This window comes from Halomonas sp. KX33721 (genome assembly GCF_001596805.1).
GTDB classification, from domain to species: Bacteria; Pseudomonadota; Gammaproteobacteria; order Pseudomonadales; family Halomonadaceae; genus Vreelandella; species Vreelandella aquamarina.
Map to the genome: position 1 here is coordinate 1 of NZ_LVIA01000019.1, position 57671 is coordinate 57671.

The following is a 57671-nucleotide window of genomic DNA, read 5'->3' on the forward strand; positions in this document are numbered from 1 at the left end:
GATAGAAACATCGCAGGCATGGGCGGTGTCCAACACCAGGGGATGTCGCGCCCCGCCCGGGGCGTGCGGATAGAAACCAGGTGAACTCGGTGTTGGCTGCAGTATCCGTGACGTCGCGCCCCGCCCGGGGCGTGCGGATAGAAACGGGGCCGCCCTTATTAACTCGCGTTTCTGTGGCGGGTCGCGCCCCGCCCGGGGCGTGCGGATAGAAACTGTACGTACTGGCTGTGGCTGTGCGAGTTGGGTGGTCGCGCCCCGCCCGGGGCGTGCGGATAGAAACGGCGACGGCAACAACTGGCAAGGCCTGGTGCCCGGTCGCGCCCCGCCTGGGGCGTGCGGATAGAAACGTCAACACCACGCTAGGCGAAACCTGGGAAGACGTCGCGCCCCGCCCGGGGCGCATGAGTAGAAACTCGCTCCTTGCCCGTTGCTGCACATTATCCCTCGCGCCCGCTGCCCTTGGCAGCAGGCGCTTTTTTATACCGAACTACAAGCTGCTAGGATGTCACTCTGACCACTGAACCAAGCGAGCCAATATGTCTTCTGCCTTTGAACACACCCTTGCCGCTATTGATGCGCTCCATGCTCAAGACCCACGGCCAACCACTCTCGCAGATGGCACTTCTCAGCCACAAGAACTTATCTATGCCCAGCGTATGAGCCAGTGGCTAGAGCGACTGCAGGAGACGCCGAGCGAACTGTTGCGCATTGCCGTGCGCGCCCAGCATCTGCAGCGCTGGCAGCTGCCGCGAAGCGATTACCCAGAAGGCCGTATTGGCTACTTAACTTGGCGGCGGGACCAAAGTGCCCAGGCAGGCGATACCACGGCGGCACTCATGGAAGAAGCGGGCTATTCCCAAGAAGAGGCCAAACGCGTCGCCAGCATGATTCGCAAGCAAGGCTTGGGCCGAGATAGCGATGTTCAAGCCCTGGAGGACTGCGCCTGCCTAGTGTTCTTGGAAAACTACTTCGCCGATTTCTCCCGCAAGGTGGAGCACGAGCACATGGTGCGCATTGTGCAAAAGACCTGGGGCAAGATGTCGCCGCAAGCGCATGCGCTGGCCCTGACACTGCCCATGAACGACGCCTGTTCAGCGCTCGTCAAAGAGGCGTTAGGCAGCCATTGAGACGCCACCTCAAGATGCACCGGCGCAGTAGCTGCGGTAAAGTAGCGCTATCCGCTTCCAGCAGTGACGGCTCAACCTCCTATGATTGCATCCTTGGATTCTCGCACGGCCCCTTTCGAACGAATTGGCAGCCACTACGTGCGTTTTATCGAAGCCCTCCGCGCGCGCGGGTTCGAAGGTGAAATAGCACCGGATTACGCCAACCGCACCGTGCTGGCGACGGATAACTCGATTTACCAGCGCCTTCCCCAGGCGGCGGTGTTTCCCAAACACGCCGAAGACTTAGAGCGCCTTGCCAAGCTCGCCTCCGAGCCACCTCATCGGGATATCGTCCTCACCCCGCGGGGCGGCGGCACCGGCACCAACGGCCAGTCGCTGACCGATGGCATCGTGGTGGATGTCTCCCGCCATATGAACCAAATCATTGAGATTGACGTGGAAGCCCGCCGGGTGCGGGTACAGGCAGGCGTGGTCAAAGACCAGCTCAACGCCGCGCTGAAGCCCCACGGGCTGTTTTTCGCCCCCGAACTATCGACATCGAATCGCGCCACCATTGGCGGTATGATCTCTACCGATGCCAGCGGCCAGGGGAGCTGCCAGTACGGCAAAACTCGCCACCACGTGTTAGAGCTGGATACCGTCCTTCTCGGCGGCCAGCACTTGCATAGCCGCCCACTTAGCGCAGAAGAGGAGCAGCAGGCGCTGGCCCAGGAAGGCGTGTTGGGCAAGGTACACCGCACCGCCGCGACGATTATCGACCAACAGCGCGAACTGATTGAGGCAAAATTCCCGCCGCTCAACCGCTGTTTGACCGGCTACGACTTGGCCCACCTGCGCGAAGATGGGCGGCTCAACCTGAATAGCCTGCTGTGCGGTTCGGAAGGCTCCCTGGGCTTTTTAAACGAAGCCGTGCTCAACGTCTTGCCGATTCCCAAGCACTCTACGCTAGTGAATGTTCGCTACCCGAGCTTTATGGCTGCCTTGCGGGATGCCAAGGCGCTGATGACCGCCAGCGCATCGCCCACCTCCATAGAAACTATCGACGACACCGTGCTGCAACTGGCGATGGAAGACTTCGTTTGGGACAGCGTGGCGGAATTTTTCCCGGCGGGCAGCACGCCCATTCAGGGCATCAACCTGATCGAGTTCAACGACGATGACCCGGAACAGCTCGCAGCGCGTGTAACAGCGTTTACCCAGCACCTGAGCCAGGATGCCACTGTGGAGCGGCTGGGCTACACCCTGGCGGAAGGCCGCTCGCAGATCCAGAAAGTCTACGCCATGCGCAAACGCTCGGTAGGTCTGCTGGGTAACGTTCAGGGGGAGAAGCGTCCGCTGCCGTTCGTGGAGGACACCGCCGTTCCGCCGGAACATTTGGCCGACTTCATTACCGAGTTCCGCGCCGCGCTGGATGCGCGCAAGCTCTCCTACGGCATGTTTGGCCATGTGGATGCGGGGGTGCTGCACGTGCGCCCGGCGCTAGATATGAAAGACCCCCCCCAGGAAGCGCTGATTCGCGAGATTTCTGATGAAGTCGCTGCGCTCACCCAGAAGTACGGCGGGTTGCTGTGGGGCGAACACGGTAAAGGCGTGCGCTCCGAGTACGGGCCTAAGTTCTTTGGTGAGCTTTACCCCTGCCTGCAGCAGGTCAAGGCGGCCTTCGATCCGCACAACCAGCTCAACCCCGGCAAGATCGCGTCACCTTCTGAAAGCACCACGCTGATTGCGAAAGAGAGCGACCCGGAGCTGCTCACCGTCGACGGCGTGCCCATGCGCGGCCAGCTCGACCGCACCATTGACGAGCGGGCCTGGCAGGCCTATGACGCAGCGGTGTACTGCAACGGCAACGGCGCTTGCTACAACTACGATGTGGACGACCCCATGTGCCCCTCGTGGAAGGCCACCCGCGACCGCCGCCACTCCCCTAAAGGCCGCGCCAGCTTGATTCGTGAGTGGCTGCGCTTGCAGTCGCAAGCGGGCATCGACGTGGTGGAAGAGTCGCGCCAAAAGAAAGCCGAGCGCACCTGGGGCTTTATAAAAAGCTTCCCCAAGCGGGTGATGAACACCGTTAGCCGCCAGCAGCACCACGACTACTCCCATGAAGTCTACGACGCCATGGCGGGCTGCTTGGCGTGTAAGTCCTGCGCGGGCCAGTGTCCGATCAAAGTCAACGTACCGCAGTTCCGCTCACAGTTTTTAGAGGTGTATCACGGCCGCTACCTGCGCCCGCTGCGGGATTACGTGATTGGCGGCACTGAATTTATGCTGCCTGCGTTAACCAAGATGGCCCCGCTGTATAACGCCGCCCTTGGCCAGCGCTGGGTAGAGCAACTCATGCAGAAAGGGCTCGGCATTAGCGACTCCCCCGCGCTCTCTCGCGCCAACGTGAAAAAGCAGCTGCGCGCCTGGGGCGTTGCGGAAGCCACGCCCACATCGCTTGCGCTACTCACCGAGCAGCAGCGGGCCAACAGCGTCGTGATTGTGCAAGATGCCTTCACCACCCACTTTGAAGCCAAGCTGGTGATGGATGTGGTAGAGCTGCTAGCGCGGCTGAACCTGCGCGTGTTTGTCATGCCGTTTTCCGCCAACGGCAAGCCGCTGCACGTACAGGGCTTTTTAGGTGCCTTTGAGCGCACGGCAGAGAAGCAAGCCAAACGCCTTCGCGCGCTTAGTGAGTTTGAGGTGCCCATGGTAGGCATCGACCCAGCCATGACGCTGACCTACCGCCAGGAGTACGTCAAAGCGCTGGGCGGCGATAAGGTGCCGAACGTACTGATGCTGCAGGAGTGGTTAGCGACCCGCGTCAACACCCTCGCCCCCGGCCAGCTAACGCTCAAAGACCCAGGCTTTAAGCTGCTTTCCCACTGCACCGAAAAAACCAACGCGCCGGGCAGCCCAAAAGCGTGGCAGCAGGTATTTGCAGCGTTTGGTTTGCAGTTGGAGCTGGCCATCACGGGCTGCTGCGGCATGTCCGGCACCTACGGCCACGAGACCCGTAACGTCGCCACCTCGAAAACGATCTACGCTCAGTCGTGGCAGCCACAGGTGGAAGCAGAGGAGAACAGCGGTAAGCTACTGGCCACCGGCTACTCCTGCCGCAGTCAGGTGAAGCGCTACTCAGCGCAAACCCTGCCCCACCCGCTGCAAGCTCTGCTGACCAGTATCAAACAGGCCAGCCGCTAACGCGGCTGGCCTGCTGGGGCTTGCTGATATCCGTGTGGGCGTTTAGAAAAACAGCCGCTTGAGGGCCAAACCAGGGTCCTCTTCGCGCATAAACGCTTCACCGACCAAAAAGCCATTGACCTCGTGGTCACGCATTAGCTCTACGTCATCACGCGTGTGAATGCCTGACTCGGTGATCACGGTCACGCCTTCAGGGATACGCGGCAGCAGATCCAGAGTGGTATTCAGGCTGGTATCAAAAGTGTGTAGGTTGCGGTTGTTAATACCCACCAGCTTTAGGTCCAGCGCCAGGGCGCGCTCTAGCTCCTCTGCATCGTGAACTTCCACCAGCACATCCATCCCCAATGCGTTGGCCTGCTGGTGCAGGTCGCGCAGCTGAGCGTCATTGAGCGCCGCCACAATCAATAGGATGCAGTCCGCACCGATGGCGCGCGCTTCAGTGACCTGGTAGCCGTGGGTAATAAAGTCTTTACGGATCACCGGCAGGTCGCAGGCATCGCGAGCGGCAATGAGGTAGTCCTCGTGGCCCAGGAAGAAGTCGGCATCGGTGAGCACGGAAAGGCACGCTGCGCCGCCCTGGGCGTAGCTTTTGGCGATATCCGCTGGGTGAAACTCTTCCCGCATCACGCCTTTAGAGGGCGAGGCTTTTTTCACCTCGGCGATGACTGCCGCGTCGCCTGCCGCAATACGCTGATTCAATGCATCAATAAAGCCACGGGGCGCGCTCTGCTTCTCCGCCAGTGCGAGCAGATCAGCCTCAGATACCGCCTGCTGACGCTCAGCAACTTCCTGGCCTTTACGGGCCAAAATGCGCGTTAAAATAGTCGGCGTTGCCTGGTCACTCATTGGAAGTTTTACCCTTTAAAGACACTAGTGAAGTGCGAAAGCTCTCGGAGCTTCTCAAGCGGTAGTTTGGAGGCCTGGGCATCCTGGGCCACCATCACGCCCTCTTTCAAGCTATCGGCCACGCCCGCGCAGTAGAGCGCAGCCCCGGCGTTGAGTGCCACCATATCTGCCGCCGCTCCTTCACCGCTAAGTGCGGCTTTCACCAAACGCAGGCTATCTTCCGCGCTGGACGCTTTAAGGGTGGCGAGGCTTTGGCGCTCGATACCCAGGGATTCCGGCGTAATGGTGTACTGGGTAATCTCGCCCTCTTTTAGCTCTGCCACCAGAGTGGGTGCTGCCAGGGAGATTTCATCCAGTCCATCTTCAGAATGCACCACCATGACATGGCGGCTCCCCAGCTTGCGCAATACTTCGGCCATCAGCGGCACCAGCTCCGCTGAATATACGCCCAGCACTTGATTGGGCGCACTGGCGGGGTTGGTTAACGGGCCAAGAATATTAAACAGCGTACGTACGCCCATTTCCCGCCGTGGCCCAATGGCATAGCGCATGGCGGGGTGGTGGTTAGGTGCGAACATAAAGCCAACGCCGACCTGCTCAATGCAGCGCGCCACTTGCTCAGGCTTGAGGTCGAGATAGATGCCGGCAATATCGAATAAATCGGCGCTGCCAGAAGAAGAGGAGACGCTGCGATTGCCATGTTTAGCCACATGGGCACCGCCAGCGGCAGCCACAAAACTAGACGCCGTGGACACATTAAACAGGTTCGCGCCATCGCCGCCGGTGCCGACGATATCCACCACGTTCTCGGTGTGTAGCTCGACGCGTTTCATTAAATCGCGCATCACCTGGGCGGCGGCGCTAATCTCTTCAGCGCTTTCGCCTTTCATGGCCAGCCCCACCAGCAGGCCGCCAATTTGCGCGTCGGAGGCTTCGCCGGTCATGATCTGGCGCATCAGTGCGTGCATCGCATTGAAAGAGAGGTCTTCGCGGCGCATCACCGCGTTAATTGCGTCTCGCATTTGCATGAGCAGGAAAGCCCCTAAAGCGTATGAATTTGGCGATCAGCCGCGTTGTAAAAAATTGGCCAATAACGCATGGCCCTGGCGCGTGAGTATCGACTCAGGGTGAAACTGTACCCCCTCCACATCAAGGGTACGATGACGAAAGCCCATGATCAGCCCGGGCGTTACGTCATCCTCGGCGGTCCAGGCGGTCACTTCTAGGCAGTCGGGCAGGCTCTCCTGCTCAACGACTAATGAGTGATAGCGCGTCACTTCCAACGGGTTTTCCAGCCCGCTGAACACTCCCTGCCCACGGTGTACCACGGCCGAGGTTTTACCGTGCATCACCTGGGGTGCCCGCACCACTTTGCCGCCGTACACCTGGCCGATGGCCTGATGCCCCAGGCAAACGCCCAAAATAGGCAGTTTGCCCGCAAAATGCTCGATGGCCGCTAGCGAAATGCCCGCCTCGTTGGGCGTACACGGGCCGGGCGAAATCACCAGATGGGTAGGCGCCAGGGCGCGCATCTGCTCCAGGGTAATCTCATCGTTGCGGTAGGTCACCACCTCGGCATTCAGTTCACTAAGGTACTGGACGATGTTAAACGTGAAGCTGTCGTAGTTATCCAGCATCAACACCCGTTGCACTGCCTGCGCTTGCGCCATCGCCCCGCTTACTCCATCACATAAATAAAACCGCACAGGCGAGATGATACCCCAACCCAGACGCTCCTTGCAGGGGCAGCGCGCGCTTAGTGGGGCTGCGGCACCGCTGCCCGCTCCAGTCGGCAGGCGGCGTACTTGAACTCGGGTATTTTGCCGTAGGGGTCCAGGGCCGGGTTGGTGAGCAGATTGGCGGCGGCCTCGGCATAGGCAAACGGCACAAACACCATCCCATCGGGGATTTTATCGTCCACTCGGGCGGTCAGCGTAATCGTTCCACGCCGCGTGGTTATGGTGAGCTTCTCGCCCGGTACTACCCCCAGACGGTTGAGCTCGCCCGGTGAGAGGCTGGCGACCGCTTCTGGCTCTAGGGCGTCGAGCACCTGAGCACGCCGCGTCATGGTACCCGTATGCCAATGCTCTAACTGGCGACCGGTGGTCAGTACCGTCGGGTACTCATCATCCACCGGCTCGTCCGGCGGTAGCGGGCGCGTGGGGGCGAATTTAGCCAGCCCGCCAGCGCGCGGAAAGGTGTCGCTAAAGACCACGTCCTGGCCGGGGGCATCCTCGGCTGGGCAGGGGTACGTGACGGAGTTCTCCCGCGCTAGCCGCTCCCAGCTAATGTGGTTGAACGAGTGCATTCCCTGCTGCATTTCGGCAAACACGTCTTGCGGGTGCTGATAGCGCCAGCCCAGCCCAAAGCGGTTAGCGATCTCTTGGATGATCCACCAGTCCGGCTTAGCTTCTCCTGGCAGCGGTAATGCCGCCCTGCCCAGCTGTACTTGGCGGTTAGTGTTGGTCACGGTGCCGTCTTTTTCGGGCCACGCAGAAGCAGGCAGAATCACGTCGGCGAACTGGGCAGTTTCAGTGATAAACAGATCCTGCACCACCAAATGCTCAAGCTTACCCAGCGCGGCGCGGGCGTGGGTAAGATCCGGGTCGGACATCGCTGGGTTTTCACCCACAATGTACATACCACGCACCTCGCCTGCGTGAATCGCATTCATCACTTCCACCACCGTTAGCCCAGGCTCATCGCTCAGCGGCGTGTTCCATAGCTCTTCAAACGCGGCACGCAGCTGGCTATCGCCCACAGGCTGGTAGTCCGGCAGCATCATAGGAATCAGCCCCGCATCCGAGGCACCCTGCACGTTATTTTGACCGCGCAGCGGGTGCAGGCCTGTGCCGGGGCGACCGGTGTGGCCGCAGGCCAGTGCCAACGAGATCAAACAGCGGGCATTATCGGTGCCGTGGGTGTGCTGAGAAATACCCATACCCCAGAAAATCATCGCTTTCTCGGCGTTGGCGTAGCGGCGCGCCACCTCACGAATAGTGTCGGGGGCTACGCCGCACAGCGCACTCATGGCGTCCGGTGTGCTGTGAGCCACGCTCTGCTTGAGCGCTTCAAAGCCTTCGGTGTGGGCGTCGATGTAGGCTTGGTTATACAGGCCTTCCGCGATGATCACGTGGAGCAGCGCGTTGAACAGCGATACATCCGCCCCCGGTGTAAAGCGCACACTCATGCTGGCGTAAGCGTCCAGCGACTGCCCGCGAGGGTCGAGAATGATGATCTCAGTACCCCGCTTGGCTGCCTGCTTGAAGAACGTCGCCGCCACGGGGTGATTCACCGCCGGGTTGCAGCCGGTAAGGATCACCACATCAGCCTCCAGCGCCTGCATAAACGAAGCGGTCACCGCGCCAGAGCCTAAGCACTCCATCAGCGCCGCAACGGAGCTGGCATGGCAAAGCCGCGTGCAGTGATCCACGTTATTGCTGCCAAAACCGGTACGCACCAACTTCTGGAACAGCCACGCCTCTTCGTTAGAGCATTTGGCGCTGCCAAAGCCCGCCAACGCTTTGGGGCCTTGCGCCTGTTTAATCGCCATTAGGCCGCCTGCCGCGATTTCCAGCGCTTCGTCCCAGCTGGCTTCGCGGAAGTGGCTAAATGGATTGGCAGGGTCAAAGGTAGAGTCGAGCGCCTTGGGAATCCCAGGTAAGCGTATCAGCGGCTTGGTCAGGCGTGTCGGGTGGCTCACGTAATCAAACCCAAATCGGCCTTTCACGCACAGGCGGTTCTGGTTAGCGGGGCCGTTGCGCCCTTCCACATAGGCCAGGGCATCGTCGTTAATATGGTACGTCAGCTGGCAGCCCACCCCGCAGTAGGGGCACACGGAATCCACCTGCCGCTGGCTTTGAGAATCGCCCTGACCTGCGGCATTGACCACGGTGGCGGGCATCAATGCGCCGGTGGGGCATGCTTGCACGCACTCGCCGCAGCCTACGCAGGTGCTCTGGCCCATCGGGTCGGCAAAATCAAATACCACGGTGGCGGCGGCGCCCCGCTGCGCCATGCCGATGACATCGTTACTCTGCACCTCGCGGCAGGCGCGCACGCACAGGTTGCAGGTAATGCAGGCGTCCAAGTTAACGTGCATCGCCGGGTGGCTGGTATCTGGCTGGCTCACCTTTGGCGCAGCCGCTGCATGGTTGACGGCTGCTTTACGGCGTGGCGGTAGCCACGACTTAACGGCCGCTTCGTCGACCGCTAACTGGTCGGCTACTTCCCAGAAGTGGCTGGAGCGGTCAGGGCTTTGGGCGCGGCTGGGCTGGTCGGCCATCAGCAGTTCCAATACCGTTTCACGCGCTTGTGTGGCACGGGGCGAGTGGGCGCTGTGTACCACCATGCCGGGTTTGGCCTCGCGGATACAGCTTGCCGCCAGCACGCGCTCGCCTTCCACTTCCACCATACAGGCCCGGCAGTTGCCGTCGGCGCGGTAGCCAGGGGCGTCTTTGAAACAGAGGTGGGGAATGCTCTCTCCAGCGCGCTTGGCCACCTGCCAAAGGGTTTCTCCGGGGTAGGCAGTGACTTCTTGATCATCCAATACAATAGTGAACGAAGCGGTCATGGTGCACTCCCTTCAGCGGCATCGCTGACAATAATCTGCTGTTGGGCGAGCGCAGGGCGGAAATCCTTGAGTAGCCCCAATACAGGATTTGGAGCCGCTTGCCCCAGGCCGCAAATCGAGGCGTCCTGCATCACTTGTGCCAGTCGAGTGAGCGCCTGCACATCCCATGTGGGTTGCTCTAGCAAGCTGAGCATTTTCTCGCTGCCTACCCGGCAAGGCGTACACTGCCCGCAGGATTCATCGGCAAAAAAAGCCAGCAGGTTGGTGGCCACCGCCTGAAGATTGTCTTGCTCAGAGAGCACGATAATCGCCGCTGACCCAATAAAACTGCCGTGCGCCTGCAGCGTGTCGAAATCCAGCGGCACATCGGCTTTACTGGCGGGCAGAATGCCACCCGAGGCGCCGCCGGGCAGATAAGCGACCAGCGTATGCCCTTCCGCCATGCCGCCTGCATACTCCTCTATCAACTCGCGCAGCGTGATGCCTGCTGGCGCCAAGTACACGCCGGGCTTGTTCACTCGCCCGGAGACAGAAAAACTGCGCAGGCCTCGTCGACCATTGCGCCCATGCCCAGCAAACCACTCAGCCCCTTTGTGCCAAATGGCAGGAATCCAATAAACGGTTTCAACGTTATTGACCAGCGTGGGGCGGCCCAACAGCCCCTGCTGGGCTACGTAAGGCGGGCGGTGGCGCGGCTTACCCGGTTTGCCCTCCAAGGATTCAATCAGCGCCGACTCCTCACCGCAGATATAAGCGCCCGCGCCCCGGCGCATGATGATGAATCCAGGCGCGACGATGCCCGACTGCTCAAGCTCTGCAATCGCTTCATGGAGCACACGGTGAAGGCCGGGGTATTCGTCGCGCAGATAGATATAGAGCGCCTCGGCCTCTATCGCCCAAGCGCTAATCAGCGCGCCCTCAAGAAACTGATGCGGCGCGCGCTCTAAATAGTAGCGGTCTTTAAACGTCCCCGGCTCGCCCTCATCAGCGTTAATCACGCAGTAGCGCGGCCCGGCGGCTTGGCGCACCGCCTGCCACTTTTTAAACGTAGGGAAGCCCGCGCCTCCCAAGCCTCGCAGGCCCGACGCTTCAAGCGCCTGCAGCACCTCATCAATGCTGATCTTACCGCTGCGCACATGGGCCAGTAACTGGGAACCGCCTGCCTGCTGATAGGCGTCAAGGCGCTGCCACAAAATCGCTTCAGGGTGAAAGTGGCCGGTATCCACCACGGCCTCGACGCCTTCTGCGGTGGCATACAGCACATGGTGATGGCCCACTTCTGCCACCGGCGCGGTATCGCAGCGGCCCATGCAGGGCGCACGGATCACCCGTACACAGTCAGGATCAACGCGGGCCTCTAATGCTTTGTGCAGCGCACTGGCCCCCGCTAATTGGCAGGAAAGAGAATCACAGACGCGAATTGTGGTATCCGGCGGGGGCGCTTGGTGGTCGTGCACCACATCGAAATGGGCATAGAACGTCGCCGTCTCGTACACCGCTGCCATGGGCAGGTTCATATAGGCTGCCAGGGCGCGCAGTTGCACAAGCGATAAGTGGCCGTGGGCATCCTGAATGGCGTGTAGATGCTCTATCAACAGGTCGCGACGCTTTAGGCTTGGCGTCTGGCGCTCATCGCCTAACAGGTCACGCAGCGCCGCCAGTGCGACAGGCGCTACATCACGCCCTTTAGGGTACCCGCGGCGGCGAGAGGACATACCATTTTGAGGGGTCATGACACGCTATCCAGAAAGCTGTTCAAAAGAGTGATTTAAAAAAAGCTACGCTTGTCAAAAGAGGACTAGGCTTAGGGCTAGGCGAACATAGATAGTAGCTATTTTGTCCACCATGTCGTTATTAAGCGGCATTTTTTTAAAGCATAGAGGTTAACAGGCGTGGGTGAAACCACTTCGTTTGCAGGAGTTGGCACTACGCTTTGCTCTAAAGCAAAGCGCGGCAATGGCTCTAGCAACAAAGCAGGACACTCTTTATGATTTGCCGTCATTTTAATAGGTTAGGAGCGTGGTATGGACAAGCGGGCACCCTGGATAATCACGCTCTTATTAGTGGCGACATTCATCACCCCCCAGGCATTCGCGGCCACTTCGATTAAAGTGATAGCGTCGTTTTCGGTCATCGAAGATTTAGTCAAGCGTGTCGCAGGCGATGATATCAGCATCACGACGATTGTACCGGAGGGCGATGATGTTCACCGCTGGGAGCTGACGCCCCCTAACGTACTTGCAGTGGAAGAGGCCGATATTGTGTTTTACAACGGCCACGGGCTAGAGCCATGGATCCGTCATGTAGAAGCGATGGCCAACGACACGCTAACGCTAATGGCTCTGGCCGAAAGCGCCAACTATGCGCCGCTGACGATTCCAGTGGGTCAGCATAAAGGCAATCCGGACCCCCATATGTGGATGGACCCCAAAGGAGCTGCCGCTTATATCGAGGTAATCACTCACACCCTAAGCGTACGCTATCCCGACAAAGCAGCCGCTTTTCAGGCTCGAGCGGTGCAAGCCAGGGAGGCGCTTGCCCTACTCGACCAGCAGATACAAGAGCGCCTGGAGGGGATTCCGCAAACCAATCGTATACTCACTACCAGTGAAGCGGCTTTTGGCTATTTTGCCCACGCTTACGGCTTTGAGTATGCCGCGATTTGGGGCCTAGGCAGCGAGACACTGGGCAGCGCCCAGGCTATGGAAATCATGAGCAAACGCTTAACCGACAAACGTCCGCCCGCGCTGTTTTATGAAAGCACGACGCCCTATATCCATATGGATGCCCTAGCGCGAGAGGCTGGCCTTACGCTAGCAGGCCCGCTCTATGTGGATACGCTGAGTGATACCGATGGCCCCGCCTACAACTACCCGGCAATGCTGCGCCACAATGCCGAGCTGTTGCATGAAGCGCTGGGAGGTGCCAGGGCCGAGGAGTAGGCGCTAGCTAACCAGCTCGCGAAGCGATGCCACTATCAGATCCGGGTGGCTCTGCTCGATGGGGTCGCCGTGGTTATAGCCATATGGCAGTGCCACCGTCGTAAAGCCCGCCGCCTTACCCGCCGCGATATCATGACGAGAGTCCCCCACCATCACGCTCGCCGAGGGGGCAATATCCAGCGTATGGGCAACATGCAGAAGCGGCAACGGGCTGGGTTTTTTCTCGGCTAGCGAGTCGCCGCCCACGGTAGACGTGAACAGCGCCAGCACACCAAAGTGGCTTAAAATAGGCGCAATGAACCGCTCGGGTTTATTGGTAATCAAGGCCAGCACAAAACCCGCCTCATGCAGCGCATGAAGCGCTTCAGACGCGTCCGGGTAGAGTTTGGTTAATGCATTGGGCGCGGCCCCGTAATGGCGCATAAACGCTTCGTAGGCGTTTTGTTGCAACGCTGCCTCCGGTGCGGCGTTGAGTGCCCAGGACAGCGCTCGCTCTACCAGTACCTGTGCGCCGTTGCCCACCCAATCGCGCACCTGATCTTCACTCGGCTGCGCCAGCCCAACTTCTTGCAGCGCCCGCTGCACGCCAACGGCCAAATCGGGCACTGAGTCGATTAACGTGCCGTCTAAATCAAAGGCGATTAACCGCTTTCCTTGCAAAATGGTATGCACGCGTGGCCTCACTTATGTGCTTAGGCTGCTAGTTGGCAACAGTGTCGATTAATTTGATCATCTTACCTACTTAGTTCTTCGTCATACACCGCATAAAGTTCTATGCTGTGGCTATATTTGCCAAGGAGAGAGTAATGGCCATTCCCCGAATTGTGATTGTGGGCGGCGGCGCGGGCGGGCTAGCCCTAGCCACCCGTCTTGGACACACGCTAGGTAAAAAAAAGCGCGCTGAGATTGTCCTGCTTGACCGCAACGCCACCCACGTATGGAAGCCGCTGCTGCATGAGCTAGCCACCGGGGTGCTAAACTCCAGCATGGATGAAGTGGATTATCGCGGGCACTCCTCAGCCCACTACTACCGCTACCAGCGCGGCTCGCTCAACGGTCTTGATCGGGAACAGAAGGTCATTCACCTGGCACCTATTGAAGATGAAGATGGCGTGGAGGTACTGCCCGCCCGCCAGCTCACTTATGACTATTTAGTACTGTCACTTGGCAGTATCTCGAATGATTTTGGTACCAAGGGAGTCGCAGAGCACTGCCACTTTATTGACTCTCCCCAGCAGGCCAAAGCCTTCCAGCGGGACATGATCAATACCTTCCTGCGCTATACCGACCCCAAGCTGCGTCAGAACACCCAGCTCACCATTGGCATTGTCGGCGGCGGTGCAACGGGGGTGGAGCTTTCGGCGGAATTGTTAGACGCCTCGCGCCTGCTCAATGCCTACGGCGTCACGGCTGTTGATCACCAAACCATTAGCGTGCATTTGATTGAAGCGGCACCGCGCCTGCTCCCCGGCTTATCTGAGCGCATCAGCCAAACCGTTCAGCAAGAGCTGGAGAGCATGGGGGTCACCGTACATGTGGGCACGGCAATTCAAGAAGCTCAGGAGTATCAGCTGGTCACAGGCGACGGTGAGGTGATCGAAACCGATCTCAACGTATGGGCCGCTGGCATTAAAGCGCCGCCGTTTCTTACTGAGCTGGGCTTAAGCACCAACAAGCGCAACCAGATCAACGTCAAGCAGACACTGCAGAGCGTAGACGACCCGCATATTTTTGCAATGGGCGACTGCGCTTGCTGCCCCCAAGGCGATAATGCAACGGTGCCGCCTCGCGCTCAGGCCGCCCATCAGCAGGCCAAGCTATTGGCTAAAAACCTGGAGCATTGCCTGGAGAAGAAGCCGCTGCGCGAATTTCACTATCGCGATCACGGCTCGCTTGTATCCCTGGCCCGTTACGACGCGGTAGGCAACCTCATGCGCAGCTCCGCCTCTCGCGGGCTTTTTCTGGAGGGCTGGCTGGCGCGCCAAGCCTATGCATCGCTCTACCGCATGCATCAACTCTCTATTCACGGTGCGCCAAAAACCGGGCTTGCCTGGCTGGTGGATAAATTGAACCGCTACCTCAAACCACGCATGAAACTTCACTAAAGACATGCAAAGGCGGGAGATCTACCCTAATACCATTCAATTAAGCATAATTAGCAGTTATGGGAGAGAGCTTCAGCTCGCGACAGGGGCTCGGCTAAGGCGCCTAGCGGCGCCATTCGCCCGCTAAAGCGGCCTCCCACTCAGGCTTACTCAGCATAATGGGTAGGTAAACCCGATAACTATCAGCGAACCTTGGCCAGCTCCGCGCGCATCTGCTGAATCACGCTGTCGTAGCCGTGGGGGTCGCTTGCCTGGTGGGCGTTAAAGATCGCTGAACCCGCTACAAAGGTATCGGCACCGGCGGCGGCGATATCCGCGATATTGTCGACTTTGACGCCACCATCAATCTCCAAGCGAATGGGCAAGCCCGAAGCGTCGATACGCGCACGTGCCTCACGCAGCTTGTTCAGCGTGCCGGGGATAAACGACTGGCCGCCAAAGCCGGGGTTGACGCTCATCAGCAGCACCATATCAACCTTATCCATCACGTAATCAAGATACGAAAGCGGCGTGGCCGGGTTAAACACCAGCCCCGCTTTACAACCACCATCACGAATCAGCTGCAGCGCACGATCAATATGCTCGGATGCTTCGGGGTGAAAGGTAATGTAGCTGGCCCCGGCATCAATAAAATCGCTAATCATGCGATCCACCGGCTTCACCATCAGGTGCACATCAATGGGTGCCGTCACACCATGGTCGCGCAGCGCCTTACATACCATCGGCCCAATAGTCAGGTTCGGCACGTAATGGTTGTCCATGACGTCGAAATGAACCACATCGGCGCCGGCCGCCAGCACGTTATCAACCTCCTCGCCCAGCCGCGCAAAGTTAGCGGAGAGTATCGAAGGGGCAATCAAAAAATCCTGTGCAGCGCTCATGAAGGGGTCCTCAGGTAATAAAAATAAAGGGGCCATCTTACCAGAGCCACACACGAAGCCCTATTACACGTGACGGCCATGCAGCACGCTTGCCGTCAATGCATATCCTTAAACAGATATTTCCAAATAGAATATAAAACACGATTGTAATTCCACAATCCTAGGTTTAACCTTAGCGTCATCGCGACTAAATCGCCCCCAGAATCAAGGAGTCTATAATGACGCTATCCTCTGCATTCCGTACTGGCCTTCGCCGTAGCCTACTGGCCGTTGCCGTTGGCACCGTCGTTTCTGGCATGACCTTCTCCAGCGCCGCCGTTGCTCAGGAGCGCGAGCTGCTGAACTCCTCCTATGACATCGCCCGTGAGCTATTCGCCGCGATCAACCCGGAGTTCCAGGCGTGGTGGGAAGAAGAGCATGGCGAAGAGATCGCTATCAGCCAGTCCCACGGTGGCTCCTCTGCCCAGGCGCGCGCCATTATGCAGGGCCTACGTGCGGACGTAGTGACGTTTAACCAAGTCACCGACGTTCAAGCACTAGCCGATGCAGGCTTGGTGGCTGAGGATTGGCAGGATGCGTTTGAGAACAACGCTTCGCCCTACTACTCCACCACCGCTTTCCTGGTGCGCAAAGGCAACCCGAAAGGCATCGAAAGCTGGGATGACCTCGTTAAAGAAGACGTACAAATGGTCTTCCCGAACCCGAAAACCTCCGGTAACGGCCGCTACACGTACCTGGCTGCCTGGGGCTTCGCCGAGAATGAATTCGACGGCGATGAAGAGAAGATCCAAGACTTCATGCGCACATTCCTGCGCAACGTAGCGGTGTTCGACACCGGCGGTCGCGGTGCCACAACCAGCTTTATCGAGCGCGGCATTGGCGACGTACTGATCAGCTTTGAGTCTGAAGTGAACAACATCCGCAGCGAATACGGCAGCGATGACTACGAAGTAATCGTCCCGCCGGTGAGCATTCTGGCGGAATTCCCGGTCGCGGTGGTGGGTGAAAACGCCGAACGTAACGGCAACAGCGACTTAGCCCAAAGCTACTTAGAGTACCTCTATACCGAAGACGCCCAGCGTCAGCTGGCAGGCTTTAACTACCGTGTCCATAACGACACTGTGGTAGAAGAGTTTGCCGACCAGTTCCCCGACACCGAGCTATTTGAAGTCGAAACCGTGTTCGGCAGCTGGGAAGAAGCGATGGAGAACCACTTCGAAGGCGGTGCTCTGCTTGATCAACTGCAACGTCGTTAACGGAACCCCATGAGCCAATTAGCATTTTGGCGATCCGGCAGCACGCGCGTGCTGCCGGGTTTTGGCCTATCTATGGGTATCAGCGTGCTATTTATTTCGCTGGTACTGCTACTCCCCATTACCGGACTATTTGGCCAGCTTTCTGAACTAAGCCTGGCCGAGTACTTTGCCATCATCACCGAAGGCCGCGTCGTCGCCAGCTATATGGTCACCATCGGCGCGGCAGCCGTAGCGGCGCTGGTGAATGCGGTGTTTGGCCTGCTACTGGCCTGGGTACTGGTGCGCTATGAGTTTCCTGGCAAGCGCCTGCTCGATGCCTTGATGGACCTCCCCTTCGCCCTGCCTACTGCCGTGGCTGGCATCACCCTGGCCACGCTCTATGCGGGTAATGGCTGGGTAGGCAGTATCATCGAGCCGATGGGGCTTCAGATCGCGTATACCTGGGTAGGGATTGCCCTGGCGATGGCCTTCACCAGTATTCCCTTCGTGGTGCGCACGGTGCAGCCGGTGCTGGAAGATTTGCCTGCCGAGGTGGACGAAGCCGCGATGTCCCTGGGTGCTACCGACGGCGTGGCGTTTCGCCGTGTGATTATGCCGCATCTATGGCCCGCGCTCGTCACCGGCACCGGGCTTGCCTTCGTACGCTCATTAGGTGAGTTCGGGGCGATTATTTTTATCGCAGGCAATATGCCTTACGAAACCGAAATTACCGCGCTAATGATCTTCGTCAAACTACAGGAGTATGACTACGCCGGGGCGTCTGCCATTGCCTCGGTGGTGCTGTTTGTCTCGCTGGCGCTGCTGCTCGCCATCAATATCTGGCAGGGCCGCTTTGTGCGTCGCCTGCATGGGGGTAAAGGATAATGCGCCGGATTGGTGATGCGCCTTTAGTGCGGCGCTTATTAATTGGCGCAGCCCTACTGCTGTCTGCGCTATTTCTGCTGCTGCCGCTGGTGGCTATTTTTGCTCAGGCGTTCTCCCAAGGTGTGGCGGTGTTTTGGGCGAACGTGAGCAATACGTTCACTCTACACGCCATTGGTCTCACGCTGGTCATCGCGTTAATGACCATCCCCATCTGCTTGGTGTTTGGCGTTGCGCTGGCATGGCTGGTGACGCGCTTTAGCTTCCCAGGGCGGCGCATTCTGCAAACGCTGATTGATATTCCGTTTGCCGTCTCCCCTGTCGTCGCTGGCTTAATTTATCTACTGCTGTATGGCCGCAACGGCTGGATTGGCGGATGGTTAGATAGCCACGATATTCAGCTGATGTTTGCCTGGCCGGGCATTTTGATGGTCACCATCTTCGTCACCTGCCCGTTTGTGGCGCGTGAATTAATCCCGCTTATGCAGGCCCAAGGCTCACGGGAAGAAGAAGCCGCCGTAACGCTGGGCGCTTCTGGCTGGACAACGTTTTGGCGGGTCACGCTGCCCAACATTCGCTGGGCACTGCTCTACGGCATCATCCTTACCAACGCCCGCGCGGTGGGTGAATTTGGCGCGGTCTCGGTTGTCTCAGGGGCCATTCGTGGGCAAACCAATACGCTACCGCTGCACCTTGAGCAGCTCTATCAGGATTACAACGCCGTGGGTGCGTTTGCGAGCGCCGCCCTGCTGGCCCTGATTGCCCTGTTAACTCTTGCGGCCAAGGCAGGCCTTGAATGGCGCGCATCGCGCCGGGAGGCATACACATGAGTATTCGCTTACAGAATATTGCCAAGCACTTTGCCAACACCCAGGCACTTGAACCCATCAACCTGGACATTCACGAAGGTGAATTGGTGGGCTTGCTAGGTCCTTCCGGTTCGGGCAAAACTACCCTGCTGCGTATCATTGCTGGCCTAGAGAACGCCGATAGCTCGCCGCAGCCGGGTAAAATTCTATTTGGCGACCGTGACGTGACCAATGTGCATGTGCGTGACCGCCGCATCGGCTTTGTTTTTCAGCACTACGCCCTGTTTCGTCATATGAGCGTTTATGACAACGTGGCGTTTGGCCTTACGGTGATGCCGAAAAAGCGCCGCCCCCCCAACGGTGAAATTCGGGCGCGGGTCTTCAGGCTCCTTGAGATGGTGCAGCTACAGCACTTAGCCAACCGCTTGCCTGCCCAGCTCTCGGGTGGGCAACAGCAGCGCGTATCGCTGGCTCGCGCACTTGCTGTAGAGCCTGACGTCCTGTTGCTAGACGAGCCGTTTGGCGCCTTGGATGCCAAGGTTCGCCAAGACCTTCGCCGCTGGCTGCGCCGCCTGCACGACGAACTGAACTTTACCAGTGTGTTCGTCACCCACGACCAGGAAGAAGCGCTGGAGCTTTCTGACCGTGTGGTGGTGATGAGTAACGGCCGTATCGAGCAAATCGACACGCCGGATACGCTCTACCGCGCACCGAAGAACCGCTTTGTATTTGAGTTTTTGGGTGATGTGAACCACCTAGAGGGCCGCGTTCGCGATGGCGTGCTGACCTGCGGCGATGCGCACCTCAACGTGGACTTACCCGATGGCGATGAAGAGCTGCAGCTGCGCCCCCATGAGGTGCGCCTGGCGGAAGAACCCAGCGCTGAAAGCCACCTGCCGGTGACGATTACCGCTATCTCCCCGGTCGGTGCCGAAGTACGCGTAGAGCTAGAGGCCGACTGGCTGGCAAAACCGTGGCTAGCCACCGTTCGCCACGCCGATTTCGAGCGCCTGCACATGCGCCGGGGGCAGCGCTTGTTTGCTCATCCGCGCCAGTGGCATCGCTTTAAAGAAGACGCTAAAACACCTGAGCAGCAGGCACGAGTGGCTTAGGGACTGCTAGCGCGGCAGGCTAGCACAACGCTATACTGCCGCGATTATTGCAATGCCTTGTTTCTTAACGCTTTGCTTTTTAATACCTTGTTGCGACAGGTATGTTTATCGTTTAACCACAATGATTGCGGAGAGTTTTATGCGTCGGCGTCACTTTTTACGCGCGTCTAGTGCGTTGTTAACCACCCTATTGCTGGCAGGCTGTGCAAGTCCTCAATACCTACAGCTAAACCCCACCCGTAGCGCTAACGTGCCGCAAACCGGCTCGGGTCAGCAAGTGACCGTGGTGGCTGTCGACGCCCGGCCGAGTGAAGTCATTGGTACGCGCACGGGCGGCAACATGTCGACGGCGCAGATTATAGTAAGCAGCCATGAATTGATTCCGCGCCTACAGGCCGAAGCGGAGCGTGCCGCACGCGATATGGGGTTTACCCCTACCCGCGAAGCCGCCCAAGGCCGCCCCAGCCTGACTCTGGAACTTGCCAGCTTGCACTATGGCCGTGGCGACAGCGGGCAGCCGCTAATTGATGAAGCGCGTATTGAAGGGGTTTTCCGGGCCATCGCGCAGAACCAGGGCACGACGTATACCGGGACATATACGTCACGTCGCACCCAAGGTTATGCGCTTAAACCGGGTGAAGATGCCAATACGCGGATGTTGAACGACTTGCTTAGCGATGGCCTAAACCGGGCATTCAGCGACCCAGAGCTGGGTCGGCTTCTCGCCCGTTAAGGGGGATAATTAAACCCGTGGCCCGCGCCGCTCAAGCGCCCAGATGCTTTCACTTCGGCCACGGGCATCGGCGGGCAGGTGCGCTAACCGCTCTATGCGGAAATTGGGCGCCATCAGGCGCTCAATTTCCTCATCCGGCACGCTAAATGGCGGCCCGGTATCGCCATCGGCGTGGGTTAACCCCACCAGCAGCCCTTTCGCTCCCGGTGGCACCAACTGAGCCAAGTGGAAAGCGTAGCGTTCGCGGGTAGCCGGTGGCAGCGCAATCAGCGATGCACGATCGTAAAAAGCCTCCACTTCCGCCGCCTGCTGAATATGCAGGTGAAAGAAGTCACCGCACCAGAGCTCGATGTTACCCTGCCGGCACACCTCAAAGCCTGCCTGAGTATAACGAGAGATACCGCCACTACGCTGGGCCAAAAATTGCTCGATAGCCTCCGGGGCAAGCTCTATGCCCAATACCGGGTGCCCTTGGTCCGCGAGCCAGCGCATATCTAAGCTCTTCCCACATAGCGGCACCAACACCTTGGCTCCAGAGGGCACGCCTAGCGTTGGCCAATACTTCAACAGTGCCGGGTGGGTCTCCTCCAGGTGAAAGCCTATCCGTCCCTCTTGCCAACGCTGCCGCCAGGAATTCTCCATGGACATGCCCTCTTACTATCCTAAAAACCTAACTGCTTACTATCCTAAAAACCTAACTGTTTAGAACCAGCGGTCACGCTTTTTACGACGGCGCGGCAAGTGCGGCACAATCAGCCCCACCAGCAGGCCAGCGCCCGCCACACCGCCACCGTACATAAAGTAGCGCATCAGCAAGTCTTCCTCTTGAGTGTCCAGACGTGCCTGCAGCGCTCGCACCTGTTGGCGTGACTGCTCTGCCTCGTTATCCAGCTCAAGGTTCCTCGCTTCCAGGTCTGCGATGCGCTGCTCGCGAACATCAAGCGTGGCGGTCATGGAAGAGACCCGCTGCTCCCACGTGCCATTGATACCGTCAAGCTCTTGGGTCAGCTCTTCCACCTGGGCCTGCAGCTCGGGCAATTGCTGACGAGCACTAGGCGTTTGCTGAAGCTCATTGCTCAAAACCCACACCGTATCGCCGCTATTGCTGCGCACCCGGGTGTAATCACCGCTGGTTTCCAGCACTTCCACCTGCTCGCCTGCATTGAGCGTTCCCACAATGCGATAACCATCTGTCGGCCCACTGCGCACGTAGGTACTTAGCTCATCGCTGACCCAGGCTTGGTTATCGGATTGAGCGAATGCCGCTTGGCTGCTCATGCTTAGCAGCACGCCAACTGCGGCGGCATAACAATTACTGCGAAATTTATCTACTTGCATGACGTCATGTCCTGATCATAAAAACGCGCATGGCCGACGAAGCCACCGCGCGTATCGCTCAAAGCGTTGCGCGTGTCTAAAGCGCTTACCCTTCCCCGCGGGGCGGTAACGGGAAGGGACGAGGAAACTCTGCGACGCGAGCATCACTTTTCACGGCCTTCAGGGGGCCTTCACGCTCTACCTCATCAATCCGCACAATGGCGTTAAGAGGCAGGTAACTACGCTTCACACCCTCAAAGGTTCGCTGCAGTTTTTCCGCTCCTGGATCCACCACCACTCGCGACGCATCGTCAAAGACAAACTCCTCGACTTCAATAAAGCCCCAGAGTTCGCTCTGAAAGATCTCTCTGACGTATAAATCCCAAATTTCACCCTGCTGGTGAACCACCACACGGTAGATCGGCTTGGCCGCCATCTTGGCCTAATCCTCTTGCCACTTGAAGGTAACGTTACCGCGCCTAGCCTACCATACTCCGGGGTTGCCCCTTTAGCAGACATCATCGAAAACGGCGCTTTCCTTATTTGACAGCCTCACAGGCCACTAATTAGCCGGTGGTAGCGCCTATTGTGTATGGTACCCACTGGGGCTTGATCTACTTTAAAGGTGAGGACGCGCATACCATCCGTGATCTTTTAAAACGCCAAGAGGATCTCGACTTCTATGTATAATCCCCGCTACGGCAAGGGTAAGGAGTCTATGTGACAAACCACCAAGAGGTCTCTTCACCTGAAGATGCCAAGCTCAACGAGCTAGCACGTCCGGCAACGGCGAGCGCTTTGGCGAAGCCTCTCTGCCATTTGAGCAGTTCACTTCGCGGCTCTATATCTACCACTACGCCCCTCTAGAAAGAGGCGAGCTGGCCACGGTGACCGATGAAGAACTAGAGCGCGTTAAGGGCTTTCTGCACCGTAGCTGGGGAGCCACACGCTTCCCCTACTGAGCTGCAGGCCGACTAATGGCCCCAGTAATACGGGGCCTCCCAAACACTACAGATACGACCAAGATGATACGACTCGATCAATTACTGGTCAGCCAAGGACTGGCCAGTTCTCGTACCCGTGCCCAACGGCTGATCAAAAACGGGCGCGTTTTTTTAAGCGACGGCACCTTGCTGAGCAAACCCTCTGAAAAATGGCCGACCAATGCCCCACTCCGCGTGGAGGAGGACCCAGAAGAGCGCTACGCCTCACGCGCAGGGCTAAAGCTAGAAGGCGTTCTACAGGCGTTAGCCATGCGCTTAGAGGATAAAGGCGTGCTGGATATTGGCCAGTCCACAGGCGGGTTTACTGACTGCGCGCTGCAATTTGGCGCACGCCATGTAGTAGGCGTGGAAGTCGGCCACGACCAGCTTGCCAGCCACTTACGCAGCGACCCACGAGTAACCTGCCTGGAAGGCCTCAATGCCCGTCATATGAGCACCTCAGAGGCACTTTTGAGCACGCTTGCCGAACGGCCGATTGATCTTGCGGTGATGGATGTATCGTTTATATCCCAGACGCTGATTCTGCCTGAGATTGCCGCCCTACTGCCGCCTAGCGGGCAGCTGCTTTCGCTGGTAAAACCACAGTTTGAGCTAGACCCCGGTGCGCTGGATAAACGCGGCGTCGTGCGCGACCCTCGTCGCTACGCAGAGGTGGAGCAAAAAATACGCACCGCCTGCGAGCAGTGCGGCCTCGTTATCAGTCACTGGCAAGAGAGCCCGATTACCGGCAGCGACGGCAATCGGGAGTTTCTTCTTCTCGCCAGCAAGCGGTAGCGATCAGCTCAAGGTAGCGGGCGGGAGAGTCGAATCCGACTGCACGTTCACCGGCTCTCCCTGCTCACGATGTAGCCATACGTCCAACTGCTCGAAGGCGATTTTCACTCCAGCCTCCTTGAACAGCTCGTCCACTCGGCAGTTCACCTCATCGGCGGCAAATAAGCGGTCCAGTAGGTCATTGACAAAAATACGCAGTTCGAAATTCAGGCTGTGTGGCCCATAGCTCAAGCAGAACACCTGCGGCTCCGGGTCATCCAATACGCGTGCGTTCTCATCGGCAGCCTGACGTAACAGTCTATGCACGAGTGGTAAATCCGAACCGTGGGAGACGCCGTAGGTGAGCACCACGCGGGTCACGTTATCGGAGAGCGACCAGTTGATCAGTTGGTCGGTCACGAACGTTTTGTTGGGAATGATGATCTCTTTGCGGTCGAAGTCGGTCACCGTGGTCGCCCGAATGCGAATCCGGCTGACCGTGCCGTGAAGGTTCCCTAGCGTAATGGTGTCGCCGATACGAATGGGGCGCTCGAACAGAATGATCAATCCCGAAATGAAGTTGGCAAAGATCTCTTGCAAGCCAAACCCCAAACCCACACTCAGCGCCGCCACCAGCCACTGCAGCTTGTCCCAAGAGACCCCCAAGGTCGCCAGCGACATAACGATCCCGGTGCCTACGATGGTGTAAGAGAGCAGTGAGCTAATCGCATAAGCGCTGCCCTGCTTGAGCGCCAAGCGAGAGAGCACCATGACTTCGAGTAGTCCTGGCAGGTTCCTCGCCATGATGAACGTGACAGCCACTACCAGCAGCGCCGTAAAAAAAATCCGAAATGGAGAGAGCATCATCGACCAGATCGCCTTCGCCCGCGTCCCAAAGCGATACCTGGTCCAAGTAACCCAATACCGAGAGCAGATCCGACCACACCAAATAGAGCAGCGCACTGAAACCAATCAGCAGAATCAGCTTGGAGAGCCGCAGCGACTGAGCGTTGATCTTTTCCATATCCAGCGGCGGCTCTTCGACTACCTCGACCCCGCCTTCAGCACCCTCTTGTACTTGCGCACGGCGGCGGGCTAACGCACGACGATAAGCTAACCGACGGGCGGCCACTGCCAAACTGCGCACCACCGTCGCCTCAACAACCACCCAAAGCCCCAATAAATAGAGCGTAATGGCAAAACGCGCTACCAGCCTGAGCGCCGTGTACTCGTAGCCCCAGGCAACCAGCCCCATCAGCACCAGTGGAACAGCGGCCATGGCGAGCCCCAAGATCAGCCTGAAAAGCCGCACACCAAAGATTGGGACATGGGCCAGGATGAGCTGCGTCAGCGACCACGCCATGGCAAGCAGCCCGCTCATGAACAGCGCCATCGCCACCGGGCGCTGAGCCAGCGGTGTTTCCATCTGCTCGGACATGGCCGCAATGGCAACCACCGGCACCAGAGCAATCCCCAGGCCGATCAACAGTCGGCGCAGCCGCACATTGTAAGCGGGTGCCCAGGTGAAGTGACGCTCTGCGACACCATCAGGTACCAGTAACCGCCGCCCTAGGGCAATTACGCCCCAGCTCAGGCTGAGCTGCAGCAGCGCAGGCGCTAACCCCAGCGCAAGGCCACCCTCCGCCGTGTGCAGGGCAGCGCCCGCACCCGCCAGTGCTAACGGCCCGGGTAGCGCTAGCAGCGCATTGAGCAACACCGCTTTTGGGGTGTGTAGCTGGGTATCGCTTTTCAAACGACCAATTTGTGAATGAATCAGCGCTAGTCGCTTTTTGATACGCCCGCGCAGCGCAATCAATACCACGCTCAGCAACAGCAGCGGCGCGCCTACTAGCATATCCCAAGAGAGCCCCCGCCAGCGGGTAGGCAGTACCGCGCGCCACTCCCCTTCATGCCACTCCTGCGTGAGATAACTGGGCAGTTGACGTAGCCAGTTCACATCCAACGGGCGGCTGTTGGCCACCCAAAACAGCTGCTCATCAATGGTGGCGCGCAGATCATGAGTAGTGGAGAGCAGCTGCTGATGATTGAGCTGTAGCTCGATGGCTGAACTCAACAGGCTGCCGTAGGCCTGCTCGAGTTGCTCCACCAGCTCACGGCGGGACTGATAAAGCCGCGTCAACGAGTCCACCAGCCCTGGAGTTACCTCAACCCCCGCCTCTTCAAGGCGCTGGGCAGCCAACCGCTCCCCTTGGCGGAGCTGGTCGCGCTGGCGAATAAGATCGAACTGTTTCAAGCGCAGGTCAGCAATCTCATCCTGCAAATCGCGCCGGGGCACTACGGCAGGCAGCGACTGGCGCTGCTCGCGGAGAATACGAGAGAGCAACTGGCTGCCGCGAATGGCTTCCATCTGCTCATTGAGGCTGCGCTGCAGCTGGCGAACATGCTCTAACTGACGCTGCGCCTCGATGTTTTCACGCACAATGCCATTGGCACGGTCCGTCGCCCGCAGCAGCTCCAGGCTTAGCGTTTGATTGACCTGCTGAGCATTCAGCACGACGGGATGACCTTCCGCGATGAGCGGGTCATTTTTGGCGGCGTCGGCGATGGCCTGCTCAGACTGAAGGCGTCGCTGGCGGTCGATCACGCCCTGCAGCAGGCTAAGCTGCTGCTCTTGCTGATCGATCTGCAGGGCCAGCAGGTCACGGCGCTGTTGAGCCAGTTCACGCAGGCGGCTGTTGGCACTTAATTCACGCTGGTTCAGGCTGACCTCTTGCTCTGCCAGCACTCGCTCTAAGCGCCACTGGATGAGCTGTGCATCCTCGCGAGCCGAAAGCTGACGATCCGCCAGCAGCGCAGCCCGAGTATCATGCTCACGGCGTAGCGTTTCCGCGCGCTGTAGCGCATCGGAAATGGCCTGCTGTGCCCGTTCGGGTAGCGTCTGAGCAGCTAACAGCTGGGAGTTCACCTCTGCCATCTGGCTCTGCAGTTGCTGCAGCTCCATCACAGCATCAGCCTGCTCGGCTTCTAATACCTCTAACGGCATATCACTGAGGTGATTGACCGAAAGCTGTTGGCTCTCCTCTTCGGCATCATTAAGCTCGCGCTCTAAACGCAGCAATAACTCTGGTGCCTGATTCACCCGCTGCTCTAACGCCTGCTGGCGCTCTTCGATGGCCTTGAGGCGCTCATAGGCCTGCAGTGCTGCGGTCAGCGCCGCCTGGTCACGCTTTTGGTCGGCGGTTAATTCGGCATCTAGCGACTCAATGGCCGCCAAGCGCTCAGTTAGCTCTGCTTCAGGAGGGACGCGCTCAACCGCAATAGTTTGAGCGGTTGCGGGACTGGCCAGCATCGCTACCATGTATAGGCAGCAAATGACGGCTTTCATGGCATTTCTCACCACGTTACTTATGCCTCATTGACATGTAAGCCCGCCGAATCGGGCAAGATTCCCATTGTCGGGGGTTAGCAGTCGTTGCGCAATCCAGTTAGCTAGCGGGATATCGACAGTTGACTTGTACGAGCGGCATGTATAGAAACGACGCTGGCACCTCTTTCCTTATTCCTTAATTTGTGAGCCACGTTGATGGTTATCCAAAAACTGTTGTTAACCGGCCTAGTGGTGGTGGTAAGTGCTGATATGCTCAGCCAGAGCGCCCAGGCCGACACCCAAGAAGAGATTGAAGCGCGTATTCGTGCACTGAATACCGAGCTTTATCAACTGCGCCAGCAACTGCAGCAAATTGACTCACCTGAGGAAGCAGCCCAAGGCGTTCCTCCCAAGCAGTTGCCGGAAGAAGTTGCTCTGGAGGACCTGAGTGATCGTCGCCAGTGGGAGCAGGAGTCGTCGCGTAACCCGTTTTCCATCACCACCCACCGTACCAATTACCTGTTTCCGGTGAGCTATAACACTAACCAGGACGCCAACAACTTTCGTGAAGTGACCGATGCGTCCGGGCCTAACAATAACGAAGTGAAGTTCCAGTTCAGCGCCAAGTTCAATCTGGCGGAAGACATCTTTGGCAACGTTGGCGACGTCTATTTTGCCTACACTCAGCGAAGCTGGTGGCAGGCCTACAACACTGACGCCTCCTCCCCTTTCCGGGAAACCAACTACGAGCCTGAGGTTTTTATCGACTTCGACAACGCCTGGAGCGCGCTGGGCTGGGTGAATACGCGCAACCGCATCGCCTTCAACCACCAATCCAATGGCCGTTCGGACCCGCTGTCACGGAGCTGGAACCGTGTGTACCTGGAAAGCACCTTGCAGCGCGGCGACTGGGCACTGACTCTGGCGCCGCACTGGCGCGTGCCGGAGTCGGATGGTGACGACAACAACCCGGATATCGAGCGTTTTGTCGGCTATGGGGATATTCGTCTTGCCAAGCGTTTACAAAATAACCATGAATTCGCGGGGCAACTGCGTGGCAATCCAAGCACGGGTAACTACGGCACCCAGGTTGACTATAGTTGGCCAGCGTTTAACAGTGTGCGCGCCCATGTACAGTACTACTATGGCTACGGTGAAAGCATGATTGATTACGATAATCGCGTGCACCGTTTAAGCCTTGGTTTTAGTCTTAACCCACTATTTAGCGCCACCGGGCTGAACCGTTAAACGACAAGGGTTGTCTATCAGGTGGCGGCTGCTATGCTGAAGTCGTCACTCATTTACTCGTCAAAGGAAGACATCATGGCAAAACGTAATACAGATACCTCCGCACGCGCTGACCAGCTGAAAGAAGACCTGCGCCATCTCAGCGAAACAGTCGAAGAGCTGGTGAACGCAACCTCCAAAGACGCCAGCAGCGAAATGCGCGATCTGCGTGAGCGTGCCGAGCGACGTTTAAAAGATACTCGTACTCGCCTAGAAGCCCGCGGAGAACGTTTCTACGAAGACACCCGCGAAACGCTCTCCGAACAGGCAGCGTGTTGTGACCGTTATGTCCATGAAAACCCCTGGACCAGCATCGGTATTGGCGCCGCTGCTGGCCTTGTCGTTGGTATGCTGCTCGGGCGTCGCTAATGGCTTTGGGTCCCACCCAACGCGTCTTTTCTGCCGCCAAACGCCTGCTGAAATCACTGGTAGCTAACAGTGAAACTCGCCTGCGTTTGGCGGTTTTAGAGCTAGAAGAGGAGCGCGCGCGTTTACTGGTTTTGCTGTTACTTGCGGGTGCCAGTCTACTGCTCCTGCTATTAGGCGTTGCCACGCTTACGGCGCTGGTGGTGGTTCTCTTCTGGGATACTTATCGATTAACGGCAATTAGCGTCAGTGCTGGTGTGCTCATCGCGTTAAGCATACTGCTAGCGGTGATTGCTATGCGTCAGGCCAAGCGCCATACACTGCTAAAAGAGACGTTAAAGCAGCTTGCCGCCGACCGTGCACTGCTGGAGGTGAATGAGGATGACTCGTCACAACAGCGTCGTTAAACCACCTAGCCGGGCAGAACGCAAAGCAGCTCTACTGGCGGAACTGGAGCAACAGCGTATCGATATCTTAGTCGATAGCGACACGCTGCTACGCGCTTCGTCACCGCTGGATAGCCACTGGAAAAGCTTTAAGCTGCCTCTTTACGCTATTGGTGGCATCGCTGCTCTGCGCATTGCGCGCCACCCTGGTGGTGCCATGGCGGCGGGTCGTAAAGTGCTCGCAGGCTATATGCTGTTTAGGAAATTGAAGCTATTGGCCAAAGTGGCGACGTAATCAACCGATCGCCACGATGCTTTTATAGTGCCTATTAAAAAGCCGCTGCGGCTCGACGCAGCGGCTTTTTAGTCTGCGTTAGGGCAGCTTAGCACGCTTGACCACAGGCTACGCCGCTCGCCCACGCCCATTGAAAGTTATAGCCACCCAGCTGCCCCGTAACATCCAGCACTTCACCAATGAAGCGCAGTTGCGGCAGATCCTTCACCTCAAAGGTTTTCGATGAGATGGCGTCGGTATTCACGCCGCCCATGGTCACTTCTGCTGTACGCCACCCTTCCGTGCCCGCCGGTTTTAGCTGCCACTGATTAAGCCGCTGGGCCCAAGCATCGAGCGCTTCGTTGCTGTATTGCGCCAGCGGGCTGGCCAAGTGAGAGTCGGGATACCACTCCAGCAGCGCTTGGGCAAAGCGTTTGGGGAAACGCTCGCCTAGCCAGGTCGACAGCAGCCGCTTAGGGGTTTCCTGGCGCGCATGGCGCAAAGCGTCAGCCGCGTCTTCGCCCGGCAAGAGGTCGATGGAGATTGCGCTACCCGGCTCCCATACGCTGGAAATTTGTAGCATAGAAGGGCCGGATAGCCCTCGATGGGTAAACAGCATCGGCTCGACAAAGCGCTTCTCTTTGCAGCTCACTGCCGTGGGCACGCTAACGCCAGAAAGCCCCGCCGCCCGCTCTTTCCAGCTATCGCTTAGGGTAAATGGCACTAGGCCGGGGCGCGTGGGCAGCACCTCTAAGCCAAACTGGCGGGCAATATCGTACCCAAAGCCGGTCGCCCCCATGGTAGGAATGGAAAGCCCTCCGGTCGCCACGACCACCACCCCTGCATCAATCGTGCCCAGAGACGTGGCCAACCGCATGCCCTCGCCCTGCCGCTCCAGCCGAGAAACGGATGTGCTCAGTTTAATCTCCGCCCCGGCCCACTCACACTCGGCCAAGAGTACCCGCACAATCTCTTTGGCGGAATCTGCGCAAAATAGCTGCCCTGGCGCTTTTTCCACATACTCAACGCCATGGGTTTCTACCAGCGATACAAAGTGTTCTGGGCGATAACGTTTTAATGCAGAAATGCAAAAATAAGGATTTTCAGAGTAAAAGTGTCCAGGCGCTGTATCAAGATTGGTAAAGTTACAGCGGCCTCCCCCAGACATAAGAATCTTTTTACCCGCTTTGTTCGCATGGTCGACCACCAAAACGCGTCGCCCGGCATAGCCAGCCTGTGCCGCGCACATTAAACCAGCGGCACCTGCGCCAATGACTACGACGTCGTAGACCATAACTGAGGCTCCCAGAGTGAAAAGGCGGGCATTTTAACAGGTAAGAAGCGCCAAACTACTGTACATTTTAAAAACTCATGTATAAGAAGCGCACAAGATACTGCCTATTCGCCTCAACATTCGCCCCAACAATGTTGCAGGTAATGACTTACTATCATCGCCGATTGCGGAATATTTCAATAATACTGAGACACTTATGATCGCTTTTAAACGCTCCTTTTGCTGCCTCGTGCTACTCCTTGGATGGGCTTCTATTGCCAGCGCACAATCAAAGCCGCCTGTGATTGGTTATTACGTTGAGACAGAGACCTGGTCCGACCCGCTGGAAGCACTAGGCACCTTACGTGCTGATGAAAGCGTGACCTTATCGGCCACCGTAACCGACACCATTGCAGAGATTAACTTCGATGATGGCGAGCAGGTAGAGCGCGGTCGTTTACTGGTTCGTTTGGAAGACGCCGAAGAGCAAGCTCTACTAAGAGCCGCCCAGGCCATTACCGATGAGCGGCGAAACGCTTCTGACCGCGCTTCGCAGCTGCAGCAGCGCAACTTAGCGGCTAGAGCAGACGTAGAAGACACTCAATCCCAGCTGCGCCAAGCACAAGCCGATGCCCAAGCCCTGGAAGCTAGACTGGAAAATTACCGGATACACGCGCCGTTTAGCGGCCGCGTAGGATTTCGTGACGTCAGTGTGGGCACCCTCGTCACCCCCGGCATGGCGTTGGTGACGCTAGATAAGCTAGATGTAATGAAACTCGATTTTACCGTACCAGCGGTATTTTTGGGGCGGCTATCCGCCGGGTTAAGTCTTAGTGCCACCACAGCGGCGTACCCAGACGAGGTATTTCGCGGCGACGTTGCCAGCATTGGCACAAGGATTGACCCGGTATCCCGTAGCGTTAGCGTGCGTGCCGAGTTGGCCAATCCTGATTTAAAGCTGCGCCCTGGCATGCTGATGGAAGTCATCGTGCAGCAGCGCGTACGCGATGCGTTAGTGCTGCCTGAAGCCGCGATTCAGCCTAGCGGCAACCGCCACTTTGTGATGGTGATTCAACAGCAGGAGAATGCGCCACGCTTAGAGCGCCGAGAAGTAGCTATCGGCGAGCGCCGCAGCGGGGAAGTAGAAGTACTAGAGGGCATTAGCGAAGGCGATTTGGTGGTGATTCATGGCCTGCAGCTAGCCCGTGAGGGTCAAGAAGTTCGCCTGCTAGGCGTTGCCGACGACAGCACGGACATTCGCTCGCTGCTGGAGGCTGACCGCTAATGCGTTTATCCGATATTTCCGTTCAGCGGCCAGTGCTGGCCATGGTGATTGCCGCACTGATTATTGCTTTTGGCTTGCTGGCCCTTAACCGCTTGCCGCTACAAGAGTACCCCACGGTTGACCCGCCTATTGTCAGTATTGATACCCGCTACCCCGGTGCCTCGGCCAGCGTGGTAGAAACACGCATTACCCAAGTATTAGAAGACCGCATTGCCGGGGTGGAGGGCATCGAGCTGATCACCTCCCAAAGCGAGGATGGCCGCTCGCGGATCGAGATCGAGTTCGCCATCACTATGGATATCAACGCTGCGGCGAACGATATCCGCGACCGCATTTCAGGCGCACTGCGCAACCTGCCGGACGACGCCGACAATCCTGAAGTCACTAAAGCCGACAGCAGCGAAGAGATTGTTGTTTGGCTAAGCCTATCGGGGGCGGACTACTCGATTGCTGAGCTGACCGACTACGCCAACCGCTTTCTCGTCGATAGCCTTTCAGTACAGCCGGGCGTTGCCCGAGTACGCGTGGGCGGCGGCCAGGATTACGCCATGCGTGTATGGCTGGACCGTAACGCATTAGCAGCCCGTGGCCTCACCGTGGGCGATGTGGAGGACGCTCTACGTGCTGAAAACGTCGAGCTGCCTGCGGGTTCTATCGAATCCGATGACCGCCAGTTTATTGTCCGCTTGCCGCGCAGTTTCGCCACTGCTGAAGACTTTCAAGGCTTAGCGCTTGCCCAAAGCAATAACGGCTATCTAGTGCGCTTATCGGATGTCGCCCGGGTGGAAGTAGGCTCTGTGGAAGACCGCTCCGTTTTCCGAGCCAACGGCGTGCCTATGGTGGGGCTGGGGATGATCATGCAGTCCACCGCCAACGTGATTGAGCTTTCTGAGGCGGTTCAAGAAGAGCTTGGGCGGCTACAAGGCACCCTGCCCGAGGGGATGTCGCTCACGCTGAACTATGATGCCTCAGTGTTCGTTTCCGGTGCCATTGAGCAGGTGGTGATGACGCTGTTTATCGCCATGGGGCTCGTCGTGGTGGTGATCTTTCTATTTCTTGGCAATTTCCGCACTACCCTTGTCCCCGCCGTCACGGTGCCGATTGCCGTCATCGGTGCATTTACAGCACTGGCAGCCATGAATTTCTCCATCAACCTGCTCACCCTGCTCGCACTGGTGTTGGCCATCGGGCTGATTGTTGATGATGCCATTGTGGTGCTCGAAAACATCAACCGACGCATGCACGACTACGGTGAAACACCGCTGGTGGCCGCCTTTCGCGGTACGCGGCAAATCGCCTTTGCGGTGATCGCCACCACCCTAGTGTTAGTCGCCGTCTTTGTGCCACTGAGCATGCTGCAAGGCGATATTGGTCGGCTGTTCTCTGAATTCGCCCTGACCATGGCAGCAGCAGTGGTCGTCTCTACCTTGCTCGCATTGACCCTAACGCCAATGATGGCCTCCAAAATACTCAAGCCCGGCATGCACGATAGCCGCATTGGAAAAGGCGTGCAGTGGCTGCTGGATGGCACCAAACGCCGCTACCAGCGAGCCTTAGAAGCCGTACTAACGGCCAAATGGCTGGTCGTGGCCCTGTTTGCCCTACTCATTGCCGGAACGGCGTGGCTCGCCACAGCGCTGCCCAATGAATACACTCCGCAAGAAGATCGCGGTAACTTTATCGTGCTGGTCAACGGCCCGGAAGGAGCCACGTTCGACTACATGATGGACTACATGGATGAGATCGAAGCGCGGCTCACCCCCTTTGTAGAGAGCGGCGAGCTTGAGCGCGTGGTGGTTCGTGCCCCGCGTGGCTTCGGTAATATCGAAAACTTCAACAGCGGCTTTATCATCGTCAATATGGCGGACTGGGGCAGCCGTCGCAGCGCCTGGGAGATCATGGCCGATGTGCGCCAGCAGCTCAGCTCGCTCCCTGGCGTCCAAGCCTTCCCGGTGATGCGCCAGGGCTTTGGTCAGCGCACTCAGAAGCCGGTGCAGTTTGTGTTGGGCGGCGGCACTTACGAAGACCTAGCCCGCTGGCGTGACCGGCTGATTAATCATGTGCGGGAAAACAACCCACGTTTGACGGCCATCGAGAGCAACTACGACGAAACCCAGCCGCAGCTGCGGGTCGATATCGATTACGAGCGTGCCGCCTCGCTAGGTGTGACCGTGACCGAGATTGGCCGCACGCTGGAAGTGCTGCTGGGTGGCCGTAACGTTACCCGCTATGTGGACGACGGCGAAGAGTACGATGTGATTGTGGAAGGCGACCGTAGTCGCCAAAACAGCCCGCGCGCGCTGGATAACATTCAGGTGCGCTCAGCACGCACAGGGGAGCTCATTCCGCTGGCAAGCCTGGTCACGCTGTCTGATTTTGCCGGCGCCAGCACGCTGAACCGCTTTGACCGCGTGCGCGCCATTACCATTGAAGCGAACCTCGCCGATGGCTACCCGCTGGGCGAAGCGCTGGCATACCTGCAAGACACCGCCGATACCATTCTGCCGGAAGAAGTACAAACTAACGTGGCGGGACCATCCCGGGATTTCCAGCAGGCGAGCGGTGCGACGATGTTCCTGCTGGTGCTGGGTGCCGTGGTGGTATTCCTGGTACTGGCCGCCCAGTTCGAAAGCCTCATCCACCCGTTTGTGATTATGCTCACGGTGCCGCTAGCCATGAGCGGAGCGCTGCTTGCACTGCTGCTCAGCGGTCAGTCGCTGAATATATATAGCCAGGTGGGCTTGGTACTGCTGATTGGTTTGGCGGCCAAAAACGGTATTTTGATCGTTGAGTTCGCCAACCAACTACGCGATGAGGGGCAAGCGTTTCGCTCGGCGCTGATTGAAGCCTCGGTGACCCGCCTGCGGCCCATTTTGATGACGGCGGTGACCACCATGGCGGGTGCTATTCCGTTGATCATCTCCAGCGGCCCAGGGGCGGAATCGCGGTTGGTGATTGGCACGGTCATCATGGCCGGTGTTGGGGCGGCAACCGTCTTCACGCTGTTTGTGGTGCCCGTGGCGTACGACCTGCTGGCCCGCCACTCTGGCTCACCTGGAGCAGTGAAGCGCCAGCTCGAAGAGGAGATCGCCAACGCGCCTACGGCTCAACATACGCCGCTTGATACGCCAGAGCGATAACGCATCCCCAAAAACACTAAGGGCGCCAACGAGGCGCCCTTAGTGTTTAAACGTCACAACGGCTGTACTTATTCGCAATCGCCGATACGCTCACCTTCAATCACGGTGTTCATAGTCAGCTCACCCATGGGAGACTGAGTCAGAATATCCACGGTGCCTTCAATCTGCTCGCCCATAAAGCGCATTTCGCCGTCGATGGTCGCTTCGCCACCCTCAGCGCGGCATACCATGCTGTAGGAGAGGCCGTCGGCACTCATATCCTGGTTCAGCAGTTCGCAGCCCTCTTCCTCTTCAATAAAACCAAAATCAGCACCCTCTAGCTCTTCCTGGGTAATGCACTGACGCTCGGTTTCCGTTTGATCGGGAATCTGCATATCGCCGCTGACGCTAGTCACGCTGACAAACTCCCACTCGCCGGGCGTAACATTAGGTGTTTCCGCCTGGGCAACCATCGGGAAGGCCGCTAAGGCCGCAACTGCCATGTACCGTTTCATCATCGCTTTTATCTCGCTAGGTGGTTCGGGAAAACTCGTCATTATCCTACCTGATTCGTTGATCAGGTGCCTGCTTGCAAACAGCACTGCTACACTAAGCTGTCAATGACATTGAGTGTAACGCTGAAAAGGGCAACAACCATGCACGACGACGCACTAATTAATCATGATTTCCACTGCCCTTACTGTGATACGCCACTCACCTTTGTGATCGATACCTCTCAGGGTAGCCACGACACCTGGGAAGATTGCCATCAGTGCTGCGCGCCCATCCAGCTACAGGTCATTGTGTCACCAATGACCGGAGAGCTAGACGCCGTCATCACTGGACGTGACGACGACGTGCTGTAGCGTTGGATTAAAAAGCTTAAACCCCCTCCCCTTGCTGTATCACTGACTGGCGCTTGGCCTCGCTGCGGCGCATGAAGTACCACGCCAGAAGTGTCGCCAACGATACGGTCAGAATAATCAGCGTCGCCAGCGCGTTGATCTTCGGCGACACGCCCATCCGCACCGAGGAAAACACCACCATCGGTAGCGTATTGGCCCCCGGCCCAGAGACAAAGCTGGCAATCACCAAGTCATCCAACGACAGCGTAAAGGCCAGCAGCCAGCCTGCAGCGAGGGCGGGTGCAATGACCGGTAGCGTGACGAAGAAGAAGGTTTTGACCGGCGGAGAGCCTAAATCCATCGCCGCCTCTTCAATAGAGCGGTCCACTTCCCGCAACCTAGCCGCCACCACCACCGCCACGTAGGCGCTACAGAACGTAGTGTGGGCAATCCAAATAGTGGCCATGCCACGGTCGGCGGGCCAGCCGATCAGCTGCGCCATTTGTACAAACAGCAGTAGCAGCGAAAGGCCGGTAATCACTTCCGGCATCACCAGCGGCGCGGTCACCATGCTGGAGAGCGCCGTTTTGCCGCGAAAGTGGCCGTAGCGCGTCATGACGAAGGCAGCGACCGTGCCTAGGCACACCGCCATACTGGCGGCAAAGAAAGCAATCTCCAGGCTGGTCCAAACCGCTGAGAGAATCTGCTGGTCACGGAACAGCTCGCCGTACCACTGGGTGGAAAATCCGGCCCATACCGTCACTAAGCGGGATTCGTTGAACGAATAAACCACCAGCACGACCATGGGCAGATAGAGAAACAGCAAACCCAACACCAGCATCACGGTGGTAAAACTTGGGCGTCGACGCGATCTCATCATTCTTCAAGCTCCCGTGACTGGTAACGGTGAAACCACACAATGGGGACAAGCAACAGCAGCAGCATGACCATGGCGAGCGCTGACGCGACCGGCCAGTCGCGGTTAAGGAAGAACTCTTCCCACAGCACCTTACCAATCATCAAGGTATCGGGGCCGCCCAGTAGCTCAGGAATCACAAACTCCCCAACCGCAGGAATAAACACCAGCATTGAGCCTGCGATAATGCCCCCCATCGAGAGCGGCAGCGTCACCTTTAAAAAGGTATTGAGCTTACGCGACCCAAGATCCGAGGCCGCTTCCAGCAGCGAGTTATCCAAACGCGTCAGGTGGGCATACAACGGCAGTACCATAAACGGTAGGTAGGCGTAGACAATGCCCACAATTACCGAAAACTGGGTATTCATCATCCGCAGCGGTGAATCAATCACCCCCAACCCCATCAATAGGTTATTGATTAGGCCACTATTGCTAAGAATACCCATCCAGGCGTATACCCGAATCAGAAACGAGGTCCACGACGGTAGCATGACCAACAGCAGTAGAATCAGCTGCAAGCGCCCTGGGGCACGGGCCATGGCGTAGGCCATCGGATAGCCAATCAGCAAACACACCACTGTCGCCACAAATGCGGTTTTAATCGACCCCCAGTACGCGGCGACATAGAGCGAATCCGACAACAAAAACAGATAGTTGCCTAGGTTCAAAAAGATGTTCAGCGTTTGATCGGCATACTCTACCAGCGGCCCGTAGGGAGGAATGGCAATGGCCGATTCAGAAAGGCTGATCTTAAGCACCAGCGCAAAGGGCAGTAGGAAAAATAGCGTCAGCCACACCAGCGGGAACGCAATCACGGCGCGTCGGCCTAAATGCAACCGCTTGATAAAGCCTGCAATGCGAGATGGCATCATAATGGGCAATCTCCTGTCAGCCACCTGGACATTAGCGGTTCAGCACGATAGCGCTATGATTTTCCCAATAAACGTACACGCTATCCTCCCAGGTTGGACGGTCGCCGCGCCGCTCGGTGTTGGCCATGCTCACTTTAATCATCTGCCCGGAAGCAGTGCGCACGTAGTAAAGTGAATAGCCGCCCAAGTAGGCGATATCATCCACCTTGCCCGCTTCCCAGTTGTACTCTGATGACGGCTGCTCACGGGTTAGCCAGATTTTCTCGGGGCGCAGCGCCGCCCACACCCGGCGGTCTACTGCCTGGGTGGTAATGCCGTGGTCGATATAGATCGGCCGTGAGAGCGCAGGTGACTCAATGCGGCAGTGGTCAGCGGCGTCCTCAATGATCTCACCCTCAAACAAGTTCACTGTACCGACGAACTCGGCCACCATCCGGCTGGCAGGGCTTTCATAAATATCCACCGGCGAGCCAACCTGCTCAATCCAGCCATCCGCCATGATCGCTACACGGTCGGCCATGGTCATGGCCTCTTCCTGGTCGTGGGTCACCATGATGCAGGTCACACCCACCTGCTCAATGATCTCAACCACTTCCAGCTGCATTTCGGTGCGCAGCTTTTTATCCAGCGCGCCCATGGGCTCATCAAGCAGCAGCAGCTTGGGCCGTTTGGCAAGCGAGCGCGCAAGGCGACCCGCTGGCGCTGACCGCCAGAAAGCTGGTGGGGTTTACGCTTAGCGAAGCGCTCCATATGCACCAGTTTGAGCATCTGGGCAACCCGCGCTTCAATTTCAGCTTTAGGCAGCTTGTCCTGCTTTAATCCAAAGGCAATATTCTGCGCCACGGTCATGTGCGGAAATAGCGCATAGGACTGGAACATCATATTGATGGGCCGCTTGTGTGGCGGCATCTCAGTGATGTTTTCGCCACTCAGCAAAATGCGCCCTTCGCTGGGCGCCTCAAAACCGGCAAGCATGCGCAGTAGGGTAGATTTACCCGAGCCAGACCCACCTAGCAGGGCAAAAATCTCGCCGCGCTTTACCTGCAAATTCACATCATCGACGGCAAGCGCATCATCAAACCGCTTGCTCAAGCGCTTAACCTCTAAAACGATATCCTCGGCAAATCGAGGTGCTTTCCCCTGAGAGCGCACAGGCGGGGGAATGGCAGACGAAGAGGATGAAGAATCGTTCGACAGGGGCGTAGTGACCATTCGCCACTCCCATCAAAAGGCCCGGTTAACCGGGCGATAAAAGACAAACAGCGAGCCGAGCAGCTACCCGGCTCGCCGTCAGGCGATGATTAGAATTAACGGCCAGACTTAACGCGGTTCCAGGTGCGCGTACGGGCACGCAGGATATCCTGGGGTTTTTCTACCTGGACATACAGGTTCTGCATGACCTCGGTTTCCGGGTAGACGGCCGGATCGTTAATCAGCTCATCTGAGAGGTACTCGTTCGCCGCCAGGTTGGGGTTGGCATAGCGCACGTACTCGCTGATCTCAGCAGCAATTTCAGGGTCGAGGATAAAATTAATAAACGCGTGGGCGTTTTCGGGATTCGGAGCATCTGCCGGAATCGCCATCATATCAAACCACAGCGCAGCGCCCTCTTTCGGGATGCTGTAGCCAATGGTGAAATCACGGCCCGCTTCTTCCGCACGCGCGGCAGCCTGGAAGATATCACCAGAGTAGCCTGCCGCCACGCAGATATCACCGTTGGCAAGGTCAGACACATAGCGCGAAGAGTGGAAGTAGGTAATGTTATCGCGCACTTTGGAGATTAGCTCACCGGCAGCCTCAATGTCCTCAACGCTTTCATTGAGCGGATCAAGGCCAAGATAGACCATCGCGGGCGACAGCATTTCATCGCCAGAATCGAGCATCGCAAGGCCACAGCCTGCTTCACTCAGCTGAGTGGTAATTTCCGGGTCAAACAGTAGCGCCCAGCTATTTAACGGTGCGTCGTCACCCAAAATTTCGGTGACGCGCTCAACGTTATAGCCAATGCCGTTGGTGCCCCACATATAAGGAACCGAGTATTCGCTACCCTGATCGATGGTTTCCAGATTAGCCATCAGCTCTGGGTTAAGGTTATCCAAATTGGGCAGCAGCTCATGGTTAAGCGGCTGAAAAACGCCTGCTTTCAACTGGCGGGTGAAGTAGTAGGTCGAAGGCACGACCACATCGTAGCCGGAACGGCCGGAGAGCAGGGCCGCATCAAGAATTTCGTTACTATCGTAAACGTCGTAGGTCACTTCTATACCGGTGCGCTCGGTAAACTTCTCCAGCGTTTCCGGAGCAATATAGTCTGACCAGTTATATACCCGCACTTCATCAGCGTGGGCAGCAGCGGCCGCTACGGCAAAAGAGATGGCCGTAACGGCCCCTGAAAGTTTTTTAATGTTCCCCACTTACCTGCTCCTTATCTCGAAAGTCTACATCACCCAAAAGCCATGTACTGCAACCGGCTGTCGCTGGCTGGCTGGTTAGCCACCGATGCAACTAGCGCCAGCTGAAAACAGCTTAGGCGATTATCGCAACCGTGCGAATTTTGCGGTGCAGTGCCATCTACCGCAAGAGCCACCGAAAAATTCTTGTATTCAGCTCCCTATGCCCCCACTTTCCACCTGCGCGAAAGGTAGCAAGAAAGTTTCATAGCCAACACCTATTGGAAAGATTCAGTTTTCCAATTTTAGCTATTGGTCGCAGTCCGCTACCATGAGCAGCAACTTTTTCTACTGCCACTCACCTATTATGGAGACGTTCTGAATGTCTTTGATTAACACTGAAGTAAAACCGTTTAAAGCCACAGCTTACCTGAACGGCGAATTTATCGATGTCACTGAAGCGGACCTGAAAGGTCAGTGGTCCATTTTCTTCTTCTACCCCGCCGACTTCACCTTCGTTTGCCCGACTGAGCTGGGCGACCTGGCTGACAACTACGAAGCCTTCAAGAAGCTGGGCGTTGAAATTTACAGCGTATCTACCGACACCCACTTTACTCACAAAGCATGGCACGACAGCTCTGAAACCATCGGCAAGCTGCAGTACCCGATGATTGCTGACCCGACCCTGCAAATTTCTCGCAACTTCGAAGTGCTGATCGAAGAAGCCGGTCTGGCCGAGCGCGGTACTTTCGTCGTTGACCCGGATGGTAAAATCCAGATTGTCGAAATCAACGCTGGCAATATCGGCCGTAACGCTGAAGAGCTGCTGCGTAAAGTGAAAGCTGCTCAGTACGTTCGTGCAAACCCGAACGAAGTATGCCCGGCTAAATGGAAAGAAGGCGAAGAGACACTTGCTCCGTCTCTGGACCTCGTAGGCAAAATCTAAATTGCCTACCGCTGCCGCTTAGGGTTCGAATCACATTAAGTTGAACCCCTACAGGCAGCGCAACACCCGGGCACTTGGCCCGGGTGTTTCGTTTAAGCACCCGTGTAACCGCACCCCCTGTTTTCCCTAGCGCTTTTACCGACTGCCCTACTGATCCGGCAGCGGGCGTTTTAGGTTGAGAACAACTTACTGCTGACTGCGAGGAAGCCACTGTCATGCTGGACGCCAATTTAAAGAATCAGTTGAAAGCGTATCTGGAAAAAGTGACTCAGCCCTTCGAGATCGTTGCGTCCCTCGATGACGGTGCCAAGTCACGCGAGCTGCTGGGCCTGTTGGAAGATATCAGCAGCCTCACCGATAAAATTACCCTGCATACCGACGGGCAAGATAGCCGTACCCCGTCGTTTGCGATTAACCGCCCCGGCGAAGAGACCGGCGTGGTGTTTGCAGGCATCCCCATGGGCCACGAGTTCACCTCGCTGGTACTGGCACTGCTGCAAGTCGGTGGTCACCCACCAAAGACCTCTCAAGAGCTGTTAGATCAAATCAAGGATCTCGACGGCGAGATGCTGTTTGAGACCTACTACTCGCTCTCCTGCCAGAACTGCCCGGATGTAGTTCAGGCGCTGAACCTGATGGCGATCTTCAACCCGAACGTGCGTCATGTCGCTATCGACGGTGCGCTGTTCCAGGATGAAGTCGAATCGCGCGAAATCATGTCCGTGCCCAGCATCTACTTAAACGGCAAGCCGTTTGACCAGGGCCGCATGACCCTTGAGCAGATTCTGGCCAAAGTGGACACTGGCGCTGCCGAGCGTGAAGCCAAGAAGCTGAGTGAAAAAGCTGCCTTCGATACGCTGGTGATTGGCGGCGGCCCAGCAGGTGCAGCGGCAGCCATCTACTCCGCACGTAAAGGCATTAACACCGGTGTTGCCGCCGAGCGCTTTGGTGGCCAGGTATCCGACACCATGGGTATTGAGAACTTTATCTCTGTTACCCACACCGAAGGCCCCAAGCTGGTCAGCGCACTTGAAGAGCACGTTAAAGAGTACGAAGTCGACGTGATGAATCTGCAACGTGCTACGTCGTTCAAAGCAGCAGAAGCCGAAGGCGGCCTGCATGAGGTCACGTTTGAGTCTGGCGCGAAGCTGAAGAGCAAAACTCTGGTACTGGCCACTGGTGCCCGCTGGCGTGAAATGAACGTGCCCGGCGAGCAAGAGTACCGCAACAAAGGTGTTGCCTACTGCCCCCACTGCGACGGCCCGCTGTTCAAAGGCAAGCGTGTCGCGGTGATTGGTGGCGGTAACTCCGGCGTTGAAGCCGCTATCGACTTGGCTGGCATCGTCGGCCACGTAACGCTGGTTGAGTTTATGGGTGAAATGCGCGCCGACGCGGTACTGCAGAAGAAGCTGAAGAGCCTGCCTAACGTCGACATCGTGCTAAATGCCCAAACCACCGAAGTGACCGGCGACGGCAGCCGCGTTAACGGCCTGACTTACAAAGACCGCAACACCGATGAAGTGAAGAGCATCGCGTTGGAAGGCATCTTTGTACAGATTGGCCTGGTGCCTAACACCGAGTGGCTGAAAGGCTCGCCAATTGAAATGTCACCCCGTGGCGAGATCATCGTCGATGCCCACGGTATGACCTCGGTGCCCGGTGTGTTCGCCGCTGGCGATGTTACCACCGTGCCCTACAAGCAGATCATTATTGCGATGGGTGAAGGTGCCAAAGCGTCACTGGGTGCCTTCGATTATCTGATTCGTAACTAATCTGCTAGATGACTGGCTGATAGGGCGGCAGCGCCGCCCTACTGAGTTCGTTCCCTTTGACGTGAAGACCGTGACGTCGCGCCCGCCTCCCTGCGGGCTTTTTTTTTATGCGCGGGCGCTACACACCGGGCAAGCCGGATCTCTAGGCACTTGAAAATGGCGCCACTGGCCGCTTAAGCCATCAAACGTAGATAACCCCTGATGCGCACTCCCTGCACCGCTTAGCAGCTTAAATGCCTCTACCGCCTGGAAGCAGCCAATTAGCCCCACTAGCGGGGCCATGACACCGCTCTCTGCACAGCTCAGTGCCTCATCCTCACTATCCCCTGGCGGGTATAAACAGGCGTAGCAGGGGCACGCATCATCACGCGGGTCAAACAACGCCAACTGGCCCGAAAAACGAATCGCCGCGCCGGAAATCAGCGGTACGCCTGCCTGTTGGGAGGCGGCATTGATGGCATAGCGGCTGGAAAAACGGTCGGTGCAGTCCAGCACTACATCAGCCGAGGCCACCAGGGCGGTGAGCGCTTCGCCTTCTACATGCTGCTCAAGGGCCACAACGTGGCACTCTGGGTTAAGCGCCTGCATGCTCTCCTTCGCGGAGCGCGCTTTGTTCACCCCCAGGCTGGCCTGCTGATGGGCAATTTGGCGCTGCAGGTTGGAAAGCTCCACATGGTCGGCATCAGCGATAGTGATGGTGCCTACACCCGCCGCCGCCAAATAGAGCGCCACCGGCGAGCCAAGCCCGCCGGCACCGATAATCAGCGCATGGGCAGCGTGCAAGCGCTCCTGCCCTTCAATGTCCACCTCAGGCAGCATGATTTGGCGGCTATAGCGCAGCAGCGCCTGATCGTTCATCATCGCGTTACTTATCCTCAAATTCCTCAAAGTCGGGGATGTGCAGGCTGAAGCTCTCCTTCACCTCCTCCATCACTACGTAGCTTTTCGACTCTTTCACCCCTGGCAGGGTTAAGACCACATCCCCCAATAGTTGGCGATAAGCGGCCATTTCCGGGATGCGGCATTTCAGGATGTAGTCGAACTGCCCGGACACCAGGTGGCACTCCTGAATCTGCGGCAGCTTCTCCACCGCGCGCCGAAATTCATCGAATACCGCAGGCGACTGGGTCTCCAGGCTGATCTCGACGAACACCAGCAGGTCCGCCTTCAGGGCGCGAGGGTCCAGAATGGCCTGGTAGCCACGAATGATACCGGCACGCTCCAGGCGCTTGACCCGCTCCAGACAAGGGGTTGTGGATAACCCAACTTCTGCGGCGAGATCCACGTAGGAAATACGCGCATTTTCCTGCAAACAGCGAAGGATCTTGAGGTCGATACGGTCCAGCGTTCTATTTTTTGGTTTCATGGCAGGATCCAATACTGATGAATCAGGCAGTTATTCGAGGTGCCCTAGGGTAACCCGTTCATGGCCGCCTATGTCTTGTACGCTTTCAACGCTTTGATAGCCCGCCAGCTTTAGCGCTTGGCGCACGCCAGGAGCCTGCCGATAACCGTGCTCCAGCGCCAGCCAGCCGCCGGGCGAGAGAAATGCCTGCGCGGTGGTAATCAAGTGCAGCAGATCCGCCATACCGTCGGCCTCGGCCACCAGCGCCGAGCGTGGCTCAAAGCGCACATCGCCTTGGCCCAAATGCGGGTCATCGGCGGCAATATAGGGCGGATTACTAACAATAATCTCAAATGTTGAACCAGGTGAAGACGCACTAGGAGAAGAAAGCGTGAAAGCGCTGAACCAATCGCTGACCAGGAACGTAGCGTTAGTGATATTAAGTGTACGGGCATTGTCAACCGCCAGCGCCACCGCCTCTGGGCGAACATCCACCCCGACCACCTGCCAATCCGGCTTTTCACTGGCAAAGGCCAGCGCGATAGCCCCGGTGCCCGTACCCAGGTCAAGCAGCCTGCCGGTTGGCGTGCCTGCACGCGCTAATGCGGCCTCTACTAGGGTTTCGGTATCGGGTCGAGGAATCAGCGTGGTAGACGAGGTAGCCAACGGCAGCCCCCAAAACTCACGCTCTCCGGTTAAATAGGCCACCGGCTGGCCCTGGGCGCGGGCGGCAATTAGCGCGTCAAAGCGGGCATGCTCCCAAGTCGGGCATTCGCTATCGCCCCAGGTATAGAGCCATGTGCGGCTGCGGCCAGTAGCGAACTCCATCAGCACCTCGGCATCTACGCGAGGCGACGGCGAGCCTGCCAGCTGCAGCCGCTGGGCAGCGCTCTTCAGCAAAGCGTCGAACGTCATTAAGCGTCCTGCAGCGCCGAAAGCTGTTCCGCTTGGTACTCATGAATCAGCGGCTCGATCACGTCGTCCAACTGCTCGCCGCTCACTACTTCGGTCAGCTTATACAGCGTCAGGTTAATGCGGTGATCGGTAATGCGCCCCTGAGGGAAGTTGTAAGTGCGGATACGCTCACTGCGGTCACCAGACCCTACCAGCGAGCGGCGGGCATCGGCCTGCTCCTGGCGCTGGGAATCCACCGCGTTACGCTTGAGCTTGGCGGCAAGCAGCGACATCGCTTTGGCGCGGTTCTTATGCTGGCTACGCTCTTCCTGACACTCCACTACCACGCCGGTAGGCAGGTGGGTAATACGGATCGCGGAATCTGTGGTGTTAACGTGCTGACCACCGGCACCGCTTGAACGGTAGGTATCAACCCGCAAATCCGCAGGGTTAATATCAATATCCCCCACCTCATCCACTTCAGGCATCACCGCAACGGTACAAGCGGAGGTGTGGATTCGGCCCTGGGATTCGGTCGCCGGTACGCGCTGCACCCGATGAGCGCCAGACTCGAACTTAAGGCGGGCATAGACGCCGTCGCCCTTAACTCGGGAAATGACTTCTTTATAACCGCCCTGCTCGCCGTGGCTAGCGCTAACAATTTCTACGCGCCAGCCGCGCTTTTCCGCATAGCGGGAGTACATGCGGAAGAGATCACCCGCAAAGATGGCCGCTTCATCACCACCCGTGCCCGCGCGCACTTCCAAAAAGACACCGCGACCGTCGTCCGGGTCTTTCGGAATCAGCAGGCGCTTGAGCTCAACGTCGAGCGCTTCCAACTGCTCGCGGCCGTCGAGAATTTCCATCTCCGCCAGCTCGCGCATCTCCGGGTCACTGTCGCGGCTTAGCTGCTCGGCTTCGGCAATGCTGTTTTCCACCTCAAGGTAGCGCTTCCAAGCGGCGACCAGTTCTTCCAGCTCCGAGTACTCGCGAGAGTAGTCGCGGAAGCGCTGCTGGTCGTTGATCACCTCAGGATCTGACAGCAGCATGGCCAGCTCTTCAAACCGGTCGGAGAAGCTGTCTAAACGTTGGCGCAAAGTCTCTTTCATGCGGGCGTATCATCCTTCTGGCGTTTTGCCGGGGGCGCAGGCTGCTCAAAGGCGGGCTTCGGTGGCAGCAACAGGCGCGGTGCGGCGCTAAGCAAATCGTGGTTTTCCTGAGAGGCCGCTTCGCGAATGGTGAGCGTTGGCTGATGCATTAGGCGGCTGGCCAGCTGATGCGCTAGGCGCTCAACCACTTTGGCCGGGTCTTCGCCTTTTGCCAAACGCTCAAGCGCCTGATCCCGCGCCTGATCGCGCAGCGCCTCACCGTGGCGGCGATAGTCGCGAATCACCTCACCGCCATTACGAATACGCCGCTCATGCTGCCAGCTACCTACGCCGTGCTCAATGAGCGACTCGGCCTGGTCGGCTGCCACTTGGCGATGGCGACGATTCTCTTCGATCACCTCTTCCAGGTCATCGACGGTATACAGGAACACATCCGCCAGCTCACCCACTTCTGGCTCGATATCCCGGGGTACGGCGATATCGACCATAAACACGGGGCGATGGCGACGCTTCTTCAGCGCCCGTTCGACCATCCCTTTGCCCAATATAGGCAGCGGAGATGCGGTAGAGGAGATAACAATATCGGCATACTCTAAGGCATCAGGAATCTCCGGCAGCGTAATCGCCGTACCGCCCAGCGACGATGAAACCTGCTCGGCCCGCTCCCGGGTACGATTCGCCACGGTGAGCTGACGGACACCAGCTTCATGAAGATGGCGCGCCACTAGCTCGATGGTCTCACCTGCGCCAATCAGTAACGCGTTGGCGCGGCTGAAATCATCGAAAATGCGGCTGGCCATGCTGACGGCAGCATAGGCAACGGACACCGGATTTTTACCGATGCCGGTTTCGGTGCGTACCTGCTTAGCCACGGCGAAGGTGTGCTGAAAAAGACGCTCCAGCTCGCCACCCAGGCCCTTGGCCTGACGCGCTTGCTGATAAGCATCTTTTAACTGGCCCAGTATTTGCGGCTCACCCAACACCATGGAGTCCAACCCCACGGCCACGCGCATCAAATGACGAGCAGCGTCGTTGTCGTGGTAGTGGTAGGCGCAGCGGGCGAGCTCTTCAACGCGTAAATTATGAAAACGACCCAGCCAGTCCAGCACAGTCTGCTCACCGGCGGCATCCGTCACACAGTAGAGTTCCGTGCGATTACACGTCGAAAGCACCGCCGCTTCGCTAATGTGTGGCAGGCTACGCAGTTCAGCCAACGCGCTTTCCAGCTGCGTCGGCGTAAAGGCCACCTGCTCACGCACAGCCACGGTGGCAGTACGATGATTGATTCCCAGGGCAAGAAGCGTCATGGGTTATGCGTCTTCGCTAGTGGATCGGTCGTCACGTCACTGTCGGTCATGGTTTCTTGGCTTGTTAATACAAGTCTAAGAGAGCAGCTCATCAAGTGAATTGCGCTGACTCGGCTCTTTTTCAAGGTGGGACATTCTATCACAGCCGAGCATCTTCTGGCGCACACCACTTTGCCGCAGGCAACCAAGCCGCTATGCTGAACACTCGGCCACTTGATCGAGATACGCATGCCCCATCGCGCAACACTACTGGGTATTCCCTGTTCGTTTTCGGGTTTTCCACTTTTGCCCTTGGCCGCCACGCTGATACTGAGCGGCTGCCAGCTGTCACCCTCTCTTTTTGACGGTGAAACCAACGCTCATGTTGAAGACCCAATGGTGACGGCACCGCCTATTACCAGCGGGCTGGATGCCGCTGGGTTACGTACCCTGCTAACCGCAGAGCTGGCCGGACAACGCGGCGATTACCGCTATGCGGGCCAGGGATATCTTGAGGCCGCCCAGCGCTACACGTCACCAGGGCTGGCCGAACGGGCCACGTTCGCCGCACGCTTTGGTAATGATGCCGCACTAATGGAAGCCGCCGCGCTGCGCTGGCGTGAATTAGACCCTCGGGCAGAAACACCCAACCGCCTGCTTGCCTCACTATCACTCCAACGGGGCGACTGGCTGGATAGCCTAGAGCAGCGGCTAGCCATTGCTGAATCAGGCGGCAATGGTGAAATTGCCCCCTTCGCTGAAATCGCCGTCGCCGAAGAGGCACCGCTTAACCTGTTAGCACAGCAGCTACGCAGCTATCTTTCACAGCCGGAGGTTTCCCAGCGCGAGTTTCACAGCGATGTGCTGCTGGGTACCGCCCTGATCGAAGCTGCCCTGGGAGAAACGCAAACCGCCCAGCGCTATTTAGATGAAGTAGAACAGCAAGAGCCAGAGTCAGCCGCCCTGTGGCTAGCTAAAGCACGCCTTGCGCTGGAAACTGGCGACCACCGCGGCGCACAGCAGGCAGCCCAGCAAGGCCTTAGCCTAGCGCCTGACGACGTGCGCTTTATCTTAATGCTGGCCCAAGCAGAAATACGCCTCAACAACATTACCGCCGCCGAAGTGCAAACCAATGCTCTATTAGAGAGCCACGGTGGCAACCAGGATTTACGCATTGCCTTGGCGCAGCTCTATTTAGAAGAAGGGCACAGCGAGCCTGCCTACCGGCTGCTGCAGCCGCTCATTAGTCAAGAGAACATACCCAACATTGCCTACTTCTTATTAGGTGCTATTGCCCAATCCCAAGGAGAGGTCGACAACGCCCTCCTCTACTACCGCCAAGTGTATGAAGGTGATGAATTTTTAGCCGCCAGGTCGGCGGCGGCTCGCATGCTCATTGAGGATGATCGTTTACTCGACGCCCGCGCTTTTCTACGCATTGAGCGCATGCGCCACGACGCCTATTTCGGTGACCTAGTAAGGTTAGAAGTGCAACTGCTGGACGAGTTGTCGCTTCAAGAAGATGCCACCGCCCTGCTGGATCGGGAAATTACCCGCACCCCAGATGACACTAGCCTGCTGTACCTTCGCGCCATGCGCGCCTGGGAGATGGGCGACTTAACAGGCATGGAGCGGGACTTACGGCAAATCTTACGCACCGAGCCCAACAATGCTGACGCGCTAAATGCCCTAGGTTACACGCTCGCTGACCTTAACTTACCCGGAAGACTAGAAGAAGCTCGTGAGCTTATTGAGCGTGCCTACGAAGCGGACCCAGATAACCCGGCGGTATTAGACAGCATGGGCTGGGTGTATTTCCGCCTCGGCAAACCCGACGATGCGCTGGCATGGCTAGAAAGCGCCTACGCGCAGATGCCCGACCAAGAAATTGCCGCGCACTTAGCCGAGGTGCTTCATTCACTAGGACGCAGTGACGAAGCGCGCCTGCTGATTGCACGCATTCTGCAACGAACCACTTACCATCCTCACATTGATGATTTACTTGAGCGTTACCCTGAACTTACGCCACCCAGCGCGCCCTAAGGCTTACTTCTTTACCGTTGCTAGTTTTTACCCTTAATAGACAGCACTGACATGGAGCCAGTTATGTTGACTTCTTTTTTGAACAGCGCGCCAGTGAGCACCCCTTCCGCATCACTCTATCGTTCTTCCCGCCTATGGGTGGCCGCCCTGGCGGTGGCTGCCCTTACCGGGTGTGCCAGCCAAGCGCCGACGGATGAAGGCGGCCGCCAAGCCGGCCAGTGGGAGCGCCAACAGGCAGATGTGGAAGCGTTCGAGAGCTGGACCCTGGTCGGCAAAGCGGGCCTACGCACTCCAGAAGAGAACACCAGCGCCAACCTGGACTGGAACCAAACCCCCTACTACTTCCGCATGCTGATTAGCGGCCCCTTTGGCGGTGGTCGCAGCGTACTGGAAGGCCGCGAGGGTCGCTTCTCACTGACCACCAGTGAAGGCCGTTTTGAAGCAGAAACCCCGGAAGCCTTAATGGAAGAGCAGCTTGGCTGGTCGTTGCCAGTGCGCGCCATGCCTGACTGGGTGCGCGGCCTGCCCGGCGACCACGCCAGCTACCAGCTCGAAACTGACGAACTCGGCTTCCCGAGCCACCTTCAACAAGACGGCTGGGAAATTGACTACCGTGACTGGGAGCAGGCTGAAGGTATGTGGCTACCGCGCCGCTTGGTCATGAACTACGGCGATGTACGCATTACCCTGGTAGTTAATCAGTGGCAGGCCTCCGAATAGAGCGCTCGGGCTGGCAAGCGCCGGCCCTCTTTCATACGTTTACATACGTTTAGCCAATAGAGAACCGGCATGCCCGCAACACCCCGCCCACTCACTCTACCCGCCCCAGCCAAGTTAAACCGCATGCTGCATATTGTGGGCCGCCGTCAAGACGGCTACCACGAACTGCAGACGCTGTTTCAGATTATCGACCTCTGCGATTATCTAAGCTTCAACCTGCGCCAAGACGGCGTTATCGAACTGACCACATCGATGGATGGCGTAGCGCACGATGACAACCTTATTGTGCGTGCAGCAAAGCGGTTGCAGCAGGCCAGCGGCACCCACCTTGGTGCTTCTATATCAATTGAGAAGCACCTGCCCATGGGCGGCGGCCTGGGTGGCGGCAGCTCCAACGCGGCAACCGTACTTAAAGGACTCAATCAGCTCTGGCAGCTTGGGCTCAGCGATGCCACCCTAGCAGAGCTGGGCTTAGCGCTAGGTGCCGATGTACCCGTCTTCGTTTTAGGCAAAAGCGCCTGGGCCGAAGGCGTGGGCGAGAAATTAACACCCGCGACCCTCGACACCCCGTGGTTTGTGGTCATCCACCCAGGCATTAGCGTCTCAACCCCCGCAATCTTCCAAGACCCGGAATTGACACGCGACAGCCTCCCCATTACTATGGCGCGCGCACTGCAGGGGGGAGTGGCCGAGTGGCGTAATGACTGCGAAGCTACCGTCAAAAAACGCTACCCGCGTATCGCGGAAGCACTTGACTGGCTCGCGCAGCACGCACCTAGTCGGCTGACGGGCACTGGCGCCTGTTTGTTTGCAGCTTTTGAGTCACAAGAGGCTGCGCAAACGGTGGCTGAACTGGCTAATCAGCGCTGGCAAGCATGGGTCGCGCGCGGACTTAACACCTCTCCCCTACAAGATGCTCTGGGCTGCTGAAAGCGCCCGGTCATCGCATTAGGTTATTGCTGGGGTATCGCCAAGTGGTAAGGCACCGGTTTTTGGTATCGGCATTCCCAGGTTCGAATCCTGGTACCCCAGCCAATTCTAATGTTGATCTGCGTTTTCTCCCCTGATCCCCAACACTGCAAAGGTGGCTGCGCGTGTCAAAATTGATGGTTTTCACCGGGAACGCCAATCCCGAACTCGCTCAAAAGATTGCCGAGAGCTTAGACAGCCGTATGGGTAACGCCACGGTGGGTCAATTTAGCGACGGCGAAATCGCGGTCGAGATCAATGAGAACGTGCGTGGTAAGGATGTCTTCATCCTGCAATCCACCTGTGCCCCGACGAACGACAACCTGATGGAACTGATCCTGATGGTCGACGCTCTGCGTCGCGCCTCGGCTGCCCGTATTACGGCAGTGGTTCCCTACTTTGGTTATGCCCGCCAGGACCGTCGTGTACGCTCCGCCCGCGTTCCCATCTCAGCAAAAGTTGTGGCGGATATGATGGTGAAAGCAGGCGTTGATCGCGTAATGACCATGGACCTGCACGCCGACCAAATTCAAGGTTTCTTCGACGTACCGGTTGATAACGTGTACGGCTCACCGATCCTGCTGGACGACATCGAGCGTCAAAACTACGACGATCTCGTGGTTGTTTCCCCCGATGTTGGCGGCGTTGTGCGTGCCCGTGCCATCGCCAAACAGCTGAATGCTGATTTGGCTATCATTGACAAGCGTCGCCCCCAGGCTAACCAAGCCCAGGTGATGCACATTATCGGTGAAATCGAAGGCCGCACTTGTGTGGTCGTCGATGACATGATCGATACCGCTGGCACACTGTGTAAAGCTGGTGAAGCGCTGAAAGACCACGGCGCTGCGCGCGTCGTCGCGTATGCTACGCATCCGATTTTGTCCGGCCCTGCGGTCGACAACATCACCAACTCTGTACTGGACGAGGTTGTCGTGACCGACACCATTCCGCTCGCCGACCATGCGCGTCGTAGCGGAAAGATTCGCCAGTTGAGCGTTGCTGGCTTGATTGCGGAAGCGATTCGCCGCGTCAGCAACGAAGAATCCGTCAGCGCGATGTTCCACTAACGCCTGACGTTATAAGCCCCCAACTGGGGCCCTGGAAACGTCGTCGTCTGGTCGCGGACGGCGGCATTTCCTTACTTAAACCAAGAGGCAAATTCCATGTCTGATTTTATCCTGCAAGCCAGCGTTCGTAACGACCTGGGGAAAGGTGCGAGCCGCCGCCTGCGTCGTGCGAACCAACAAGTACCGGCCGTTGTATACGGCGGTGAGAAAGGTGCTCAGTCTATCTCTGTAGAAAAAACTGCTTTCTACAAAGCGATTGAAGACGAGGCCTTCTTCTCCTCTGTCATCAAACTGGTGATCGACGGTAAAGAAGAGCAAGTGGTTGTTCGTGACCTGCAGCGTCACCCGTTCAAGCCACTGCTGACCCACGCTGACTTCCTGCGTGTTGATGCTACTCACGAAATCACCATGAACGTGCCGCTGCACGTGGTGAACGAAGAGAAGTGTGTAGGTATCAAAGACCAAGGCGGCGAACTGCACGTCCTGGCTAACGAAGTCGCCATCAGCTGCTTGCCGAAAGACCTTCCGGACTTCCTGGAAGTGGATATCAGCAACGTTGAGCTGGGTACTACCCTGCACCTGTCTGACCTGACCCTGCCGGCTGGCGTCACTTCTGTTGACCTGTCCCACGGTGAAGAGCACGACAACGCCATTCTGAGCATCACCAAAGTGAAAGTACGTGGCGGTGACGAAGAAGAAGGCGAAGGCGACGCAGAAGCCAGCGCCGAGTAAGCCTTGCTAAAGGTGCTGCCAGCGTATGCTGACCAGTGCCGCCTGGGCCATGCCCGCATGGCCCAAGGATGTTAAAATCAAGCGCTTCGGCGCTTGATTTTTTTTTTGCAGCGTGGCGCTACCCTGCTTATCTGCAAAGCAGCTGCCAGTGAGTCAACTGATATATCTTCCAGAACCGTTGGAGGTGGGAAAATGAGCCAGGTAACGGCCATTATAGGACTGGGCAACCCAGGCGCAGAATACGACGCCACCCGCCATAATGCGGGCTTTTGGCTAGTGGACGCCATTGCACGCAGCGCCCACACCGAACTGCGTCCTGAGAAAAAGTTTTTAGGGTTATACGCCAAAGCCCGCGTGGGTGACCATGAGCTGCACCTGCTCAACCCCACCACCTTTATGAACCGCAGCGGTGCGGCTGTGGCAGCGCTAACCCAGTTTTTTAAGCTTACCCCAGACAACCTACTGGTCGCTCACGATGAGCTTGACCTCCCCCCTGGGCAGTCACGCTATAAAACCGGCGGCGGGCACGGCGGCCACAACGGGCTGCGGGATATTATCAGCGCCCTTGGCAACCAAAATCAGTTTCATCGGCTGCGGATTGGCATCGGCCATCCCGGCGAGGCGCGCCAAGTAGTGAACTATGTACTAGGCCGCCCTGGCAAAGCCGAACAAGAAGCCATTGAGCGCTCATTGGATGAGTGCCTAGCCACGCTTCCGCTTGCGCTTTCCGGCGACTGGGCTAAAGCCATGAACCGCCTACATAGCGTAAAATAGCAGCACGTTTTCAGCACACATTCTCTACGCGTTACGCACGCGCTTTTTTCACACTTGGCAGGCGCTTTATTGGTAGCGCCGCCCTAGCGGCCAGGAAGTTACTTATGGGCTTTAACTGCGGTATTGTCGGCCTACCCAACGTAGGCAAATCCACGCTGTTCAATGCGTTGACGAAGTCAGGGATTGATGCAGAGAACTTCCCGTTCTGCACCATCGAACCCAACGTTGGCATCGTCCCGATGCCAGACCCACGCCTGGATGCGCTAGCGGCCATCGTAAAGCCTGAGAAAGTGCTGCCCACCACCATGGAGTTTGTGGATATCGCAGGCCTCGTGGCGGGTGCCTCCAAAGGTGAAGGCCTGGGTAATAAGTTCCTGGCCAACATTCGTGAAACCCAAGCCATTGCCCACGTGGTGCGCTGCTTCGATAACGACAACGTGATCCACGTCGCCAACCAAGTAGATCCCCGCGCCGACATCGAGACCATCAATCTTGAGCTCGCCTTGGCCGACCTAGACACCGTCGAGAAAGCCAGCCAGCGCCTACTGCGCTCGGTAAAAGGAGGTGATAAAGACGCCATTGCCACCAAAGCCGTGCTGGACAAAATCCTGCCGCATCTTGCCGAAGGCCAGCCGCTGCGCAGCTTTGGCCTGGATGACGACGAAAAACGTCAGGTAAAAAGCTTTGGCTTTTTGACCCTCAAGCCCACTATGTACATTGCTAACGTCAATGAAGATGGCTTTGAGAACAACCCCTACCTGGATATCGTCAAAGAGATCGCCGCCGAAGAAGGTGCAGTCGTCGTACCGGTGTGCAACCAGTTAGAAGCCGAAATTGCCGAACTCGAAGATGAAGAGCGCAGCATGTTCCTCTCCGAAATGGGCATGGAAGAGCCGGGCTTAGACCGCGTAATTCGCGCGGGCTACGCCCTGCTGGGCCTGCAAACCTACTTCACCGCAGGCGTGAAAGAAGTACGCGCCTGGACAGTAAGACAAGGCGCAAGCGCACCCGAGGCCGCCGGTGTGATTCACACCGATTTCCAAAAAGGCTTTATCCGCGCTGAAGTCATCGCCTATGACGACTACGTCACGCTGGGCGGCGAACAAGGTGCCAAAGATAACGGCAAATGGCGCTTGGAAGGTAAAGACTACATCGTCAAAGATGGTGACGTGATCCACTTCCGCTTCAATGTATAAGCGAGAAAAGAAACAAATGCTTGACGGGCGGCATACCTCTGGGTAATATTCGCCCCCGTTGAACGGCTACGTAGCTCAGCTGGTTAGAGCACATCACTCATAATGATGGGGTCCCCTGTTCAAATCAGGGCGTAGCCACCAACACCGAATACTGCTAGCAATAGCAGAAGCCCGCTGACTCAGTCAGCGGGCTTTTTCGTTTCTAGACTTTTCTTGGTTAGCTCAGGAGAGCGTCGGGCGGTTCAGGAACACCGTCAGCGCCCGCGTCAGGTAATCCACATCTCGCGTACCGGACGTTTCACGAATCGAGTGCATCGCCCACTGGGGCAACCCGACGTCGATGGTCGGCACGCCCACTTCCGTGGCGGTAATCGGCCCTATGGTGCTGCCACAGCCCATATCCGCCCGTGTGACGAACGACTGTACGGGCACATCTGCTTCGCGACACACGTCCCGGAACAGCGCGCCGGTGACGCTATTGGTCGCGTAGCGCTGGCTAGCATTGACCTTGATCACCGGGCCGCCGTTAATGGCCGGGCCATGGCGCTCATCGTGCTTATCACGGAAGTTCGGGTGCAGCGCGTGGGCGTTATCACAGGAGATCATCAGCGACGATTGAATCAGCTGGATCAACGACTCCTCGCTGCCACCGCCCACCTGGGCATTCAAGCGTTTCAGCACGTCGCTCAAGAACGGCCCCTGGGCACCGCACGCGCTGGCACTGCCCACCTCCTCATGGTCATTCGCCACCAGCAGTGCGCCCTGGCTACCATCGCTTTCCAGCAGCGCTTCCAGGCCCACGAAGCACGACAGCAGGTTATCCAGCCGCGCGCTGGCCAGCAGCTCCTTGCGCAGCCCGACCAGTGATGGCGGCTGAACGTCGTAAAAACCCAACTCGAAATCCACCACCTCGACCGCGCGTAGGCCATGCTGCTCTTCCAACCACTGCCCCAGCAGTTCGTGCAGCTTGGCGGTATCGCTCTGCATCAGCACCGGCGCCATCTGTGTTTGCGGATTGATCGAGCGCCCCGCATTTACATCGCGGTCCATATGGATCGCCAAGCTCGGAATCATCGCAATCGGACGCGCCACGTTGAGCAGCACGCTCTCCAAGCGACCATCGGCATGGCGCACGTGAACGCGGCCCGCCAAGCCCAAATCTCGGTCAAACCAGGGGGCCAACAGCACGCCGCCGTAAACCTGCACGCCCAACTGCAGCCAACCTGCTGAATATTGGGTGGCGTTGGGCTTCAAGCGTAGCCCTGGGCTATCGGTATGAGCACCCAGCATGCGCAGGCTGGTTAACTTACCAGCGGGCAGCTGAAAAGCGATCACCGACGAATCGTTACGCGTCACGTAGTAGCGCTTTCCCGGCACCAACTGCCAGTTCGCGGTCTCTTCCAGGCGCGTAAAGCCCGCCTGCTCCAAACGCTCAGCCATGCTCTGGGTGGCATGCCACGGCGTGGGCGACTGCTGCAAAAAATCGCACAGCCGCGTTAAACGTTCCGCGTTGAAAGCCTCGGACATGGAATTCCTCATAACAGTAATGATTGAGTCTCACAGGGGAAATGACCTGCTACAATGCTCCCCTCGGCCTACGCAACTCATAGGCTGACTGCGGGTCTAGGGAAGAATGAGTGTACACAAATCCGGGAGAGCTTGACTGATGAGCTTGTTTGCAACGCTTTCGCGCTCGGTCGCCCTTGCCGTAATGCTGGTGATCACCAGCCCGGCAGCGCTGGCGCAACTTGCGCCGACCGACGAACAACGCCAAGCGGCGGTGGAAATTGCGGAAGCCCTCCGCTATGGCCATTATGCCGATATTGATTTCGACGAACAGTGGTCACAGGAAGCTTTCCAGCGCTATCTGGACATTCTTGATGGTCAGCGCAGCTACTTACTGAACCGTGACATCGAACCCTATCGCCACCTCGAAGACGACATGGCCGACGCGCTGTTCGACGGCGACCTAGACGATGCGTTTGCGCTTTACAACCGTCTCAGCGAGCGGCACACCAACCGCTTGGAATGGCTGCTTGCCGAATTGGACGACGGTTTATCGTTGGAGTTCGATAGCAACGAACGCTTGGAAGTCAACCGCGAAGACGCTCCCTGGGCCAGCCGCGAAAGCGAGCTGGATGAGCTATGGCGCAAACGGCTGAAAAACGACGCCCTGACCCTCGCCCTCACCGACCAAGACGCAGAGCAGATCGAAGACAACCTGCGCCAACGTTATGAAGGCCAACTCTCGCGCTTACGCCAAGCGGAGTCGGAAGATGTCTTCGGTCTGCTGATGGCGGCCGTCTCGGGCACCATCGACCCCCACACCGGCTACCTCTCCCCCCGCCAGGGCGAGTCCTTCGATATCCAGATGAGCCTCTCGCTGGAAGGCATCGGTGCGCTGCTGCAAGCGGATGGTGAGTACGTCAAGGTTTCCAGCTTGGTTCCCGGCGGCCCAGCAGAGCGCGCAGGCGTGCTAGAGCCCGCCGACCGCATTATCGCCGTTGGCCAGGAAGAGGGTGAAATGGTCAACGTGGTGGGCATGCGCCTGGATAACGTCGTCGACCTGATTCGCGGCCCGAAAGGCTCCGTGGTGCGCCTGGACGTGGTGCCGGCCCAGGCGGTGGATATGACCCGCTCGCAAATCGTCGAAATCACCCGCGACACGGTGAGCTTGGAAGATCAGGCAGCTGACAGCGAAGTGATTGAAGTTAAACGCGACGGCGCTCCTCACCGCATTGGCGTGATTAACGTTCCCACGTTCTACGTTGATTTTGATGCGTGGCAGGCCGGTGAAGAGGAGTATCGCAGCACCACCCGCGATGTAGCCCGCGAAATCGAAAAACTGAAAAAAGAGGGCGTTGAAGGTATCGTACTAGATCTGCGTAATAACGGCGGCGGCGCGCTGCAAGAAGCCAACTCGCTGATCGGCCTGTTTATTGACCGCGGCCCCACCGTGCAAGTACGCGACGCCCAGG

Annotated in this window: 48 protein-coding genes, 2 tRNA genes, 3 pseudogenes and 1 CRISPR repeat array (1 of these 54 running past the window's edge); of the genes and pseudogenes, 30 read left to right on the forward strand and 23 right to left on the reverse strand. The window is 57.8% G+C overall.

Translation table 11 applies throughout. From position 1 onward, the window contains the following. Positions 1-44 precede the first annotated feature (44 nt). Positions 45-413: a CRISPR direct-repeat array (repeat unit 33 nt; unit sequence GTCGCGCCCCGCCCGGGGCGTGCGGATAGAAAC). A gap of 123 nt (positions 414-536) precedes the next feature. Both A3220_RS07685 and A3220_RS07690 read left to right on the forward strand, forming a co-directional pair. Continuing rightward, a complete protein-coding gene (locus A3220_RS07685; protein WP_062374258.1) occupies positions 537-1127 on the forward strand; it encodes a DUF4202 domain-containing protein in 591 nt (196 codons plus the stop codon). An 81-nt stretch (positions 1128-1208) separates the two neighbouring features. Continuing rightward, positions 1209-4310: an FAD-binding and (Fe-S)-binding domain-containing protein gene (locus A3220_RS07690; RefSeq protein WP_062374260.1), complete on the forward strand. Its 3102-nt coding sequence runs from the start codon at positions 1209-1211 to the stop codon at positions 4308-4310. Positions 4311-4352: 42 nt separating this feature from the next. Here A3220_RS07690 and trpC read toward each other — a convergent pair whose 3' ends face one another. From trpC to A3220_RS07715, 5 genes are all read right to left on the reverse strand, one after another. After that, positions 4353-5156 (reverse strand): indole-3-glycerol phosphate synthase TrpC, encoded by an 804-nt coding sequence (trpC, locus tag A3220_RS07695; protein ID WP_062374262.1) that lies wholly within the window; start codon positions 5154-5156, stop codon positions 4353-4355. A gap of 8 nt (positions 5157-5164) precedes the next feature. Continuing rightward, positions 5165-6184, reverse strand: a complete 1020-nt coding sequence (gene trpD, locus A3220_RS07700) for an anthranilate phosphoribosyltransferase (RefSeq protein ID WP_062374264.1) — start codon at positions 6182-6184, stop codon at positions 5165-5167. A gap of 36 nt (positions 6185-6220) precedes the next feature. Continuing rightward, complete coding sequence (locus tag A3220_RS07705; protein WP_062374266.1) at positions 6221-6826, reverse strand: aminodeoxychorismate/anthranilate synthase component II; 606 nt, start codon at positions 6824-6826, stop codon at positions 6221-6223. 86 nt (positions 6827-6912) lie between these two features. Next, positions 6913-9729 (reverse strand): formate dehydrogenase subunit alpha, encoded by a 2817-nt coding sequence (fdhF, locus tag A3220_RS07710; RefSeq protein WP_062374268.1) that lies wholly within the window; start codon positions 9727-9729, stop codon positions 6913-6915. Further along, positions 9726-11462, reverse strand: a complete 1737-nt coding sequence (locus tag A3220_RS07715) for an NAD(P)H-dependent oxidoreductase subunit E (protein ID WP_062374270.1) — start codon at positions 11460-11462, stop codon at positions 9726-9728. The genes fdhF and A3220_RS07715 overlap by 4 nt, the downstream gene beginning before the upstream one ends. A gap of 291 nt (positions 11463-11753) precedes the next feature. On the opposite strand from A3220_RS07715, the gene A3220_RS07720 reads away from it, so the two are divergent. After that, positions 11754-12671, forward strand: coding sequence for a zinc ABC transporter substrate-binding protein (locus tag A3220_RS07720; protein WP_062374272.1), 918 nt, complete (start codon positions 11754-11756; stop codon positions 12669-12671). 3 nt (positions 12672-12674) lie between these two features. Here the strand turns inward: A3220_RS07720 and A3220_RS07725 are convergent, their stop codons facing one another. Beyond that, complete coding sequence (locus A3220_RS07725; protein ID WP_044628195.1) at positions 12675-13343, reverse strand: phosphoglycolate phosphatase; 669 nt, start codon at positions 13341-13343, stop codon at positions 12675-12677. A gap of 134 nt (positions 13344-13477) precedes the next feature. Between A3220_RS07725 and A3220_RS07730 the strand changes: the two genes are divergently transcribed. Then, positions 13478-14776, forward strand: coding sequence for an NAD(P)/FAD-dependent oxidoreductase (locus A3220_RS07730; RefSeq protein WP_062359145.1), 1299 nt, complete (start codon positions 13478-13480; stop codon positions 14774-14776). Between the two features lie 182 nt (positions 14777-14958). Here the strand turns inward: A3220_RS07730 and rpe are convergent, their stop codons facing one another. Next, the gene (gene rpe / locus A3220_RS07735; protein ID WP_044628197.1) at positions 14959-15657 is read right to left on the reverse strand and encodes a ribulose-phosphate 3-epimerase; all 699 of its coding nucleotides are present in this window, start codon (positions 15655-15657) and stop codon (positions 14959-14961) included. Between the two features lie 218 nt (positions 15658-15875). Here rpe and cysP point away from each other — a divergent pair, with 218 nt between their 5' ends. The 5 genes from cysP (at position 15876) to A3220_RS07760 (ending at position 20428) form a co-directional block, all read left to right on the forward strand. Further along, positions 15876-16913, forward strand: coding sequence for a thiosulfate ABC transporter substrate-binding protein CysP (cysP, locus tag A3220_RS07740; RefSeq protein WP_062374274.1), 1038 nt, complete (start codon positions 15876-15878; stop codon positions 16911-16913). A 9-nt stretch (positions 16914-16922) separates the two neighbouring features. Continuing rightward, positions 16923-17777 carry a sulfate ABC transporter permease subunit CysT gene (cysT, locus tag A3220_RS07745; RefSeq protein WP_062374276.1) on the forward strand — a complete coding sequence of 285 codons (855 nt, stop codon included), beginning with the start codon at positions 16923-16925 and terminating at the stop codon, positions 17775-17777. Beyond that, complete coding sequence (gene cysW, locus A3220_RS07750) at positions 17777-18604, forward strand: sulfate ABC transporter permease subunit CysW (protein WP_062374278.1); 828 nt, start codon at positions 17777-17779, stop codon at positions 18602-18604. Before cysT ends, cysW begins: the two co-directional genes overlap by 1 nt. Then, positions 18601-19695 (forward strand): TOBE-like domain-containing protein, encoded by a 1095-nt coding sequence (locus A3220_RS07755; RefSeq protein ID WP_062374280.1) that lies wholly within the window; start codon positions 18601-18603, stop codon positions 19693-19695. The genes cysW and A3220_RS07755 overlap by 4 nt, the downstream gene beginning before the upstream one ends. Positions 19696-19834: 139 nt before the next feature. Next, complete coding sequence (locus tag A3220_RS07760) at positions 19835-20428, forward strand: YajG family lipoprotein (RefSeq protein ID WP_062374282.1); 594 nt, start codon at positions 19835-19837, stop codon at positions 20426-20428. A gap of 9 nt (positions 20429-20437) precedes the next feature. On the opposite strand, the gene A3220_RS07765 is transcribed toward A3220_RS07760, so the two are convergent. The 3 genes from A3220_RS07765 to A3220_RS07775 all read right to left on the reverse strand — a co-directional run bounded on the left by A3220_RS07765 (position 20438) and on the right by A3220_RS07775 (position 22181). Further along, positions 20438-21070 (reverse strand): thiopurine S-methyltransferase, encoded by a 633-nt coding sequence (locus tag A3220_RS07765; protein WP_062374284.1) that lies wholly within the window; start codon positions 21068-21070, stop codon positions 20438-20440. A gap of 60 nt (positions 21071-21130) precedes the next feature. After that, complete coding sequence (locus A3220_RS07770) at positions 21131-21766, reverse strand: TIGR04211 family SH3 domain-containing protein (protein ID WP_062374286.1); 636 nt, start codon at positions 21764-21766, stop codon at positions 21131-21133. Positions 21767-21851: 85 nt separating this feature from the next. Continuing rightward, positions 21852-22181, reverse strand: a complete 330-nt coding sequence (locus A3220_RS07775; RefSeq protein ID WP_009100748.1) for a DUF1820 family protein — start codon at positions 22179-22181, stop codon at positions 21852-21854. A 337-nt stretch (positions 22182-22518) separates the two neighbouring features. On the opposite strand from A3220_RS07775, the pseudogene A3220_RS17855 reads away from it, so the two are divergent. Further along, a pseudogene (locus A3220_RS17855) lies at positions 22519-22723 on the forward strand (hypothetical protein); the annotation flags it as partial. A 47-nt stretch (positions 22724-22770) separates the two neighbouring features. Then, a complete protein-coding gene (locus A3220_RS07780; protein WP_062374288.1) occupies positions 22771-23523 on the forward strand; it encodes a TlyA family RNA methyltransferase in 753 nt (250 codons plus the stop codon). Between the two features lie 3 nt (positions 23524-23526). Here A3220_RS07780 and mscK read toward each other — a convergent pair. After that, positions 23527-26821, reverse strand: a pseudogene (gene mscK, locus A3220_RS07785) (mechanosensitive channel MscK). A 225-nt stretch (positions 26822-27046) separates the two neighbouring features. Between mscK and A3220_RS07790 the strand changes: the two are divergent. From A3220_RS07790 to A3220_RS07805, 4 genes are all read left to right on the forward strand, one after another. Continuing rightward, positions 27047-28078 (forward strand): phospholipase A, encoded by a 1032-nt coding sequence (locus tag A3220_RS07790; protein WP_062374289.1) that lies wholly within the window; start codon positions 27047-27049, stop codon positions 28076-28078. Positions 28079-28153: 75 nt separating this feature from the next. Beyond that, positions 28154-28486, forward strand: coding sequence for a DUF883 family protein (locus tag A3220_RS07795; protein ID WP_044628207.1), 333 nt, complete (start codon positions 28154-28156; stop codon positions 28484-28486). Further along, positions 28486-28890: a phage holin family protein gene (locus A3220_RS07800; protein ID WP_054644976.1), complete on the forward strand. Its 405-nt coding sequence runs from the start codon at positions 28486-28488 to the stop codon at positions 28888-28890. Before A3220_RS07795 ends, A3220_RS07800 begins: the two co-directional genes overlap by 1 nt. Then, on the forward strand, positions 28865-29164 hold the full coding sequence (locus tag A3220_RS07805) for a YqjK family protein (RefSeq protein ID WP_054640867.1): 300 nt from the start codon (positions 28865-28867) through the stop codon (positions 29162-29164). Before A3220_RS07800 ends, A3220_RS07805 begins: the two co-directional genes overlap by 26 nt. 88 nt (positions 29165-29252) lie before the next feature. Here A3220_RS07805 and A3220_RS07810 read toward each other — a convergent pair whose 3' ends face one another. After that, on the reverse strand, positions 29253-30437 hold the full coding sequence (locus A3220_RS07810; protein ID WP_062374291.1) for an NAD(P)/FAD-dependent oxidoreductase: 1185 nt from the start codon (positions 30435-30437) through the stop codon (positions 29253-29255). Positions 30438-30633: 196 nt separating this feature from the next. Between A3220_RS07810 and A3220_RS07815 the strand changes: the two genes are divergently transcribed. After that, positions 30634-31701, forward strand: a complete 1068-nt coding sequence (locus A3220_RS07815) for an efflux RND transporter periplasmic adaptor subunit (RefSeq protein WP_054640866.1) — start codon at positions 30634-30636, stop codon at positions 31699-31701. Further along, complete coding sequence (locus A3220_RS07820) at positions 31701-34841, forward strand: efflux RND transporter permease subunit (protein ID WP_062359151.1); 3141 nt, start codon at positions 31701-31703, stop codon at positions 34839-34841. The genes A3220_RS07815 and A3220_RS07820 overlap by 1 nt, the downstream gene beginning before the upstream one ends. 68 nt (positions 34842-34909) lie before the next feature. On the opposite strand, the gene A3220_RS07825 is transcribed toward A3220_RS07820, so the two are convergent. After that, positions 34910-35323 (reverse strand): DUF3617 family protein, encoded by a 414-nt coding sequence (locus A3220_RS07825; RefSeq protein ID WP_228168693.1) that lies wholly within the window; start codon positions 35321-35323, stop codon positions 34910-34912. A 153-nt stretch (positions 35324-35476) separates the two neighbouring features. On the opposite strand from A3220_RS07825, the gene A3220_RS07830 reads away from it, so the two are divergent. Then, positions 35477-35686, forward strand: coding sequence for a CPXCG motif-containing cysteine-rich protein (locus tag A3220_RS07830; RefSeq protein WP_054644977.1), 210 nt, complete (start codon positions 35477-35479; stop codon positions 35684-35686). Positions 35687-35702: 16 nt separating this feature from the next. On the opposite strand, the gene A3220_RS07835 is transcribed toward A3220_RS07830, so the two are convergent. The 4 genes and pseudogenes from A3220_RS07835 to A3220_RS07850 form a co-directional block, all read right to left on the reverse strand. Continuing rightward, on the reverse strand, positions 35703-36545 hold the full coding sequence (locus A3220_RS07835) for an ABC transporter permease subunit (RefSeq protein WP_054644978.1): 843 nt from the start codon (positions 36543-36545) through the stop codon (positions 35703-35705). Further along, complete coding sequence (locus tag A3220_RS07840; RefSeq protein WP_062359153.1) at positions 36542-37453, reverse strand: ABC transporter permease subunit; 912 nt, start codon at positions 37451-37453, stop codon at positions 36542-36544. The genes A3220_RS07835 and A3220_RS07840 overlap by 4 nt, the downstream gene beginning before the upstream one ends. Positions 37454-37484: 31 nt before the next feature. Then, positions 37485-38605 (reverse strand): annotated as a pseudogene (gene potA / locus A3220_RS07845) (polyamine ABC transporter ATP-binding protein). Between the two features lie 155 nt (positions 38606-38760). Next, complete coding sequence (locus tag A3220_RS07850) at positions 38761-39864, reverse strand: polyamine ABC transporter substrate-binding protein (protein WP_054640865.1); 1104 nt, start codon at positions 39862-39864, stop codon at positions 38761-38763. Positions 39865-40222: 358 nt separating this feature from the next. Here A3220_RS07850 and ahpC point away from each other — a divergent pair, with 358 nt between their 5' ends. Further along, positions 40223-40786: an alkyl hydroperoxide reductase subunit C gene (gene ahpC / locus A3220_RS07855; RefSeq protein WP_044628218.1), complete on the forward strand. Its 564-nt coding sequence runs from the start codon at positions 40223-40225 to the stop codon at positions 40784-40786. Between the two features lie 215 nt (positions 40787-41001). Next, on the forward strand, positions 41002-42558 hold the full coding sequence (ahpF, locus tag A3220_RS07860; RefSeq protein ID WP_062359154.1) for an alkyl hydroperoxide reductase subunit F: 1557 nt from the start codon (positions 41002-41004) through the stop codon (positions 42556-42558). 105 nt (positions 42559-42663) lie between these two features. Here ahpF and moeB read toward each other — a convergent pair whose 3' ends face one another. Genes moeB through hemA form a run of 5 tightly spaced genes read right to left on the reverse strand, consistent with a single transcriptional unit; the run spans position 42664 to position 47213 of the window. After that, positions 42664-43419, reverse strand: a complete 756-nt coding sequence (moeB, locus tag A3220_RS07865) for a molybdopterin-synthase adenylyltransferase MoeB (protein ID WP_062374292.1) — start codon at positions 43417-43419, stop codon at positions 42664-42666. Between the two features lie 4 nt (positions 43420-43423). Beyond that, positions 43424-43924 carry an Lrp/AsnC ligand binding domain-containing protein gene (locus A3220_RS07870; RefSeq protein WP_062374293.1) on the reverse strand — a complete coding sequence of 167 codons (501 nt, stop codon included), beginning with the start codon at positions 43922-43924 and terminating at the stop codon, positions 43424-43426. A 30-nt stretch (positions 43925-43954) separates the two neighbouring features. Beyond that, complete coding sequence (gene prmC, locus A3220_RS07875) at positions 43955-44818, reverse strand: peptide chain release factor N(5)-glutamine methyltransferase (RefSeq protein ID WP_062374295.1); 864 nt, start codon at positions 44816-44818, stop codon at positions 43955-43957. Beyond that, positions 44818-45906 (reverse strand): peptide chain release factor 1, encoded by a 1089-nt coding sequence (gene prfA, locus A3220_RS07880; protein ID WP_044628223.1) that lies wholly within the window; start codon positions 45904-45906, stop codon positions 44818-44820. The genes prmC and prfA overlap by 1 nt, the downstream gene beginning before the upstream one ends. Further along, entirely contained in the window at positions 45903-47213 is a 1311-nt protein-coding gene (gene hemA / locus A3220_RS07885; protein WP_062374296.1) for a glutamyl-tRNA reductase, read from the reverse strand. Before hemA ends, prfA begins: the two co-directional genes overlap by 4 nt. A gap of 228 nt (positions 47214-47441) precedes the next feature. Between hemA and A3220_RS07890 the strand changes: the two genes are divergently transcribed. The 9 genes from A3220_RS07890 (at position 47442) to A3220_RS07930 (ending at position 54834) form a co-directional block, all read left to right on the forward strand. Continuing rightward, positions 47442-49235, forward strand: a complete 1794-nt coding sequence (locus A3220_RS07890; RefSeq protein ID WP_058577616.1) for a tetratricopeptide repeat protein — start codon at positions 47442-47444, stop codon at positions 49233-49235. Positions 49236-49298: 63 nt separating this feature from the next. Next, positions 49299-49955 carry a lipoprotein insertase outer membrane protein LolB gene (lolB, locus tag A3220_RS07895; protein ID WP_054640861.1) on the forward strand — a complete coding sequence of 219 codons (657 nt, stop codon included), beginning with the start codon at positions 49299-49301 and terminating at the stop codon, positions 49953-49955. 69 nt (positions 49956-50024) lie between these two features. After that, positions 50025-50885, forward strand: coding sequence for a 4-(cytidine 5'-diphospho)-2-C-methyl-D-erythritol kinase (gene ispE, locus A3220_RS07900; RefSeq protein ID WP_062359159.1), 861 nt, complete (start codon positions 50025-50027; stop codon positions 50883-50885). Positions 50886-50915: 30 nt separating this feature from the next. Then, positions 50916-50990: transfer RNA gene (locus tag A3220_RS07905), tRNA-Gln, on the forward strand. Positions 50991-51049: 59 nt separating this feature from the next. Beyond that, positions 51050-51991, forward strand: a complete 942-nt coding sequence (locus A3220_RS07910) for a ribose-phosphate pyrophosphokinase (RefSeq protein WP_172416021.1) — start codon at positions 51050-51052, stop codon at positions 51989-51991. A 96-nt stretch (positions 51992-52087) separates the two neighbouring features. Further along, positions 52088-52723, forward strand: coding sequence for a 50S ribosomal protein L25/general stress protein Ctc (locus A3220_RS07915; protein WP_044628228.1), 636 nt, complete (start codon positions 52088-52090; stop codon positions 52721-52723). Positions 52724-52915: 192 nt separating this feature from the next. Then, a complete protein-coding gene (gene pth / locus A3220_RS07920) occupies positions 52916-53497 on the forward strand; it encodes an aminoacyl-tRNA hydrolase (protein WP_054644979.1) in 582 nt (193 codons plus the stop codon). 104 nt (positions 53498-53601) lie between these two features. After that, on the forward strand, positions 53602-54693 hold the full coding sequence (ychF, locus tag A3220_RS07925) for a redox-regulated ATPase YchF (protein ID WP_054644980.1): 1092 nt from the start codon (positions 53602-53604) through the stop codon (positions 54691-54693). A gap of 64 nt (positions 54694-54757) precedes the next feature. Further along, a tRNA-Met gene (locus A3220_RS07930) sits at positions 54758-54834 on the forward strand. An 81-nt stretch (positions 54835-54915) separates the two neighbouring features. On the opposite strand, the gene A3220_RS07935 is transcribed toward A3220_RS07930, so the two are convergent. After that, positions 54916-56220, reverse strand: coding sequence for a M18 family aminopeptidase (locus A3220_RS07935; RefSeq protein WP_054644981.1), 1305 nt, complete (start codon positions 56218-56220; stop codon positions 54916-54918). Positions 56221-56359: 139 nt separating this feature from the next. Here A3220_RS07935 and A3220_RS07940 point away from each other — a divergent pair, with 139 nt between their 5' ends. Next, positions 56360-57671, forward strand: partial view of a carboxy terminal-processing peptidase gene (locus tag A3220_RS07940; RefSeq protein ID WP_062374298.1) — the 5' portion only. The gene runs 782 nt beyond the window's last position; only the first 1312 of its 2094 coding nucleotides appear in the window; its start codon is at positions 56360-56362; the stop codon falls past the right edge of the window.

Bases quoted from the DNA above. Each gene is read 5' to 3' on its own strand.
- A3220_RS07685 (WP_062374258.1), top strand. From the start codon at position 537: ATGTCTTCTGCCTTTGAACACACCCTTGCCGCTATTGATGCGCTCCAT.
- A3220_RS07690 (WP_062374260.1), top strand. From the start codon at position 1,209: ATGATTGCATCCTTGGATTCTCGCACGGCCCCTTTCGAACGAATTGGC.
- trpC (WP_062374262.1), bottom strand. From the start codon at position 5,156: ATGAGTGACCAGGCAACGCCGACTATTTTAACGCGCATTTTGGCCCGT.
- trpD (WP_062374264.1), bottom strand. From the start codon at position 6,184: ATGCAAATGCGAGACGCAATTAACGCGGTGATGCGCCGCGAAGACCTC.
- A3220_RS07705 (WP_062374266.1), bottom strand. From the start codon at position 6,826: ATGGCGCAAGCGCAGGCAGTGCAACGGGTGTTGATGCTGGATAACTAC.
- fdhF (WP_062374268.1), bottom strand. From the start codon at position 9,729: ATGACCGCTTCGTTCACTATTGTATTGGATGATCAAGAAGTCACTGCC.
- A3220_RS07715 (WP_062374270.1), bottom strand. From the start codon at position 11,462: ATGACCCCTCAAAATGGTATGTCCTCTCGCCGCCGCGGGTACCCTAAA.
- A3220_RS07720 (WP_062374272.1), top strand. From the start codon at position 11,754: ATGGACAAGCGGGCACCCTGGATAATCACGCTCTTATTAGTGGCGACA.
- A3220_RS07730 (WP_062359145.1), top strand. From the start codon at position 13,478: ATGGCCATTCCCCGAATTGTGATTGTGGGCGGCGGCGCGGGCGGGCTA.
- rpe (WP_044628197.1), bottom strand. From the start codon at position 15,657: ATGAGCGCTGCACAGGATTTTTTGATTGCCCCTTCGATACTCTCCGCT.
- cysP (WP_062374274.1), top strand. From the start codon at position 15,876: ATGACGCTATCCTCTGCATTCCGTACTGGCCTTCGCCGTAGCCTACTG.
- cysT (WP_062374276.1), top strand. From the start codon at position 16,923: ATGAGCCAATTAGCATTTTGGCGATCCGGCAGCACGCGCGTGCTGCCG.
- cysW (WP_062374278.1), top strand. From the start codon at position 17,777: ATGCGCCGGATTGGTGATGCGCCTTTAGTGCGGCGCTTATTAATTGGC.
- A3220_RS07755 (WP_062374280.1), top strand. From the start codon at position 18,601: ATGAGTATTCGCTTACAGAATATTGCCAAGCACTTTGCCAACACCCAG.
- A3220_RS07760 (WP_062374282.1), top strand. From the start codon at position 19,835: ATGCGTCGGCGTCACTTTTTACGCGCGTCTAGTGCGTTGTTAACCACC.
- A3220_RS07765 (WP_062374284.1), bottom strand. From the start codon at position 21,070: ATGGAGAATTCCTGGCGGCAGCGTTGGCAAGAGGGACGGATAGGCTTT.
- A3220_RS07770 (WP_062374286.1), bottom strand. From the start codon at position 21,766: ATGCAAGTAGATAAATTTCGCAGTAATTGTTATGCCGCCGCAGTTGGC.
- A3220_RS07775 (WP_009100748.1), bottom strand. From the start codon at position 22,181: ATGGCGGCCAAGCCGATCTACCGTGTGGTGGTTCACCAGCAGGGTGAA.
- A3220_RS07780 (WP_062374288.1), top strand. From the start codon at position 22,771: ATGATACGACTCGATCAATTACTGGTCAGCCAAGGACTGGCCAGTTCT.
- A3220_RS07790 (WP_062374289.1), top strand. From the start codon at position 27,047: ATGGTTATCCAAAAACTGTTGTTAACCGGCCTAGTGGTGGTGGTAAGT.
- A3220_RS07795 (WP_044628207.1), top strand. From the start codon at position 28,154: ATGGCAAAACGTAATACAGATACCTCCGCACGCGCTGACCAGCTGAAA.
- A3220_RS07800 (WP_054644976.1), top strand. From the start codon at position 28,486: ATGGCTTTGGGTCCCACCCAACGCGTCTTTTCTGCCGCCAAACGCCTG.
- A3220_RS07805 (WP_054640867.1), top strand. From the start codon at position 28,865: ATGACTCGTCACAACAGCGTCGTTAAACCACCTAGCCGGGCAGAACGC.
- A3220_RS07810 (WP_062374291.1), bottom strand. From the start codon at position 30,437: ATGGTCTACGACGTCGTAGTCATTGGCGCAGGTGCCGCTGGTTTAATG.
- A3220_RS07815 (WP_054640866.1), top strand. From the start codon at position 30,634: ATGATCGCTTTTAAACGCTCCTTTTGCTGCCTCGTGCTACTCCTTGGA.
- A3220_RS07820 (WP_062359151.1), top strand. From the start codon at position 31,701: ATGCGTTTATCCGATATTTCCGTTCAGCGGCCAGTGCTGGCCATGGTG.
- A3220_RS07825 (WP_228168693.1), bottom strand. From the start codon at position 35,323: ATGGCAGTTGCGGCCTTAGCGGCCTTCCCGATGGTTGCCCAGGCGGAA.
- A3220_RS07830 (WP_054644977.1), top strand. From the start codon at position 35,477: ATGCACGACGACGCACTAATTAATCATGATTTCCACTGCCCTTACTGT.
- A3220_RS07835 (WP_054644978.1), bottom strand. From the start codon at position 36,545: ATGATGAGATCGCGTCGACGCCCAAGTTTTACCACCGTGATGCTGGTG.
- A3220_RS07840 (WP_062359153.1), bottom strand. From the start codon at position 37,453: ATGATGCCATCTCGCATTGCAGGCTTTATCAAGCGGTTGCATTTAGGC.
- ahpC (WP_044628218.1), top strand. From the start codon at position 40,223: ATGTCTTTGATTAACACTGAAGTAAAACCGTTTAAAGCCACAGCTTAC.
- ahpF (WP_062359154.1), top strand. From the start codon at position 41,002: ATGCTGGACGCCAATTTAAAGAATCAGTTGAAAGCGTATCTGGAAAAA.
- moeB (WP_062374292.1), bottom strand. From the start codon at position 43,419: ATGATGAACGATCAGGCGCTGCTGCGCTATAGCCGCCAAATCATGCTG.
- A3220_RS07870 (WP_062374293.1), bottom strand. From the start codon at position 43,924: ATGAAACCAAAAAATAGAACGCTGGACCGTATCGACCTCAAGATCCTT.
- prmC (WP_062374295.1), bottom strand. From the start codon at position 44,818: ATGACGTTCGACGCTTTGCTGAAGAGCGCTGCCCAGCGGCTGCAGCTG.
- prfA (WP_044628223.1), bottom strand. From the start codon at position 45,906: ATGAAAGAGACTTTGCGCCAACGTTTAGACAGCTTCTCCGACCGGTTT.
- hemA (WP_062374296.1), bottom strand. From the start codon at position 47,213: ATGACGCTTCTTGCCCTGGGAATCAATCATCGTACTGCCACCGTGGCT.
- A3220_RS07890 (WP_058577616.1), top strand. From the start codon at position 47,442: ATGCCCCATCGCGCAACACTACTGGGTATTCCCTGTTCGTTTTCGGGT.
- lolB (WP_054640861.1), top strand. From the start codon at position 49,299: ATGTTGACTTCTTTTTTGAACAGCGCGCCAGTGAGCACCCCTTCCGCA.
- ispE (WP_062359159.1), top strand. From the start codon at position 50,025: ATGCCCGCAACACCCCGCCCACTCACTCTACCCGCCCCAGCCAAGTTA.
- A3220_RS07915 (WP_044628228.1), top strand. From the start codon at position 52,088: ATGTCTGATTTTATCCTGCAAGCCAGCGTTCGTAACGACCTGGGGAAA.
- pth (WP_054644979.1), top strand. From the start codon at position 52,916: ATGAGCCAGGTAACGGCCATTATAGGACTGGGCAACCCAGGCGCAGAA.
- ychF (WP_054644980.1), top strand. From the start codon at position 53,602: ATGGGCTTTAACTGCGGTATTGTCGGCCTACCCAACGTAGGCAAATCC.
- A3220_RS07935 (WP_054644981.1), bottom strand. From the start codon at position 56,220: ATGTCCGAGGCTTTCAACGCGGAACGTTTAACGCGGCTGTGCGATTTT.